Annotated in this window: 38 protein-coding genes, 1 other RNA gene and 2 pseudogenes (1 of these 41 running past the window's edge); 13 read left to right on the plus strand and 28 right to left on the minus strand. The window is 72.0% G+C overall.

The annotated features are described in order from the left end of the window. The 3 genes from eda to ACFYT4_RS01670 all read right to left on the minus strand — a co-directional run. On the minus strand, positions 1–299 hold the 5' portion of the coding sequence (eda, locus tag ACFYT4_RS01660) for a bifunctional 4-hydroxy-2-oxoglutarate aldolase/2-dehydro-3-deoxy-phosphogluconate aldolase (protein WP_389264167.1). The gene continues 319 nt to the left of window position 1, outside the view; 299 of the gene's 618 nt are visible here — the first part of the coding sequence; the start codon lies at positions 297–299; the stop codon falls past the left edge of the window. Positions 300–417: 118 nt separating this feature from the next. Next, the gene (gene yaaA, locus ACFYT4_RS01665; protein WP_389264169.1) at positions 418–1,218 is read right to left on the minus strand and encodes a peroxide stress protein YaaA; all 801 of its coding nucleotides are present in this window, start codon (positions 1,216–1,218) and stop codon (positions 418–420) included. A gap of 171 nt (positions 1,219–1,389) precedes the next feature. After that, a complete protein-coding gene (locus ACFYT4_RS01670; RefSeq protein WP_389264171.1) occupies positions 1,390–1,680 on the minus strand; it encodes a hypothetical protein in 291 nt (96 codons plus the stop codon). Positions 1,681–2,026: 346 nt separating this feature from the next. Here ACFYT4_RS01670 and ACFYT4_RS01675 point away from each other — a divergent pair, with 346 nt between their 5' ends. Beyond that, the gene (locus ACFYT4_RS01675) at positions 2,027–3,514 is read left to right on the plus strand and encodes an RNB domain-containing ribonuclease (RefSeq protein ID WP_389264173.1); all 1,488 of its coding nucleotides are present in this window, start codon (positions 2,027–2,029) and stop codon (positions 3,512–3,514) included. Between the two features lie 179 nt (positions 3,515–3,693). Here ACFYT4_RS01675 and ACFYT4_RS01680 read toward each other — a convergent pair whose 3' ends face one another. Together ACFYT4_RS01680 and ACFYT4_RS01685 are read right to left on the minus strand one after the other, a co-directional pair. Then, positions 3,694–4,383: a hypothetical protein gene (locus tag ACFYT4_RS01680; RefSeq protein WP_389264175.1), complete on the minus strand. Its 690-nt coding sequence runs from the start codon at positions 4,381–4,383 to the stop codon at positions 3,694–3,696. Next, a complete protein-coding gene (locus ACFYT4_RS01685; protein ID WP_389264176.1) occupies positions 4,380–5,147 on the minus strand; it encodes a MerR family transcriptional regulator in 768 nt (255 codons plus the stop codon). The genes ACFYT4_RS01680 and ACFYT4_RS01685 overlap by 4 nt, the downstream gene beginning before the upstream one ends. Positions 5,148–5,337: 190 nt before the next feature. Between ACFYT4_RS01685 and rnpB the strand changes: the two genes are divergently transcribed. Next, positions 5,338–5,751: RNase P RNA component class A (rnpB, locus tag ACFYT4_RS01690), an RNA gene on the plus strand. Positions 5,752–5,900: 149 nt separating this feature from the next. Here the strand turns inward: rnpB and tgmC are convergent. The 3 genes from tgmC to tgmA are packed head-to-tail and all read right to left on the minus strand — an operon-like array spanning position 5,901 to position 8,286. Next, positions 5,901–7,064 (minus strand): ATP-grasp peptide maturase system methyltransferase, encoded by a 1,164-nt coding sequence (gene tgmC, locus ACFYT4_RS01695; RefSeq protein ID WP_389264178.1) that lies wholly within the window; start codon positions 7,062–7,064, stop codon positions 5,901–5,903. Continuing rightward, the gene (tgmB, locus tag ACFYT4_RS01700) at positions 7,061–8,026 is read right to left on the minus strand and encodes an ATP-grasp ribosomal peptide maturase (RefSeq protein WP_389264180.1); all 966 of its coding nucleotides are present in this window, start codon (positions 8,024–8,026) and stop codon (positions 7,061–7,063) included. Before tgmB ends, tgmC begins: the two co-directional genes overlap by 4 nt. Further along, positions 8,026–8,286 (minus strand): putative ATP-grasp-modified RiPP, encoded by a 261-nt coding sequence (tgmA, locus tag ACFYT4_RS01705; RefSeq protein WP_389264182.1) that lies wholly within the window; start codon positions 8,284–8,286, stop codon positions 8,026–8,028. The genes tgmB and tgmA overlap by 1 nt, the downstream gene beginning before the upstream one ends. A gap of 225 nt (positions 8,287–8,511) precedes the next feature. Between tgmA and ACFYT4_RS01710 the strand changes: the two are divergent. The 3 genes and pseudogenes from ACFYT4_RS01710 to ACFYT4_RS01720 all read left to right on the plus strand — a co-directional run. Further along, a pseudogene (locus ACFYT4_RS01710) lies at positions 8,512–8,640 on the plus strand (helix-turn-helix domain-containing protein); the annotation flags it as partial. A gap of 141 nt (positions 8,641–8,781) precedes the next feature. Further along, positions 8,782–9,765 carry a transcriptional regulator gene (locus ACFYT4_RS01715; protein ID WP_389264261.1) on the plus strand — a complete coding sequence of 328 codons (984 nt, stop codon included), beginning with the start codon at positions 8,782–8,784 and terminating at the stop codon, positions 9,763–9,765. Between the two features lie 16 nt (positions 9,766–9,781). Then, positions 9,782–10,143: pseudogene (locus ACFYT4_RS01720) on the plus strand (hypothetical protein). A 232-nt stretch (positions 10,144–10,375) separates the two neighbouring features. On the opposite strand, the gene ACFYT4_RS01725 reads toward ACFYT4_RS01720, so the two are convergent. From ACFYT4_RS01725 to ACFYT4_RS01765, 9 genes are all read right to left on the minus strand, one after another. Beyond that, entirely contained in the window at positions 10,376–11,674 is a 1,299-nt protein-coding gene (locus tag ACFYT4_RS01725; RefSeq protein ID WP_389264184.1) for an ATP-binding protein, read from the minus strand. Positions 11,675–11,742: 68 nt separating this feature from the next. After that, positions 11,743–12,396, minus strand: coding sequence for a response regulator transcription factor (locus ACFYT4_RS01730; protein WP_389264186.1), 654 nt, complete (start codon positions 12,394–12,396; stop codon positions 11,743–11,745). A 264-nt stretch (positions 12,397–12,660) separates the two neighbouring features. Beyond that, positions 12,661–13,833, minus strand: coding sequence for an ABC transporter permease (locus ACFYT4_RS01735; protein ID WP_389264262.1), 1,173 nt, complete (start codon positions 13,831–13,833; stop codon positions 12,661–12,663). A gap of 65 nt (positions 13,834–13,898) precedes the next feature. After that, entirely contained in the window at positions 13,899–14,618 is a 720-nt protein-coding gene (locus tag ACFYT4_RS01740) for an ABC transporter ATP-binding protein (RefSeq protein WP_389264264.1), read from the minus strand. A 35-nt stretch (positions 14,619–14,653) separates the two neighbouring features. Continuing rightward, positions 14,654–15,994, minus strand: coding sequence for a peptidoglycan-binding protein (locus ACFYT4_RS01745; protein WP_389264188.1), 1,341 nt, complete (start codon positions 15,992–15,994; stop codon positions 14,654–14,656). Next, positions 15,991–16,566, minus strand: coding sequence for a hypothetical protein (locus ACFYT4_RS01750; RefSeq protein WP_389264190.1), 576 nt, complete (start codon positions 16,564–16,566; stop codon positions 15,991–15,993). The genes ACFYT4_RS01745 and ACFYT4_RS01750 overlap by 4 nt, the downstream gene beginning before the upstream one ends. A gap of 271 nt (positions 16,567–16,837) precedes the next feature. Further along, positions 16,838–17,641 carry an ABC transporter permease gene (locus ACFYT4_RS01755; protein ID WP_389264191.1) on the minus strand — a complete coding sequence of 268 codons (804 nt, stop codon included), beginning with the start codon at positions 17,639–17,641 and terminating at the stop codon, positions 16,838–16,840. Continuing rightward, positions 17,641–18,246, minus strand: a complete 606-nt coding sequence (locus tag ACFYT4_RS01760; protein ID WP_389264193.1) for an ABC transporter ATP-binding protein — start codon at positions 18,244–18,246, stop codon at positions 17,641–17,643. Before ACFYT4_RS01760 ends, ACFYT4_RS01755 begins: the two co-directional genes overlap by 1 nt. Before the next feature lie 359 nt (positions 18,247–18,605). Next, the gene (locus tag ACFYT4_RS01765) at positions 18,606–19,688 is read right to left on the minus strand and encodes a helix-turn-helix domain-containing protein (RefSeq protein ID WP_389264195.1); all 1,083 of its coding nucleotides are present in this window, start codon (positions 19,686–19,688) and stop codon (positions 18,606–18,608) included. Positions 19,689–20,481: 793 nt separating this feature from the next. Between ACFYT4_RS01765 and ACFYT4_RS01770 the strand changes: the two genes are divergently transcribed. After that, positions 20,482–24,282, plus strand: a complete 3,801-nt coding sequence (locus ACFYT4_RS01770; RefSeq protein WP_389264196.1) for a helix-turn-helix domain-containing protein — start codon at positions 20,482–20,484, stop codon at positions 24,280–24,282. 282 nt (positions 24,283–24,564) lie between these two features. Here ACFYT4_RS01770 and ACFYT4_RS01775 read toward each other — a convergent pair whose 3' ends face one another. Continuing rightward, positions 24,565–25,284, minus strand: a complete 720-nt coding sequence (locus ACFYT4_RS01775) for an SDR family NAD(P)-dependent oxidoreductase (RefSeq protein WP_389264198.1) — start codon at positions 25,282–25,284, stop codon at positions 24,565–24,567. Positions 25,285–25,371: 87 nt separating this feature from the next. Between ACFYT4_RS01775 and ACFYT4_RS01780 the strand changes: the two genes are divergently transcribed. After that, on the plus strand, positions 25,372–25,935 hold the full coding sequence (locus tag ACFYT4_RS01780; RefSeq protein ID WP_389264266.1) for a MarR family winged helix-turn-helix transcriptional regulator: 564 nt from the start codon (positions 25,372–25,374) through the stop codon (positions 25,933–25,935). Between the two features lie 455 nt (positions 25,936–26,390). Here the strand turns inward: ACFYT4_RS01780 and ACFYT4_RS01785 are convergent, their stop codons facing one another. After that, positions 26,391–26,768: a cupin domain-containing protein gene (locus ACFYT4_RS01785; RefSeq protein ID WP_389264199.1), complete on the minus strand. Its 378-nt coding sequence runs from the start codon at positions 26,766–26,768 to the stop codon at positions 26,391–26,393. Between the two features lie 59 nt (positions 26,769–26,827). Here ACFYT4_RS01785 and ACFYT4_RS01790 point away from each other — a divergent pair, with 59 nt between their 5' ends. Both ACFYT4_RS01790 and ACFYT4_RS01795 read left to right on the plus strand, forming a co-directional pair. Continuing rightward, positions 26,828–27,298, plus strand: coding sequence for a MarR family winged helix-turn-helix transcriptional regulator (locus ACFYT4_RS01790; RefSeq protein ID WP_389264201.1), 471 nt, complete (start codon positions 26,828–26,830; stop codon positions 27,296–27,298). Positions 27,299–27,606: 308 nt separating this feature from the next. Further along, positions 27,607–29,991, plus strand: a complete 2,385-nt coding sequence (locus ACFYT4_RS01795) for an aKG-HExxH-type peptide beta-hydroxylase (protein ID WP_389264203.1) — start codon at positions 27,607–27,609, stop codon at positions 29,989–29,991. Here the strand turns inward: ACFYT4_RS01795 and fxsT are convergent. From fxsT to ACFYT4_RS01840, 9 genes are all read right to left on the minus strand, one after another. Beyond that, positions 29,896–34,437: an FxSxx-COOH system tetratricopeptide repeat protein gene (gene fxsT, locus ACFYT4_RS01800; protein ID WP_389264205.1), complete on the minus strand. Its 4,542-nt coding sequence runs from the start codon at positions 34,435–34,437 to the stop codon at positions 29,896–29,898. The two genes, ACFYT4_RS01795 and fxsT, sit on opposite strands and share 96 nt — an antisense overlap. Continuing rightward, positions 34,392–35,462, minus strand: coding sequence for an AAA family ATPase (locus ACFYT4_RS01805; protein ID WP_389264268.1), 1,071 nt, complete (start codon positions 35,460–35,462; stop codon positions 34,392–34,394). The genes fxsT and ACFYT4_RS01805 overlap by 46 nt, the downstream gene beginning before the upstream one ends. A 23-nt stretch (positions 35,463–35,485) precedes the next feature. Next, positions 35,486–36,979, minus strand: coding sequence for a hypothetical protein (locus tag ACFYT4_RS01810; protein WP_389264207.1), 1,494 nt, complete (start codon positions 36,977–36,979; stop codon positions 35,486–35,488). After that, positions 36,976–37,770, minus strand: a complete 795-nt coding sequence (locus ACFYT4_RS01815; protein WP_389264209.1) for a trypsin-like peptidase domain-containing protein — start codon at positions 37,768–37,770, stop codon at positions 36,976–36,978. Before ACFYT4_RS01815 ends, ACFYT4_RS01810 begins: the two co-directional genes overlap by 4 nt. A gap of 436 nt (positions 37,771–38,206) precedes the next feature. Next, complete coding sequence (locus ACFYT4_RS01820) at positions 38,207–38,554, minus strand: CU044_2847 family protein (RefSeq protein ID WP_389264211.1); 348 nt, start codon at positions 38,552–38,554, stop codon at positions 38,207–38,209. 553 nt (positions 38,555–39,107) lie between these two features. Continuing rightward, positions 39,108–39,392 (minus strand): muconolactone Delta-isomerase, encoded by a 285-nt coding sequence (locus ACFYT4_RS01825; RefSeq protein WP_389264213.1) that lies wholly within the window; start codon positions 39,390–39,392, stop codon positions 39,108–39,110. Positions 39,393–39,440: 48 nt separating this feature from the next. Further along, positions 39,441–40,340 carry a catechol 1,2-dioxygenase gene (catA, locus tag ACFYT4_RS01830; protein ID WP_389264214.1) on the minus strand — a complete coding sequence of 300 codons (900 nt, stop codon included), beginning with the start codon at positions 40,338–40,340 and terminating at the stop codon, positions 39,441–39,443. Positions 40,341–40,570: 230 nt separating this feature from the next. Then, the gene (locus ACFYT4_RS01835; RefSeq protein ID WP_389264216.1) at positions 40,571–41,674 is read right to left on the minus strand and encodes a mandelate racemase/muconate lactonizing enzyme family protein; all 1,104 of its coding nucleotides are present in this window, start codon (positions 41,672–41,674) and stop codon (positions 40,571–40,573) included. Further along, a complete protein-coding gene (locus ACFYT4_RS01840) occupies positions 41,671–42,684 on the minus strand; it encodes a LysR substrate-binding domain-containing protein (protein WP_389264217.1) in 1,014 nt (337 codons plus the stop codon). Before ACFYT4_RS01840 ends, ACFYT4_RS01835 begins: the two co-directional genes overlap by 4 nt. A 257-nt stretch (positions 42,685–42,941) precedes the next feature. On the opposite strand from ACFYT4_RS01840, the gene benA reads away from it, so the two are divergent. From benA to ACFYT4_RS01860, 4 genes are all read left to right on the plus strand, one after another. Beyond that, positions 42,942–44,285 carry a benzoate 1,2-dioxygenase large subunit gene (gene benA / locus ACFYT4_RS01845; RefSeq protein WP_389264219.1) on the plus strand — a complete coding sequence of 448 codons (1,344 nt, stop codon included), beginning with the start codon at positions 42,942–42,944 and terminating at the stop codon, positions 44,283–44,285. A gap of 2 nt (positions 44,286–44,287) precedes the next feature. After that, complete coding sequence (gene benB / locus ACFYT4_RS01850) at positions 44,288–44,797, plus strand: benzoate 1,2-dioxygenase small subunit (RefSeq protein ID WP_389264221.1); 510 nt, start codon at positions 44,288–44,290, stop codon at positions 44,795–44,797. A gap of 14 nt (positions 44,798–44,811) precedes the next feature. Beyond that, on the plus strand, positions 44,812–45,861 hold the full coding sequence (gene benC, locus ACFYT4_RS01855) for a benzoate 1,2-dioxygenase electron transfer component BenC (RefSeq protein ID WP_389264223.1): 1,050 nt from the start codon (positions 44,812–44,814) through the stop codon (positions 45,859–45,861). Then, positions 45,858–46,519, plus strand: a 662-nt coding sequence (locus tag ACFYT4_RS01860) for an SDR family NAD(P)-dependent oxidoreductase (RefSeq protein ID WP_389264224.1), incomplete at its 3' end; no start/stop codon positions are given. The genes benC and ACFYT4_RS01860, both read left to right, overlap by 4 nt.

The following is a 46,519-nucleotide window of genomic DNA, read 5'->3' on the forward strand; positions in this document are numbered from 1 at the left end:
GAGCCGCGCATCGCGTCCAGCAGCAGATCCGTCCAGCCGGGGCTCACCAGGAAGCGCGCCCCCGCAGACACCGCAGCGTCCACATGGTCCGGTGCGATCACCGTGCCCGCGCCCACCACCGCCTCCGGTACCTCGGCGGCGATCGCGCGGATCGCGTCCAGCGCGGCCGGGGTGCGCAGGGTCACCTCGATCGCGGGCAGCCCGCCCGCCACGAGGGCCCGCGCGAGCGGCACGGCGTCGGCCGCGTCCTCGATGACGACAACGGGGACAACGGGCGCGAGATCCAGCACGGAGGTCATTCACACATCCTGCCCGTGGCCTCATGCGATACGCAACGCCCGTTGCACACTGCGCAACGCGAGTCTATCGAGGCCGGCAGACGGCGGCCCGTGAACACCGGCAGGCCGCCGTGGCCCGTCAGTGGATCCGGGTGACGATCACATCCAGCGCCCAGGGCCTTCCCGCCCGGGCCGGAGGCTCTGCCTCCACCACATGTCCGAGGTCCCGCAGCGCCTCCACCAGTTCCCCCGGCCCCTTCGGCTTCGCTCCCGACACCAGCAGGTCCCGGACGATCCGGCCCTTGGTCGCCTTGTTGAAGTGACTGACCACCGAACGCGTCTCGACACCGCCCACCAGCTGTGAGTGCAGCACCCGGACCGTCGCCGTACGCCCCGCGATCTCGCCCTTCGGCTTCCACGCCGCCGCATAGGCGGACGACCGCAGGTCCAGGACGAGCCCGCTGCCCGCCGCCTCCGGCAGCACCGACTCCATGGGCCCGCGCCAGTAGGTTCCGAGCGGGCCGAGACCCGGCAGCTTCACCCCCATCGAGCAGCGGTACGGCGGAATCCGGTCACCCGGCCGCACGGCCCCCCACAGCCCGGAGAACACCAGCAGCGACCGGCGTGCCCGACGCTTGGCGTCCGGCGGGAGGGTCGCCAGTCCGAGGGCGTCGTACAGCACACCCGTATAGATCTCCCCGGCCGTCCGGGTGCCAGCCGTGCGCAGCTCCACGTTCTTCGCGATTTCGCCGCGCAGGCCCTCGGTGAGCCCGAGGACGTCCTGCGCCTTCGTCTCGTCGGCGGCGCACAGCTCGACCAGCTCGTCCAGCACCGCGGCGCGGGACTCGGCCAGGCCGGGCAGCGACAGCGACTCGGGCTTCAGCGGTGCCCCGCGTCCGGAAGCGGCCTTACCCTCCGACGGTGGCAACAGCACGAGCACGGACGTTCTCCTCACGGCGTACGGGAATCGGGGTGCGGCCCCGCGCCAGCGTACGCCCCGCCGCGCGCCCGCCGGTGAGCACCGGGCCGCCCGCGGAGGAGTGCGGGCGGCCCGGCCCGACGGGGTCACTGCCGACCCGCCCGGCTGAAGCGGATCAGGGGTGCCCCGGGGTCAGCGGATGAGGACGCTGCCTCCGAACTCCGAGACCGTGGAGCCGCCCGGTGGCACGACGCCGACGATCCCTCCCGAGCAGTCGGGGCCGTCGAAGACGAGGGCGGGCTGATCGGTATGGTTCTCGACACTCAGCGGCCAGCGGTCGCTCGAATAACAGCCGCTGGGATCATGGTGCACCTTGCCATTGATGATCAGGTCCCCGTGGGCCGCGAGGGCGGACTGGGGGACGGCGACCGCGAGCATCGTGGCCGCCGCGAGGGTGCCGAGCAGGGTGGCGATCCGTCGCATGGTGATACCTCCGGTTGGCTCAGGGGGCCGCGCCGCGCGACCCCTCAGAACTCCACGTTAGGTAGCCATGGCCTTACTTTCAGTCACTCTCAGGAGTGAACGTGCCTGGTCGGCTCCTTGACCGCCCCGAAACCCCAGGCAGCGGCGCCGCCCCGCCCGTAAACCTCTCTGGCGTACCCTCGCCGCCCGTGTCCCGCCCCTCGCCCCCGTCACCGCCCGCAATCCCTGCGCACCCGCACCCGTGACCTCATCGCGGCACCCTCGCCGCAGTACCTGCACCCGCACTCGTGACTGCCCGCCGTCCGTCCGGCGCGCGCCCGCACGCGGCCCGAAATACGCTCGGTCCATGCCCCGCCGCCTGATGCACACGACCGGCGCAGCCGAGGCTCCGCTGCGCGCCGCCCTGCGCGAGCTGCGGACGAAGCTCGGCGTCCCGGACGCCTTCCCCGCCGCCGTGCTCGCGGAGGCGGAGCGCGCGGCCCGGGAACCCCGGCTGCCGGAGGCCGACGCCACCGACCTCCCCCTCTTCACCATCGACCCGCCCCTGTCCCCCGATCTCGACCAGGCCATGCACCTCGCCCGCCGCGGAACGGGTCGCGAAGGCGCGGGCGGCGGCGGAGCCGGACGGGGCAGCGGCCGCGGCGGCTACCGCGTGCACTACGCGATCGCCGATGTCGCCGCGTTCGTCACGCCCGGCGGCGCGCTCGACTCCGAGGCCCACCGCCGCGTCCAGACCCTCTACTTCCCCGACAGCCGGACGCCCCTGCATCCGCCCGTGCTCTCCGAGGCCGCCGCGAGCCTGCTGCCCGACCGGACCGTGCCCGCCCTCCTGTGGCGGATCGACCTCGACGCCGAGGGCCGTACGGTCGCCACCGACCTGCGCCGTGCTCTCGTCCGCAGCCGGGCGAGACTGGACTACGCCACCGCCCAGCGCCGCATCGACGCGGGCACGGCCGAGGAACCGCTCGCCCTCCTCAAGGAGATCGGGCTGCTGCGCGAGGCACGGGAGCGCGAACGCGGCGGGATCTCGCTCGACGTCCCCGAGCAGGAGATCACCCCCCGGGACGGCGGTTATGTCCTCGACTACCGCGCCCCCCTCCCCGCCGAGGGCTGGAACGCCCAGATATCCCTGCTCACCGGCATGGAGGCCGCCGATCTCATGACCGCCGCCGGGACCGGTGTCCTGCGTACTCTGCCCACCGCCCCGGACGGCGCGGTCGCACGGCTGCGGCGGTCCGCGACGGCACTGGGCATCGACTGGCCGCACCATGTCTCGTACGCCGATGTCATCCGCTCCCTCGACCCGCACGACAGCCGTCACGCGGCCTTCCTCCAGGAGTGCACGACCCTTCTGCGCGGCGCGGGCTACAGCGTCTTCACCGGCGGCGAACTCCCCGTACCCGCGATCCACGCGGCCGTCGCCCACGAGTACACCCACTGCACCGCGCCTCTGCGGCGGCTGGTGGACCGCTACACGGGCGAGCTGTGCGCCGCGATCTGCGCGGGCCAGGGGGTGCCGGAGTGGGTGCTCGCCGCGCTGGAGGACCTTCCCAGGGAGATGGCGGAGGGGGCCCGGCGTGCCCATACAGTCGAGCGGGAGTGCGTCGACATCGTGGAGGCGGCGCTGCTCGCGGGACGGATCGGTGAGGTCTTCGACGGGTTCGTGGTCGATGTGAAGGACGACGAACCCGCCGTCGGCACCGTCCAGTTGCGGGACCCGGCGGTGGTGGCGAAGCTCCGCGGGGACGAGGCGCTGCCGCTCGGGGAGCGGCTGCGGGTCCGGCTCACCCGGGCGGCACCGGGCGGGGAGAAGGTGCTGTTCACGCCCGCGTAGCCGGGAGCCCGTACCCTCCTGCCGAGGGTTCCCGGCCCTCGGCAACGGACCCTGTCCGTGGGACCTTTCGGCACCGCGCCCGCCCCGTCCGTCCGCCGAGGCCCTCCCGTCCCGCACCCGTCCCCCGTACCTTGCCCCGTCCCTTCGGCCTGTTCGTCCCCGGGCCGGGCAGGCCGGCCCTACGCCGGCTCCGGTTCCGCCTGCCCGGACTTCGCGAGGCCGGAACCCGCCGGGCCGGATCCGGCGGGCGTCCGCCGGGTGAGCGCCTCCATCAACGCCGCCGGATCGTCCGCGTGGAAGCGGATCGTGTGCGCGGTGCCGCGCCTCCCCAGCGGCCGTACGTAGGTGAGGGGCTCGGCCAGCTCCACGGCCAGCGTCGTCTGGCTGCCGACGATCAGCTCCAGCGACCCGTCGTCACGCGGCTGGACCATCCTCCCCTCGGGGAAGCGGCGGTCGATCCGTACCCGGGTGACGGCCCCCGCGGGTATCCGCAGATCGAACAGTGCGCCGAAGCGCAGCCGCAGTGAACCGTCCGCCCCCACCACATGGGGCCGGGTCACACAGGCCGCCTGGATGCCGACCATCAGGACGAGTCCGTACAGGCTCGTGTACAGCGTGATCGCGTGCACCAGCGGCCAGGGAATGATCACCGCGAGTGCCACGGTCTCGACCAGTGAGATGAAGACCCACGCCCACATCGTGGCCGTCTGCGGCGCGGTGTACCCCGCCGCGTGCTCGCCCGGCCCGATCCCGTGCCTGCGGCGGAGCAGCCACAGCCAGATGCTGTACAGCGCCCGGACCTCATGGACGACGAGCCGCCGCACGGACAGCGGGAGCAGCTCCCAGAGCCCTTTCACCAGGTGTTTCATCGTGGTCTCCCCTCGGTGAGTGCCATGACCATGCGGTGTACGACAGCGGCTTGGGCGGGAGCGAAGTCGGCGAGGAACGCCTCTCCGAAGCCGCTGTCCATCGGCATCGGCCGGCCGTCGATCAGCTCCCGCAGCTCGTCGGGCATACAAGCGGCGAATTCATCGGCGAGCGGGCCGACACGGGGATCGTCGGCATCCGCGTCGGCGAGTTCGTCCAGGCGCTCGTACAGTTCCTGCACCTTCGCCAGCTGCTCGCCGTCGCTGCTCATCGGGCGCAGCGCCGTGAAGAACCGTTCACGGTCCTCCGGCGCCAGCACCGTGTCCATCAGCGCCAGATGGCCGCGGTCCTTGGCCGCCATGGGGGAGCTGCTGGGCGCGAGCGCGCCGAGCAGCCCGGCCAGCTCGGGCGACACCGGCCCCTCGGCGGGGAGCGTGCCCTCGCGTGCCTGCCCGATCAGCTCGGCGAGCCGCGCGCGACGCTCGGCGATCGCGTTCTGCTGGCGGGCCAGATCCTCGTCCAGCTCCTCCAGCACCTCGACCAGCTCCCGCCCCGCGTCGTCCGCGAGCACCCCCCGCACCTCGGCGAGCGCGAGCCCCAGCTCGGTCAGCCGCCGGATGCGCGCGAGCACGACGGCGTGCTGCAGCCCGTAGTCCCGGTAGCCGTTGGCCAGCCGTTCCGGCTCCGGCAACAGCCCGAGATGGTGGTAGTGACGGACGGTGCGCGGGGTGACCCCGGCGAGTGCGGCGACCTCTCCGATCCTCATGACTCCAGTGGAAACCATGACGTCGCGACAGGGTCAAGAACGACGGGCGGGCCAGGGGTATCGGCCCGCGGCGGCCCCCGTCCGGCCGCCGGGGCCTGCGGCCGGCCCGGTCACGGCGGGTCCGCCCGGTCCGCGCCCTCCCGTGGACGGCGGGGGCGGCGACGGCGGGTAGCATGGTCATCACGGCAGACGAGCCGGGCGGACGGCCGCGTGAGGATCCCCGGATCCTCCCGAGGAACGTCCGGGCTCCACACGGCAGGGTGGTGGGTAACGCCCACCCGGGGTGACCCGCGGGACAGTGCCACAGAAAACAGACCGCCGGGGACCGTATCCGTACGGGCCTCGGTAAGGGTGAAACGGTGGTGTAAGAGACCACCAGTGCCCAGGGTGACCTGGGCAGCTAGGTAAACCCCACCCGGAGCAAGGTCAAGAGGGGCCTCAGACGACACCGAGGCCCTGCGCGGACGTTCGAGGGCTGCCCGCCCGAGTCCGCGGGTAGACCGCACGAGGCCGGTGGCAACACCGGCCCTAGATGGATGGCCGTCTCCCGGCCGACCGCGAGGTCGACCGGTGACAGAACCCGGCGTACAGCCCGACTCGTCTGCCGCCTCAGGTGTCCGACCAGAAAAGACACAGGTCAGATACCGTGCTTCGCGTATCGGCGAACCTCGATGGGTTGCCCACTGCGACAGCGGTTCGTCGTCCGTCGTGCTTCCTACGAGCTGGGCGGCGGCTTCCTCGGAGGATGACGGTTCAGGTGAGCCGATGCTCCCAGCGCAGTAACGGACTACGGTCGATCCAGTACAGGTGCGATCTGTCGGTGACGCGGAGCCGCACAGCCTCGATACCTGGACTGCCGTTGTCCTGCCAGGCGACGAGGGCGCGCTCGATGTCGTCCCAGAGGGCCACGGAGCCGCCCTGGCGGATGGTCCAGCTCTCGCCGTCGGCGATGAACTCGGCGAACGACTCCCGCTCAAGGTCGAACAGGTACCGCATCGGTGCGCCGTCGTTGCGGGTGGCGCGAACGAACTGCGCTCCCGGTGCGGCGAGCTGCGCGAGGAAGGCGGGCATCCACTTCTCCAGGACGAGTGGAGACACCAGCGCGGGCCGGTCACTGTCCGCGTAGGCGGTGCGGGCGGAGAGGTCGCCGGCCAAGGGCGTCACTGACTGGGCACGAGCGTGTATGAAGGAGGACCGTCCGATGATCGTGCCCTCAGCGGTACCGTCATCGCCGACGGTGACCTTCGCCAGACCGGTTCCCCAAGGCCAGGAGCCGATCGTGCTGAGGACGATGCCACCGGGCTTCGTTTGCCTGACCCACGTGTACGGGATGCGGCGGACCGCGCAGGTGGCGATGACCCTGTCGTACGGCGCCCGGTACGGATGGCCGAGGAGCCCGTCGCCCGTCACCGTCCACGTCGAGTAGCCGACGGTTTCCAGGGCGGCATCGGCGCGTGCCGCCACCTGCGGGTCGACCTCGATGGTGGTGACGCTGTCCTCGCCGAGGTAGTGGCACATCAGGGCCGTGGAGTAGCCGGTGCCCGTGCCGATGTCCAGGACACGGTGTTCCGCCGTGAGATCCAGGGCCTCGATCATGCCGACCACGGTGGCCGGGTCGGTCGAGGACGACGTGGGCATGCCCGCGACGGGTTCGCCGGTCTGGTCGGCGGTGAGGCGGCCGTCGAGCTGGGTGGTAAGAGTGTCGACGCTATAGGCGATCTTCAGCCACTCGTCCGGGTCGGTGCCGAGGACGGTGACAGGCCGCCAGGTCCGCCCCTCATCGAGGAAGACTCCGGGATGGAGGAACTGCTCGCGTGGCACGGTCTCAACGGCGCCGCGCAGCCACGGGGACTTCAGGACGCCCCTGCTCGTGAGCAGCGCGGCCATGCGTCGCCGCTCGGATGCCGAGTCGGTCACCGGCTGTCTCCTTGCATGAGTAGGTCGGCGAAGGCCTTGGACATCGGGAGGCCGGTCTCCGTCTCCAGCCACCCCCACTGCCCGTTGGGATTCAACTCCAGCCACCAGTAGTCCCCTGCCCGGTCCACCGCGAGGTCGAAGCTTCCTGATACCAGCTCCAGACGGTCCAGGCAGGAGTGCAGGGCTTTGTCCACCAGGTCGGGGAGGCGTTCGACGGTGTAGGTCAGGGCGCTGTAGTTCTTGCGCCAGTCCAGCAGCTCGGAGTCGATGCGCACGGCGAACGTGTGCCGCCCCACGACCAGGACGCGGAGGTCGGCGACCTTGTCCACGCGGGCCTGGAACAGATGGGGGGTCACGCGAACGCTGTCGTCGATCTCTTCGGCGGTGACGGGGTCGGCCCATCCGGTCATCGGCACGCCGTCACGTGTGTAGGGGGTCCACCGTAGCGTCTTGAAGATCGTGTCTCCCTGCACACGGATGAACTCACGTGCCTGGACCGGGTCGTTGGTGACAAGGGTGAGCGGGACGGTGAAGCCGAGCTGCTGGGCGAGAACGAGCTGAGCGGGCTTGTAGTCGGCTGCCGCCATGCGCAATGGGTGGTTGACCCAGAGCGGGCCGTCCAAGGCGTAGAGGGTACCTCCGAGTCCGTAACGGACCTGCGCAACCGCGAATCGGGAGTCGTCTGGAGACAGGTGGGGAAACGGCGGCCACTCCGGACGGCGCCAGTACACCGATCGGACGCGTGACAGGTCGGCGGTCTGCGACGGGGTGCGCGCCTGCCCGACCACAGGGGCCGCGCAGGCGCCGAACCTAGCCGAGACCGTGAGGTCCTCGCCGATGTCGGCGGGGTTGAACCGGACCACCGGCACTTCGCACCGGTTGAGCTCGGTGATCCCCATGTCGGCGGTGATGTCGTCCGCCTCGGTGACCACGAGAACCGGCCTCTTCTCGGTCGTGGTCATCAGTCCTGGTTGCTGTCCTGGTCGAGACCCTGGTCGTTCCGGGAGTCCGCGTTCGTCGTCGTGGAGGTCTCGGTGCCGGAACTGGTGCCGTGCTTGCCCATCTCGACCACCTGGCCGGCGCGGTCGCGGAACACCCCGAGCTGCGTCGTGGGGTCGACAGCGACCGTGGCGTGGGGCCGGCGGATGACGGTCGGGTAGGGCGCGAGTCGGCCCGCACCCCACGGCCGCGTGGGGGTGGGGAGTACGACGGAGGTGGTCATGAGACTCCTTTCGGACGGGGCAGCAGCGGGCCGCAGTTCGGACGTGACGCGGGGCTGATCGCTGCCTCGGGGAGCCGACCGGAGGGTCTTTCAACCCCCGAGTGGCGTGTGACCAGTGAACGACGATCCGTTACCTTCTCCCAGCGCGGACCCCGCGCATCGCCCAGGCGTTTTCCGCGCACCGGGTGTTGCGAGCCGGGATGGTCCTCTTCGTGAGGGAGACCAATGGCATTCAGGCGTAGGCGTTTTGCCGAGCGACGAGCGGCGCAGGGTTACTCTCAGGAGGAATTTGCCGAAGTGCTCACGGTGGCTGTGTCCACCGTGATCCGTTGGGAAGGCGGTCGTGCCACACCACAGCCGCACCAACGGCCCAAGATCGCCGGCCTGTTAGGAGTCACGCTCTCCGAGCTTGACGGGCTTCTCGTCGATGAACAGCAGGCCGAAACGGCCGTGCCCCCTGACACCCCACCCCTCCTCCACGGGGATGATGACGATATGAAGCGCCGCGATGTCCTGGGCCTGCTCGCCGTCACGGGCGCGCTGGCCACCCTGCCCGGTTCGGACGAGGCCCCCCGAGGACACACGGCGGCGGTGCTCCTGGAGACAGGGGAGGATCTGCACCGCAGCCTATGGCAGGTCTTCACCCTCTCGGACTCCAAGCAGACCGTCCTCCCGGCGGTCCGCAAGCAACTCGACGTCCTGACGAAGGGCTTGGCCGAGGTGCGCACCGAAGCGGACCGGGCCCGGCTGTGCACGATGACGGCCGACCTCTACCAGCTCGCCGGCGAACTCTGCTTCGACGCCAACCGATACACCGATGCCGCCCAGTGCTACACGCTGGCCGCCAACGCCGCCCATGCCGGTGGTGACGACGACCTCTGGGCCTGCGCCATGACCCGCCACGCCTACGTCGAGCTGTACGCCCGCCGCGCACGCGCTGCCCAGCCCCTGCTGGCCGTGGCCTCACGCATCGCCCGACGGGGCGACAGCGCACTGTCCACCCGCCACTGGGTCGCCGCCGTCCAGGCCGAGGCGTACGCGGCCATGGGCGACATCGACGCCTGCACCCGGGCGCTCGACGAAGCCGAGAAGGTGCACTCTCTCGACGGCCACTCCCACAACGGCGGCTGGATCCGCTTCGACGGCTCCCGCCTCCCCGAGGAACGAGGAGTCTGCTACCTCCAGCTCGGCCGCCCCGACCTCGCTGAAGACGCCCTCACCGCAGCCCTCGCCCAACCTCTGTCGCTGCGCCGCCGTGCGGCCGTACTGAGCGACCTCGCCGCGCTCGGGGTACACCGGCGCGACGTCGACCAGGTCGTGCACTACGCGGAGACCGCGATCAGTCTGGCCGGCCAGTCGAACTCGGGGTTCATCGGTAAGAAGCTGGATGGCCTTCGAGGGTGTCTTGCCCCGCTGATGACCGATGGCCGAGTCTCGGATCTGGATCACCGAATCGCGGCGCTTTCGCGTACCGCATGACGAGAGGGACACGTACATGAGTGACGGTCGGATTTTCCGCGAGGCGTGGATCGCCGGTGTGACCAGGCATTACCCCGGTGAGCCGAAGCCCAGCTACGTCACGCCATGGGACGAGACGCCCGAGTGGGAGCGCAAGGCTGCCGCCGCCGTGTACGGACAGGTGCGCGACTTCATCGAGATCAGCGAAGGGCACGCCACGCGGCTCACTCGCGAACAGAAGGGCCGCTTCGTCGCGATCTGCTGGACCGCCCAGATGTTCAAGCACTTCAAGGACCCGAAGCCCGGTTATGTCGCCGACTGGGCCGACCTGCCGACCTGCCGACCTGGCAGCAGGAGACGGACTCGGACATCTTCGAGCGCATCGAGCTGACCGACTGAACGAACAACCCTTCCGTCGCACGGAGATGCGACCGAGAGTCAGTAGTGGCTACCTGGTTCGAGCCCACGACCACCGGTTCGGCCGCCGCCTGCCCAGCCGGCTGATCGCGGCGCGCATGGCCCTCGGGAGGCGTGGTCCAGGCCCCGCTGCCCCGGCGGTCGGGTCCAGTAATCGACAGGTAGGACGGGACATCGAGCTGCTGACGGCCGAGCACGACACCCCGGAATCCCGTCATCGTGGTCCGGCCGTGCGAGGCCGGCGCCTTCGCCGGAGGCGGCCGAGGGGGGAGGTGTCGCGTGCCGCCGTCGCGGGGGCCGGGAGCCGGTGGTGCCGGCCGTGCTGCGTGGCGGACCGGTCCGCCGCCCGGAGCGGGAAGGCGACCTCCACGACAAAACCGCCCTCCGGCCGGGCGTACGCGCTCAGGGCCGCGTCATGGGCGGCGGCGATGGATCGCACGATCGACAGTCCCAGGCCATGGTGTCCGTCACCGGCGGTACGGCCGAGCCGCTGGAAGGGTTCCAGCAACCGGCTCACCCGCTCCGGCGGGATCCTGGGGCCGGTGTTGGCCACCCGGACGACGGCACGCCCTTCCGTGACACCGGTCGTGACCTCCACCCACCCCTCCGGCACGTTGTAACCCATGGCGTTGTCCAGCAGGTTGGCGAGCAGCCGCTCGACCAGCGCGCTGTCACCCCAGATGCCCGCCGGTTCGATCGCCGGCGTCAGCCGCAGCCCCCGTCGCTCCGCCTCCTGACGGCAGCCCGGCACCAGCTGACCGGCCAGCTCGTCCAGCTCCAGCGGCTCCCGGTGGTCGAGGCCGCGCTCGCTGCTGGACAGGGTCAGCAGCGACTCCAGGAGCCGCGCCTGCTGCTCGCTGAGCACCAGCAGCCGCTCGAAATTGGCGCGGAACGAGTCCACGGTGGCCTCGCGGTCGATGAGCGCCTCCTCCAGCAGCGCGTGTTCCACGGTCAGCGGCGTACGCAGCTCATGTGCGGCGTTGGCCACGAACCGCTTGTGGGAATCGAGCGACTCCTCCAGCCGGCCGAGCAGCCCGTCGACCGTGTCCGCCAGATCCATCAGCTCATCGCCCGGCCCCTTCATGGCCAGCCGCTCATGCACATTGTGCGCGGAGATCCGCTGAATGGCGGAGGTCATGGTGCGCAACGGCCGCAGGACCCGCCCCGCGACCAGCCACCCCAGCCCGATCGCCATCACCGACATGATCGCCAGCGCGATCCCTGAGTCCATCAGCAGATCCTGCACCTCGGCCGCGCGGGCGCTCATCTCCCGCCGATGCTGCTCCTGGGCGAAGCCGTCGAACGTGCCGCCCGGTTTCCCGGTGCCCGTGGACACGTGGACGCCGGTGTCCGGGGCCGTCCCGGCCTCGCGGTTTCTGACGATGACCCTGCCCTTACGGCTGCTCACCAGCAGATAGGTGATCGTCAGCAGGACGGCGCCGAACGCGACGAAGAGCGACCCGTACAGCAGGGTGAGCCGCATGCGTACCCGCCGGGGTACCAGACGGGACAAGCCCCGCAGACGGAACCGGGCCGCACGGGCCGGGCCGGGCAGACGTATCGGCATCTCGCCTCACACCATCAGATCCGGTACCCGCCACGGGGGACGGTCTCGATCACCGGCGGAGAACCCAGCTTCGACCGCAGACGGTTCATCGTCGCCTTGACCGTCGTGGTGAACGGGTCGGCCGCCTCGTCCCACACCCGCTCCAGCAGCTCCTCGGCGGACACCACCCGTCCCTGAGCCCCCATCAGGCATTCCAGCACCGCGAACTCCTTGGGGGTGAGAGGCAGCCGCTCCCCGGCCCGGGTGGCGATCCGCCGCGCCGGATCCACCCTCAGATCGAGGTGTTCGAGAACCGGTGGCACCGCCGGGCGGGAGCGGCGGGCGACCGCGCGGATACGCGCCACCAACTCGGCGTAAGCGAAGGGCTTCGGCAGATAGTCGTCGGCGCCGAAGCCGAGTCCCTCCACGCGGTCCGAGATCGTCGCCGACGCCGTCAGCATCAGCACCCGGGCATGGACCGGCTCGCCCACCAAGGCCCCGCAGACCTCATCTCCGTGCACTCCGGGAAGATCCCGGTCGAGCACGACGACGTCGTAGTCCACCACCGCGGCGCGCTCCAGCGCGCTCTCACCGTCGTAGACGACGTCGACCGCCATGCCTTCTCTGCGCAGCACCCTGACCACGGAATCCGCGAGCTCGGCATGGTCTTCGACCACCAGCACCCTCATGGCTCACCCCCAGCACGGCGTACCGCGGCCGGCATGAGCGGGCGGCGGAATCGGATCACACCGACCAGGATGCCGCAGCCGCGGTCACTCACGGGTCACAGACCACGACGGCCCTGTACGAGGGCGTACGGTCCCGGGTTACCGGCGCCGTCACCGGAGTCGGCGGCCGGTTCTCGCGTCCGCCGGGCCGGGGCGCGTATGGGAGGGGCGGGACGCGGTGCCCCCTGCGGCGCGGGGGACGGCGCCGACGGAGGCACCGCGGTCTCAGGTGGTGGCCAGCGCGGCCGTCGGGGGCAGCCGGGCGGCGCGTACGGCCGGGTAGAAGCCCGCCAGGCATCCGATGACCAGGGTGGCGCCGACGCCGCCGGCCATCGCCCAGGCGGGGACGACCGCCGGCCAGCCCTGATAGGCCGCGTACCCGGTGGTGACGCCGATGCCCAGCAGGACACCGCCGAGACCGCCGAGAGCGGACAGCAGCAGTGCCTCGGCGAGGAACTGGGTACGGATCTGTCCCCGGGTGGCTCCCAGGGAGCGGCGCAGCCCGATCTCGGAGCGGCGTTCCAGTACGGAGATGACCATGGTGTTGGCCACTCCCACACCGCCCACCAGCAGTGCCACACCGCCGAGTCCGAGCAGCAGCCCGCTGAGGGTGTCGTCGGTGGCCTGTTTGGCGGCCAGCGCGTCGGAGGGCCGGGAGACATTGGCCTCGCTGGGGCTCTCGGGGTTGGCGGTGGCACCGAGAACGGCCTGGACGTCTTCGACGGCCGATTCCCGGGCGCGGGTGTAGATGGTGGTCGGATAGCCGTCGAAGTCCAGTTCCCGCTCCGCGGCGGACCAGCCGACCAGCGCCGAGGAGTCCAGCGCGGGGACGAGTTCGTTCGGCGCGAGCAGGCCGACGACGGTGAACCAGCGGCCCCCGAGCCACACCCTCACCTCCGGTCCGGCCCGGTGCACACCGAGCTGTCCGGCGGCCTTGGGGCCGAGGACGACGGAGGGGTAGCGGCTGTTGGCGTTGTTGAGCCAGCGGCCGTCGACGACCTCGGCTCCCACGGACTCCGGCAGGTCGACGCGGGCCGCGGAAACGGTGAGACCACCGGTCTCCTGTTGGGGAATGTGGTCGTTGCGATAGACCTTTGCGTCCGTCTTGCCGATCGCGGAGACCGAGTCGACAGCCGGTATGGCGCCGATCATCCGGACCGCCTCGACCGGCAGATGGGCACCCCCGCCGCCGAAGTCCTGCCCGGGGGTGACCGTGAGCAGATTGGTGCCCAGGGCCGCGAGCCGGCGGTCGAGGTCCTCGGTGGAGGAGGTGGAGATACCGACCACACCGACCATGGCGGCGATGCCGATGGCGATGCCGAGCGCCGACAGGAACACCCGCATCGGGCGCGAGCGCAGTCCGGAGCCGCCGACCCGCATCACATCGGCGGGCTTCATCCGGGCGGGCCTGGGCCGCCGGGGAGGCGCGGAACCGCCCGGTGGTGCCGACTCCCTGGTCGCGATCACCGTACGGCCTCCTCGGGGACCTGGGACGTGGACGACGTGGACTGTGCGCCGGAGGCGCCGGCGGAGTCGTGCTCGATACGGCCGTCCCGAAGCCGCACCTCCCGGGGGAGGGAGGCGGCGATGTCCCGGTCGTGGGTGATGACCACCACCGTCGTTCCGGCCTCGTGCAGCTCGTACAGCAGCTCGATCACCACCGCGCCGGACCGCGAGTCCAGGGCGCCGGTCGGTTCGTCGGCCAGCAGCAGAGGGGGGTCGCCGAGCACCGCCCGGGCGATGGCCACCCGCTGCTTCTCACCGCCGGAGAGCTGGTGCGGCTCGTGGTGGAGCCGGTGGCCGAGGCCGACGCGGCGCAGCGCCCGCTCGGCCAGCCGCCGCCGCTCGCCGCGCGGTCTGCCGCTGTAGAGCAGCCCGTCCGCCACACTGTCCAGCGCCGGCACCCCTGAGGCCAGATGGAACTGCTGGAAGACGAAGCCGATGGTCCCGGCCCGCAGCGCGGACAGTTCACGGTCGCTCAGTCTCGCCACGTCGTGCCCGTCGATGTGCACCCGTCCGGCCGACGGACGGTCCAGGGTGCCCATGATGTTGAGCATCGTGGACTTGCCCGACCCCGAGGGGCCGACGACGGCCAGCAGCTCACCTCGCCGGATGAGCAGGTCCGCGTCGCGCAGGGCGGCCACGCCCCCGTAGGTCCTGGACACCCCGGTCAGCTCGACCACCGGCCGGGCCGCGGGGGTCGCGAGGGTGGGTGAGGTCACCGGGGAACCCCCACGACGGCGCCTTCCTCGATGCCGTTTCCGGACACCTCCACCATGCCGTCCGCGAACATGCCGAGCTCGACCGGCCGCTGTTCGGTGCCCTCCGCGGTGACGACCTCCACGGCGTAGCCGCCTCCGCTCTGCGCCACCAGGGCGTTGACCGGGACCGTGAGCACGTTCTCGCGGGTCTCCGCCCTCAGGGTGACCTCGACGGTGGCGGCCTGGTAGCGGCCGAGCCCCTTCTGGTTCTTCACCGTCAGCTCGACGGGCAGGGTGGCGTCCTCGCTGCCGCCGGATTCCCCGGAGCCGGAGCCGGAGTCGCCGGAGCCGCCGGGAGAGTCGCCGCCCGCGGAGGTGGAGGGTGTGCCGATGTCCGTCACCTCGGCGTCGACCGTGGTGTCGTCCGGCAGCCGGACCGTGGCCTTGGTGCCCTTCTTGACGAGATCCTCGTACTGCACATCCAGATCGACGACGATGATCCGCTCGGTTCCGGTCCAGGAGAACGGGCTTCCGCTCAGCACCGCGCCGGGAGCGGTCTTCACCTCCGCGACGCGGCGGGCACCGGAGGCCACGACGGCGTCCCCGGGCCGTACACTGCCGGTCTCCTCGCGGTTCATGTCGTCCTGCCACTCCTTCACGGCGTCGGCCGTGCCGGAGGTGTACTCGTCGTCGACGGTGAATCCGGTGTAGCCGAGGTCCTGGAGGTTCTTCTCCAGGATCCTCACGTCACCGCCTTCGCTGCCCTCCTTGAGCGTGCGGTAGAAGGGGAAGGACCCGTACAGCAGCGGGACCTTCTGCTGGTCGACGCTGTAGACGGTCTCACCCCGTTTGATGACCTTTCCCTCCTCGGGCAGCCAGGTGATGAGGTTGTTGCCCTCGCTCCCGCCGGAGCCACCGCTCCCTGCCGGCTGCCCGCTCTGCGCGGACGCGCCGGACGGCGCGGGCGGGGCCTGTACGGCGATCGCGTCGCCGTAGCCGAGACTGCCGTCCACGGTCTCGCTGTCGTTGAGCGTCGTCCGCTTCACGGTCGCCGTCGCCGGCGGCCCGGAGGGGGCGGTGTCCGCGGATTCGGTGCCGCTCCCGCCGAGGACCCCCGTGCCGGCGAGGCCGGCCGCCACGGCGACGGCGATCGCGGCGAGCACGATCAGCGAGGTGCGGAGCGGACGGCGCCTGCGCCTGCCGACCGGCGGTGTCCCGTCCGCGGGCGGCTTTTCGCCGCCGGCCGCGTCGTGCGGCCCGGCCGGCGTTTCCGGCGGTTCGCCGGAGGTGTGGGGTTCCCGGGCTTCGGAGGTCCCACCGCGCACGGCCGACGCTTCGGTCTCTTCCGGGGTGGTCACTGGCTTCCTCCGCCGCCCATCATCATGCCGCCGCCGGGGTACTTGCTCTGGCAGGCGCTCATGGCCTTGGTGAACTCCGGGCCGCCCGGGGTGATACCGGAGCCCTCGATGTCGATGTTCATGTTGCTGCCGTTGATCTCCGGGTCGGGGAACTTGGTGAGCCCGTTCTCCCGCAGGCACTTCGCCCAGGCCGAGACCTTGGCGGAGTCGAGAGGGGCGCCCCTGCCGCCGCCCTGGCCCTGCGGGGCCTTGTCCCGGCAGGACTCCTGCGCCGATTTGTACGCCGGGGAGTTCATGTCGACGCCCTGCCCCGGGGTCAGCCTGACGCCTCCGCCGTCCTGCTGCGGGTCGGGGAACTTGGGCACCCCGTTGTCGCGCATGCACTTCGAGTACGCCAGTCCCTGCTCGAAGGCACCGGTGGGGGACGCGGAATCGGAACCGGTGGCGCTGTCGCCGGGCGACGCGACGTCGGGGTCGTCGGAGCCGGAGCAGCCCGACAGGAGGGCACCTGCGAGGAGAACGGACGCTGCGAGAAGAGCCTGTGCGGTGGCTCGCTTCTGTATGCGGAACATGGCTCAAGTTCTACGGCGCGGGCGGTCACACGGCGGACACAGAAACGGGCGTCCCCACAGCGCCCGGACATCTCCCGTGTCCCCCCGGCCGGGCAGGCCGTATCGCGGTGCGCCGGGTACGGGCACCGGGCCGTACCGCGGTGTGCCGGGAACAGGGGTACTCCAGGCATCCGCGGGCGCCGGGGGCAGAGCGGCGGCCCTCGTTCCGGACCCCTCGTTCCGGACCGTGGAACGTCAGGCGCCGGTCAGGGACCGGCGCACTCCGGGCTCGTCACGGGCTCCTCTGCGGCGCCGCTTCGGGAGCCGTTCGGCCGGAGCGCGGGAGGGCGCTGCGGGTGCGGCGGTGGAAGGTCAGCAGGGCCAGGAGCGCGGCCCCGGTGAACCACAGCCACTGGATCGCCGGATACAGGGGGTCCCAGGACGTGGAGAACGCGGCCGCCCCGGCCGACTGGAGGGCGCCGAACGCCGGCATGAACCGCACGAGATCGCTCTGTGCCCCGGAGCTGTAGAGGGGATTCTGCAGACCGATGTCGATGCCGCTGATCATCGCGACGGCGACCATTCCCTCGACCTCCCGGCGCAGCACCGATCCGAAGGTGACGCCGAGAACGCCGTAGGTCATGGCGGCGCCGAAGAAGGCGAGCGCGAGGTGGACCGGCTGCCCGGGTGACCAGTAGAGGCTGACGATCAGCGTCGCGTACGCGGCCACGGCGGTGGAGATGAGGGTGAGTGCGGCCAGCTTCGCCACGGCCAGCTGCGTGCGGGGGTAGCCCGCCATGGCCAGCCGGCGGTCGAAGCGGCCGCTGCTGAAGGTGGCGGCGAACATCATGAACCCGGTGATCAGCGTGACGGCGTTGAGGGCGGCGATCATCTGGATGACCTCGTTGCCGTGGTCCGCCCTGACCTCGCCCACGGAACGGAGGCTGAAGTGTGCCGGGGTGCCGGGCACGGTCACATACGCCAGTGAGAGCCACAGGGGCACGAACACACCCGCCAATACCAGCGCGAACCGGTTCCGGGCGTGCTCCAGGAGGGCGAACCGCGCGGCGGTGGCGAACAGGACGAGGGTACGCATCAGTCGGTGGCCCTCGTGACCGGGTGGAGCACGCCGTCCGCCAGCCGCCACAAGCGGTCCAGGCGCCCGGTGTCGTAGGCCAGGTGGGAGACGATGAGCACCGATCGGCCCGCGTCGCGCAAGCGGGCGGCGAGGTCCCAGAACCGCAGATAGGTCTCCCAGTCGAAACCCTGGTACGGCTCGTCGAGCAGCAGCACCCGGGGATCGTGCATCAGGGCCAGGGTGAGGTTCAGCTTCTGCCGGGTGCCGCCGCTGAGGGTGCGGGGGCGTTCGTCCGCGAACTCGGTGAACCTCAGGATCTCCATGATCTCCTCCGCGCGGCTCGGATCCGCCAGGCCGTACGCCTCCTGGAAGAACCGGAAGTGCTGCCGGATCGTGAACGCGTCGTTGAGGACGGTGTCCTGCGGGCAGTACCCCAGCCGGCCTCGGTGGACGACGGTTCCGCTGCCGGGGCGCAGCTCGCCGCAGAGGATCCTCAGCAGCGTGGTCTTGCCCGAGCCGTTCTCGCCCACGATTCCGGCCAGGGTGCCCGGTTCGAGCGTCAGGTCGATGCCGCGCAGCACTGTGCGCCGTCCGTAGGAGTGGTGCAGGGACCGCACCTCCATCGCGCTCCTTCGTGTCGCTGTGCCCCTTCGAGCGGCACCGTGTCGCCCGTCGTGGCCAAGGGCCTCGTGGACAAGGGACCGGCGTCACCGCCGCGACGGGTCGCCGCGAAGGCGCCGGTCAGGCGCTGACGCTAGGTGCCGAGCGCCCGGTTCTGCGGGGACCGCGCCCTGCGCAGCAGGGTGAATCGCGCCTCCGCTACCCGGTCGGATGAGGGAAGGGGCCCGCGGCACCCGCCCGTACGGCCCCGGGGCGCCGGCGGGCGGAGCGCGCCGCCCGTGCGCGGCCCGCCTCCGTGTGCTCCGGTCCTCCGGTCACCCGGGTACGGGCCCCATTCCGGGCGTCCGGTGCCGACGGGCCCTCATGCGGCATCCGGGCCGCCCCGCCCGCGTACTCCCGGGTCCGCGGGCAGGCCGAAGCCGGTCCACTCGGCGGCCCGTCCCGCGGCACCCCAGCGCACCCCGACGGACTGTTCCCGTACGCGGTTCAGGGCGCGGTAGCGGTAGTCGCGGGGCGTGAGGTCGTACGCGGCGCGGAACACCCGGCTGAAGTGCCCGGGGTCGGTGAAGCCCCAGCGGGCGGCGATGGAGTGGATCGGGCGCGAGACCAGGTGGGGGTTGGCGAGATCGCGCCGGCAGCGGTCCAGCCGCTGGCGGCGGATCCAGGCGGCCGGGGTGATGTCGTCGGCCGCGAACAGCTGGTGCAGATGGCGCAGGGAGACTTCGTGCGCCGCGGCGACGGCGGTCGGGGTCAGCGAGGGGTCCCCGAGGTTCCGGCGGATGAAGTCGCGGATCCTCCTCCGCAGGGCGCGTCGCCGGGCCTCCGCGGGCACGGTGTCCTCGGCGTCCAGGAACCGGCCGAGCACCGAGCCCAGCAGACTGGAGGTGATGTCGGCCAGCGTGGGGACGTCGGCGGGGGTGAACTCGTGGGCGTGGCCGATGAGATCCGTCAGCCACCGGGAGAGGACACCTCCCATACCCCCGTCCAGGGGAACGGCGACGCCGAGGGCGCGCCGGACCGCCCGGGGCGACAGCGGAAGCATGGACCGGGGTATCTGCGCGACGATCGACGTGAGGCTTCCGGCGCTGTCGGCGCAGTGCACCTGGTACGGGCTGGAGCTGTCCAGTATCACCAGAGCGCCGGTCTCCACGCGGTTGTCGGACGTCGCGGCAAAGATGTCCGCGTGGCCCTTCACCATGTACACGAGGTGGAACACCTCCGGATCGCACTGGCGGATCAGCCGGGGGGTCCGTGCGACGTCCAGGCGGGGATAGGTCAGGGTGGAGACCTGGAGGTCACCCAGGCTCAGGACCCGCATCCCGGCTGCGAAGTCGTCCTCCCCGCTGCGGAATCGATGGGGCACATGCCACTGGCCGACGGCCTTCTCGAACTGGTCGACGCGCCGTTCCGGTGCGTCCAGTGCATCAGTACGGAACTCGGTCACGAGCAAGAGCTGACACCCCTATGCGGCATCGGTCGACGGAACAAGGGAACAGGCGCTCTCTCCCGGCCGCCGGTCCGGCACGCTCCCGGGCGGGTGCCCGGGGGGAAGGCGTACCGCCGGGCCCGGTACCGGCCCCCGCGTCCGAGGTCCCGGGGCCCGGCACCGGACTCCCGGCGCCCGCGCCCTGTCTTCCGGGACGGCGGGCCGGGTCCCCGGTCCGGGTCCCTGACTGCGGCTCCGGTTTCCGGGGCCCGCACCGGTTCCGGCCCGGTTCCGGCTTCGGCTTCCGCTCCGGCGCCGCTTACGGCACCGGCCCCGGCTCCCGGTGGGGCGCCCGGGCATCCCGCCGGGCGCGGTCGCCCCGGACGGCTCGCGGAAGCGGCTGCCCGGACCCCCGTCACTTCGTCGTGACACCCGCCACCGCCGTACCGCGCTCACCTCCTCCTGGCGCGGGTTCCTCATGGCGCCGATCCGGTCGAATCGCGGGCAGGCGGACGGCGGCGGGGCCGGCGGGCGGGGGCGGTGTGTGCACCCGTACGGCATGGCCGTGGCCGTACGGGCGAGGAGGGAGGCACTCCTGGGGGCCGGGTCCGCCCCCGGGCCACCGCGACCGGCGCTGTGGCCGCCGCCCGGTGCCCACCACCGATTCCAGCCCCCGCCGCATTGTTCGGGAACCCGCGTCCGAGCTGTCCGAACAATGTCTGGCGCGGCCCGGCGAACACGTGTCGAATGATCGACCAGTTGATCGTTTCAGGGCTCGCGCAGGTCGCGGGCCCTCCAGGGGGGTGGGACAGTGGCAGGTCGTCCTGAGACGCCGGTCGACCCGGAAGCGGGACCCGTACAGCGGTTCGCGCACGGACTGCGGGAGCTGCGCGCGGCCGCGGGAGGGATCACCTACCGGGAGATGGCCCGGCGCGCGCACTACTCCGTCAGCACCCTGTCCCAGGCCGCGGCCGGCGAGCAGCTGCCCTCGATGCCGGCCGCCCTGGCGTATGTGACCGCGTGCGGGGGTGATCCGGAGATATGGGAGAAGCGGTGGCACGAGGCGGCCCGCGCGGTGGAGGAGGAGGCCGTCCGGGTCGTCCCCGACGAGGAAGGGGCGGACGCCCCCTACCGGGGGCTGGCCCGGTTCGAGCCCGGGGACCGGGAGCTGTTCTTCGGGCGGGACCACCTCGTCGACGATCTGGTCCGGCTGCTGTCGGCCCGGCGGTTCGTGATGCTCACCGGCGCCTCCGGCAGCGGCAAGTCGTCCCTGCTGCGCGCCGGACTCATCCCGCGCCTGCGTCAACCCGACTCCGGGGAAGTGGAGTTGACCTGTGCGGCGGTCAGGGTGCTCACTCCCGGGCCCCGGCCCGCCACCACCCACGCCCAGGCCCTCACCCCGCACCCCGACAGCGCGGAGGCCCCGGGAGCGGGGGAGGCGGCGCAGCCCGGCGGGAGCGGGGCGGGGGACACCGTGGTCATCGTCGACCAGTTCGAGGAGATCTTCACCCTGTGCCAGGACCCGGCCGAACGCGCCCGGTTCATCGAACTGCTCCTGACCGCGTGCGAGCCCGGCAGCTCCCTGCGGATCGTCGCCGCCGTACGGGCCGACTTCTACGGCCACTGCACCGGCTATCCGGCCCTCGTCGAAACCCTCCGCGAGGCGCATCTGCTGATCGGTCCGATGACCCCCGCCGAACTCCGCCAGGCCATCACCGGACCCGTACGGGCCAGGCGGCTCATCGTGGAACGGGAGCTGACCGCCCGTATCGTCGAGGAGGCCGACGGCCAGCCGGGCGCGCTGCCGCTGATGTCCCACGCCCTGCTGGAGACCTGGCGCCGCCGCCGGGGCCGTACCCTCACACTGAGCGCCTACGAGGCCATCGGCGGACTGCACGGCGCCATCGCCGACACGGCCGAGCACGCCTACAAGCGGCTCACCCCCGCCCAGGCCCGCCACGCCCGCCGTATCCTGCTCCGCCTGATCAGCCCCGGCCAGGGCACCCCCGACACCCGGCGCTCGGCGGCCCGCGCGGAGCTGGAGGCCACGGACCCCCGGGACATCGCGATCGTGCTGGAGCACCTCGCCCGGGCCCGGCTGATCACCCTGGACGGCGACATCGTCGATGTCGCCCACGAAGCCCTGATCTCCGCCTGGCCCCGGTTACGCGGCTGGATCGGCGAGGACCGGGAGGGGCTGGGCATCCACCGCCGGCTGACCGAGGCGGCCGACGCCTGGGCGGAGCTGGGCCGGGACGCCGGAGTGCTCTACCGGGGGACCCGGCTCGCGGTGGCGCGCGAGTGGGCGGGCCGAGGCGGCCGACTCGGTGAACTCAACGCCGTCGAACGGGACTTCCTGGAGGCCAGTACGGCGCTGGAGGACGCCGAGCGGGCCGCGGCGGCCCGCCGGAACCGCCAGCTGCGCTGGCTGTCGGCGGGGCTGGCCATGCTGCTGCTCCTGGTCACCGGGGTGAGCGTGGTCGCGCTCCAGCAGCGGCAGCGGGCCCTGCGGGCCCAGCAGACCGCCCTGTCACGCCAGTTGGCCTCGCAGTCCCTCGGGCTGGCCGACGCCCGGCCCGGTACGGCGATGCTGCTGAGCCTGGAGGCGTACCGGGCCGCCCGGACTCCCGAGGCGCGTGGCGCGCTGCTGAGCATGTCCGCGCGCAGGGCGTACCGTACCGAGCTGCCGGGGCACCGGGACGCGGTGTCGGAGGTGGCGTTCGGACCGGGCGGGGTGCTCGCGAGCGTCAGCCGGGACCAGGCGCTGATGCTGTGGGACGCCGGCGGACGTGCCCCGCTGGCCCGGTTGACCGGGCACTCCACCTGGCTGCGCGCGGTGGCTGTCAGCCCGGACGGACGGACCCTCGCCTCGGGCGGCGACGACGGCGCGCTGGTGCTGTGGAATGCCGCCACCCGTACCAGGGCCGCGACGCTCAAGGGGCATGAGGGGCAGATCAGAACGCTCGGCTTCAGCCCGGACGGCGGGCTGGTGGCGTCTGCGGGCAACGACCGGAAGGTGCGGCTCTGGGATATCGGGGCCGGCGCGGGGTCCCCGTCCCCGGCGGCGCCGCGGCTCGTCCTGACCGGGCACACCGGCATGGTGTGGTCGCTGGGCTTCAGCCCGGACGGGAAGCTGCTGGCCACGTCCGGGGTGGACCGTACCGTACGGCTGTGGAGCACCGCGACGGGACGTCAGCTCGCCGTGTTCACCGGGCACTCCGACTCCGTCGACGCGGTCGCGTTCAGCCCGGACGGGCGTACGCTCGCCAGCGGCAGCGAGGACAGTACCGTACGCCTGTGGGATGTGCGGCGCCGTACGGGGACCGCCACCCTCGCCGGACACAGCGACGAGGTACGGACGGTGGCCTTCAGCCCGGACGGACGCACCCTCGCCTCCAGCGGCCACGACCAGACGGTGGTGCTTTGGGACCCGGTGAACCGCACCCGCCGGGCCGTCCTCACCGGGCACGACACCGCTGTGTACACCATCGCCTTCCACCGGAGCACCCCTCTGCTCGCCGTCGCCGGGGAGAGCGGGCGGATCACCCTGTGGGACACCGCGCAGGTGCCGCTGACCGCTCATACGGGCCGGGTGAACGAGGTCGCCTTCAGCCCGGACGGACGCACCCTCGCCAGCGCCGGCCGCGACAAGGCGGGCGGACTGTGGGACGTCTCCCGGCGCCATCTGCGGACGATGCTGACGGGCAGCACGGGGGCGGTGCGCGCGGTGGCGTTCAGCCCGGACGGACGGACCCTGGCCGCGGCCACCGGGGTGGCGCAGGAGACTCCGGTCAAGGGCGGGCGGCTGCCCCGGCCCGTCGACCACCCGCTGCTGCTGTGGCCCGCCCACCGTCCCGGCCGGCCGGTGAAGCTCGTCGGTCACGCCCGGCATCTCACCGATGTCGCCTTCAGCCCCGACGGGCGCACCCTGGCGACCAGCAGCGTCGACAAGCGGGTCGTCCTGTGGGACCCGGTGCGCCATGTCCGCAAGGGCGAGTTCACCACCGGCTCCAGCCAGTTGGGAACCGGGGTGTACGCGATCGCCTTCAGCCCCGACAGCCGGCTGATCGCCGCCGCCAACCACGACGGAACCGCGACCGTGTGGGACGTCCGCCGGCGGGTGCTGCTCGCCACGCTGACCGGTCACACCGCGGAGGTGATGTCCGTGGCCTTCTCGCCCGACGGCCGCACCCTGACCACCGCCGGGCTGGACCAGACGGTACGGCTGTGGGACGTGGACAGTTGGGGTCAACAGGCCGCGCTCCGCACCGGACCGGCCTACGCGGTGGCGTTCAGCCCGGACGGCCGCACCCTGGCCGCCGCCACCGCGGACTCCGCGGTGACGCTGTGGGATCTCGCCCGGCGTACGCCCCTGGCCACCCTCACCGGGCACGTGGGCGGGGTGCGCTCGGTGGCGTTCAGCCCCGACGGCAGGACGCTCGCGTCCGCGGGGGACGACCAGACGGTACGGCTGTGGAACACCGATCCGGTCGTGACGAAGCGGCAGTTGTGCGGGGCGCTGGCGCGTGATCTGACCGGGGACGAATGGCGCCAGTTCCTGCCGGACGTCTCCTACCACCGCACCTGCACCGGTCGCTCTTCGGCTTTTTGAGCGCTCGGTTCTCCTCCGAGGCGCTCAAGCGTCCACCGACGGTCGATCGTGCTCGACCACTCGTTCCTCGCGGCCTCCGCGCGTTCTCCCTTTCGGTGCCCGCGCGCCTCTTCGGTTCACTCGCGGAAGGCTCGGTGGCCGCGCTTGTGGATGTGGCGCGGGCCTGTGCGCGTTCTCCCTTTCGGTGCCCGCGCGCCTCTTCGGTTCACTCGCCTTGGCGCGCGCGGGCCTTCCGGGGCTTCCGCAGGGGTGGGGCAGGTGGACGGGCCGGGTGGCCTGGTGTCAGCGGGTGGTGTGCGCACCGCCGTTGACGTGGAGCACCTGCCCGGTGATGTGACGGGCCGCGGGGGACGCGAGGAAGGCGACCGCGCCCGCGATGTCCGGGGGTGAGCCCGCGCGGCCCGTCGCGGTGGCGGCCACGAGCTGCTCGCGGCGCTCGCCCGGGAGACGGTCCCGGAAGAACTCGGTGTCGGCGACGTACCCGGGCGCCACGACGTTGGCGGTGATGTCTCGGGGTCCCAGCAGGCGGGCCAGATCGAGGTTCCAGGCGGCGAGCCCCGCCTTGGAGGCGCCGTAGGAACCGGCTCCCTGGTCGGCGGCGATCGATCCGATGTGCACGACGGCGCCTCCGGCCGCGAGCCGGCCGTCCAGCGCCCTGGTGGTCAGCGCGGCGCTCACCAGGTTCGCGTCCAGGTTGGCGCGGAAGTCCCGGGCGTAGGAGGCCAGGTCCGTCCCGCCGCCGGCGTCGAAGTCGGTGTTTCCGCCCGCGTTGTTCACGAGTACGTCGATCCGCTGCGGCAGCGCGGACAGCAGCCCGGTGAGCGCCGAGGGGTCGGTGTGGTCGCAGACGAGGGTGCGGGCCCCGGTCTCCGCCGCCACGTCGTCGAGCGGGCCGGCGCGGCGGCCGGTGACGATCACGGTCTCGCCCTGCCCGGCGAAGTGCCGGGCGGTGGCGCGGCCGATGCCCGTACCGCCACCGGTGATCAGGATGGTGCGTGTCATATGCTGAGCCCCCAGACTCTCGTTAAGGTCTAAATTTAGAGCTAAACGTAGCACGAGGGAGGAGTCGCAGTGACAGGAGATCCTCTGATGGCGCCCGATGGCGGGGCCCCGGGCGGCCCGGCGGCCGGATCCCCCGCCCAGGACATCGCCGCCGCGTGGGGGCGCGAGCGCCCCGGCACCCCGGTCGGCTCGATCGGGATCGTCACCCCGCTCTGGCAGCTGGCCAAGCTCTTCGGGGACGACCGGCGCAGGGTCCTGGCGCGCGCCGGGGTGGACTCCGCCACCCTCGATCTCCTCAGCGTCCTGCGCCGCAGCGGCGAGCCGTACACCCTGAGCACCCGTGAGCTGGGCCGCCGTTCCCTGGTGACGGCGGGCGCCGTCTCCCAGCGCGTCGCCCGCGCCGAACGCGAGGGCCTGGTGACCCGCAGGCCCGGCGAGGGCCGCCCCCGGACGGTTCAGGTCACGCTGACGAAGGCGGGGCACGACCTCGTCGAGGCGACGGTGGACCAGGTGCTCCACCGGGAAGCGGACCTGGTCGGCGGGCTCACGCCCGAGCAGCAGGCCGCTCTCACGGAACTGCTCCGCGTCCTGCTGGAGGACGTCCAGCGGCGTCTCGGGGACGACGGCGTCACCCACGTCGGCCACGAGTGACGTGCGGGCGTGGTGTGGCGTGCGGGTGCGGTGTGGCGTCCGGGTGAGGTACGGGGCGGGCGGGACGCGGGCCGCTGGGCGGCGTACGGCAAGGCGGAGGCGTACGGCGGCGGCGCGTGGCGCGGGATGCCCGGCGCCCGATGGCCGATGCCCCTCATGTCCGGTGTCGGGCGTCCGGCTGCCGGAGGCCGTGTCACCGGCAGGGGGTGGACCTGTGCCTCGGGGCCGGTGCGGTCGCCCGGTGGCGGAGGCCCCGTTGCGCGGTGCTCCCTGCGTATCGCTCGGCTGCGTCCGGGGCCGGCGCCCGGATCCGTACCGACGGGCCGATAACCCGGCCCGGCGCGTCCGGCGGTGTCTGCACCCGCGCCCGGCAGGCCGGTGCTCCCGGCCCGTGTCGGCGGGCCGCCCCTCCGAGCCGTGCCGGCGCCCGGGATCCGGGGCCGGCGGTGTGGCGGTCATACGGTCCAGGGCGGCACCGTCCTGCCCGTGCCGTCGGGCGCGGCGGCGTACGCGCCCGGCGGTGCGGCGACGATCGCGGCAAAACCCGCGTCCGGGTCGGCGTGCACTCGGCGTGGCGCCGTGGCGGGCATGACGATCGTGTCGCCCGGCCGCACGGTGAGCCGCTCGCCGTCGAGTTCGACGGTCGCCCCGCCGTCCAGGACCGTCCACACCTGCTCGGCGTCGAACGTGTGGAGCGGGCCCGCGGCACCCGGGCGCATGTCGACGCGCCACAGCGCCTGTCCGGCGCCACCCAGGGTCGGCGAGGCGAGCGTCGTCATGACGGCATTGGGGGTCTCGGTACGGCGGCTCTGGGCATGGCGGATGACAGACATCGCGGGATCCCTTAAACTCGACAATATGGTTGTCGAAATGGTGAACGTGGTTGTCGATCGTGTCAAGTGAATCCCGCGGTTTCGAACTGCCGCTTCGGCTGCTCCTCGCCTTTCGCGTTCTCGTCGACGAGCTCCATGGGGAACTCGCCCGCCAGGGACACCCCGACGTCCGGCCGATGCACGGTTACGTCTTCCAGGCGATCGGCCCGGACGGCACCACCGCGGCGGATCTCGGCCGCAGGCTCGGGGTCTCCAAGCAGGCTGCGGGCAAGACGATCGACACCCTGGAACGCCTCGGGTACGTGGAACGCGCCACCGATCCACACGACGCCAGGCGCAAGATCGTACGTCTCACCGGCCGCGGTGTGGAGTGCCTGGCGCTGTCGGCGCGCATCTTCGAACGCCTCCGGGCCGACTGGGCCCGGACCCTCGGCGAGGACCGCCTCCGTGAGATCGAGGACGACCTGCGCCGGGTGACTCCAGGGGAACCGTTCCTGCTGGACACGCCGGGCTGGTTCGGCACGTCCTAGCCGGTGATCACCGCGCCGCCCCCGGGGGCCGAAACCGGTCGGCGAGAGTGGGTCTTCCGCGAGAGGAAAGCTTCAGTCACCATGGAGACATGGTGTACACGGCGGGAACCACCGGGAGCCTGCGGTCGGACCTCATCGATCTGTCAGGCGTGTCCCTGAACCAACTCGGAGAGGTGAGTGGGCTTTCGGACGCACTCGCCGCACTTCAGGGCCAACTGGCCCACGCTTCGGCCCCCTTGTGCGAGAGCGGCCTCACCCCGACGTGCGACGCCGCCCCGTGGGGCGCGCCCCAGGCCCGTCCGTGACAGTTGATCGACGCTGAGCCCTATCGGGTCCCGCTCCGTACGCTGACGCGCGTCGCGGCGGGTGAGGCGGACGAAGCGGACATGGCGCTGCTGGAGTCGGCACAGCGCAGCCGGCTGCTGCTGGCGCTCACGGCTGTCCTCGAACTGTCCGGCCAGTCCGACCCTTCCGGTCACACCACCCCGTCCGGCCACTCGGGGCACGTGAGCCACCCGGGCCATGCCGCGTATCCCCGTCACTCCGGTCACCCGGCTCATGCCGGCCCTTCGGCCCACTCAAGCCCCCCGGGCCACCCGGGCGGCCACGCGATCGGCCACCCGGGCCCTGCGGACGACGGCTCCTGGCACCACGGAGCACCCCCTACCCGCCCGGCCGTGGCCTGGGCACTGCTCGCCTCCGTACAGCGTGACGACCCCGCGGCCGTGGAGGCGGTACTGCGTGATCCCGCCGTCGGGGCGTGGGCCTTCCAGCAGGTGCGGCAGCTCGCCCGGATGGCGGCGACGGCCCCGTCGGACCCGCCGCCGTGGGCGGCGGCGACCCTCATGGGCTCCCTGGCGGCCGCCGCGGCCATCCGGGCGGGTGTGCGCTGCTCCTTACGGGTCCCGGCGCGCGGCGGCCGGCTCTGGTTACCCAGCCTCGGTCTGACGGGCACCGTGGGCCGGGGCGAGTGGGCGGTGGTGGGGGTCGAGTGCGGGCAGGGCGGGACCGTGGTCTTCGGGGACGGCGGCTCCGTGCGGATGCCCGAGGACCTGTCGTCACCCGCCGAGGGCTGGTCGCCGCTGCCCGTGGTCGGGCCCGCGGGCTCCGGGGCCGTACTCGACCATCTGTCCCCGTACCGCGACTTCCGCTCCCTGCGCGACCCCGAGGAACTCCCGGGCGGGGAAGCGGCCCGCTGGGGGGCACTCCTGACCGAGGCCGGCGCACTGCTGCGCCGCTGGGACCCCCTGGCGCACCGGACGGTGGCCGGGACGGTCCGCGCCCTGGTCCCGGTCGAGGGAACCGGCGGGCCGCGCGTCATCAGCGCGTCCGTCCCGGACGCCTACGGCTCGATCACCCTGTCCCTGCCTCCCGACGCCCCCGCCCTGGCGGCCACCCTCATCCATGAGGCATACCACCAGCTGCTGACGGCCGTCGGCGATCTGACCCCGCTGTTCGTGTCCCCGCGCAACGGCCCCGAGCCCACCTACTTCGCCCCCTGGCGCGACGACCCGCGCCCGGTGCGCGGTCTGCTCTTCGGGGCGCACGCCTTCGCCGGGGTCGCCGCCTTCTGGCACCGGCGCCGGGCCGTCGACGGGGAGCGGGCGGACTTCGAGTTCGCGCTGCTGCGGTGGCAGTTGCGGACCGCCCTGGCCGCCCTGCGCGCGGCGACGGGTCTGACCGCGGCCGGGGGGCATGTCGTCGAGACCCTGACCCGGTCCGTACGGCAGTGGTGGGCCGAACCCGTCCACGGGCCCCCGGGGGAACTGGCCGCGCTCTGCTCCCGGGACGTACGCGCCACTTGGCGGGCCGCGCATCTGGTGGTGGACGAGCACGGCGCGGACACCCTCGCGCAGCGCCTGCTGAGCGGGCTCCCTCCGCCCCCGCTGCTGCCGCCGGTCCGCGTGGCCGCACCCCGGCCGACACCCCGGGGCGGTGCCCGGACCTGGCTCGCCCGGCTGTGGTTCAGCGACCGGGAGGCGTTCGACCGGGTGAGGGCGGAGCTGGACTCCGGGGCCGTCAGCCCCCGCGGGATAGCGGGTGCCACCGTCGCCGACGCCGCACTGATCGCCGGGGACACCAAGGAGGCCCTGCACCGCTACCGTGCGGCCGCCCGGGAGGAGCCCCTGCCGGCCGCCTGGATAGGTGTCGGCCTGGCGGGTGAACCCCGGGGCGGCGTACTGCTGGAGCGCCCGGAACTGGTCCTGGCGCTCCACCGGGCGCTGTCCCGGCTCGGATCCGAGCCGCCCGGCCCGCAGGAGCTGGCCGACTGGCTCGGATCCGGAACGACACCCCACCGGACACCCGGGGGCGACGGGGGCCGGACCCCGGACACGGGAGGGGTCCGGGGTCCGGGAACGGTTCCGGAGACGGGAACGGCTGCGGACATCACAGGGACGCGGGACGGTCCGGGGACGCCCGCCACGGACCGGAGGCCGGACGGCGCCCGGACTCCGGACACCGGCCCGCCACCCGACCCGGACCCGGCCTCCGGCGCGGACCGGTCGGACGGCGGGAGCCGTGCGGCGGACCGGGCCCGGCCACCGGGCGCGGGCCCCGCGCCGGATGCCCGGCCGGGGCCGGATGCCCGGGGGATCTCAGATGCTCAGCAGGTCGATGTCGCAGTTGGCCCGCTTGAAGTTCTCCGCGTCCAGGGTGGCCTGGTGCTCGGGCCCGTGGACCCTGCGGAGTGAGGCCAGCGCCTCGGCGTGCATCTCCTGAGCCCTCGCCGTCTCGCCCAGACTCTTCAGGTCGTACGAGAGATTGAGCTTGATGGCCAGGGTCGCGGGATGCGCCTCGCCGCGTTCGGCCGTGCTGATCTCCAGCAGCCGGGTGTCCATGTCGAAGGCTTCCTGGAACTGGCCGACCGCGTAGTAGTCACTGGCCAGATTGGTCCGGGCCAGCAGCGTACGGGGATGGTTGGAGCTCAGGACGCCGCTCAGGCCGTCCACCGCGGCGTGGTCCAGATCGTGGGCCTCGCTGATGCTGCCGAGCAGCCGGAGGGTCACCGCCAGATTGGTGGCGGTGGCATGGACGTGCGGATGGTCCGGGCCCAGCAGCTCACGGCACTGTTCCATGGTCCGGCGGCCCAGTTGGGCCGCCGCCGTGAGATCGCCGGTCTGGCGGAGATCCGTGGCGTGGTTGAGCGCGGCTCGCGCCGTCTCCAGCGAGTCCTCGCCCGAGGTACCGCGGAGCAGCTCCAGCGCTTTCGACGAGAGCTTCAGGGCGCCGTGGTGATCTCCCAGCTTGCGCCGGGTCACCGACAGCTCGCGGGTGATGCGGACGGACATGTCGTGCTCTTCGCCGAGCCTTTCCAGGCTCAGCCCCCTGAGCATCGTCAGATGGTCCGCGGCGGCGTGGTAACGCCCCAGCTCCTGAAGGTCGATGGCGACCTGGTAGAGGCTGCTGAGGGTCTGGAGGTGGTCCTCGCCCAGCACCTCGACCCGGCGTTCGTACGTCTCCTCGTCGAGCCGCAGCGCCTTTTCGAAGTCGGCCGCCAGCCGCAGGCTGACCGCGTAGTTGTGCGCCGCCTGGAGGGTGCCCGGGTCGTCGGGGCCGAATGCCTGGAGGGTCGTCTCGTACGCGCGCTGGTCCAGCTCGCGGGCCCGGTAGAAGTCGCCCCGCAGCCGCAGCAGGATCGCCATCACGCTCAGGGCGCGCTGGGTGACCTCGTTGCGTTCACCGAGGACCCGGCGGCACCGCTCCACCAGCTCCGACTGGAGCTCGTACGCCTCGTCGTAGCGGTTCTGCCAGCGCAGCGCGAGGGCGCGGACCTGGTCCATCGCGATGACCTGCTCGTGGTCGTCGCCGAGCGTCCGCCGCCACAGCCCGACCGCTTCCTCCGCGACGTTCAGCGCCTCCGCGAAATCGCTGCGGGCGTGCAGGAAGTGGGCCTCGTTCAGAATGAGCTGACGGGCCCACGGGTCCTCGCACTCCACCATGCGGGTGGCCCGCACATGCGGGAGCAGGGCCGAGTAGCGGGGCCAGTCCTCCAGGCGCTGCGGGTTCCTCGGGTCGGCGTTGGCGAGGATCTCGTGCGCGTAGTGCCGCATGGCGGCACGCTCCTGAGTGTTCATCTGTTCGATGAGCACCCGCTGCACCAGCCTGTGGACCTGAATGGTGGAATTCCGGTGGTCGATCCGGGCGAGCGCATAGCGGCCGATCTCCCGAACGGCCTGCGAAAGCTTGATGGGATCGTCCAGAGCGGCCCGCAATTCCGCGGGCGCGCCGACTCCCCGTACCGCCTCGAAGAAATTACGCGAGATCGGCTCGGGCGCAAAGAACGCACAGATCTGGAGCAATTGGAGGGCCGCCGGATGGTCGTCACGCAGCCGGTCGAGCGACACATTCCAGGCCGCGGCGACCGGGAGGTCGTAGTCCGCGGGGGGAGCGACCTCCAGCAATTCCGAGCACTTGGTCTCGAAAAGATCCAGATACTGATGAGCGGGCATCCCCGTTTCCGCCAGCCAAACCGCGGCCTGCTCCACCGCGAGTGGCAGATCGCCGAGTGCGTCGGCCAGCCGATTGGCGGCCTCATCGGGAATCTGCGGACTGCGTCGCTTGATCAGAGCGACACTCTCCGTACGTGTGAACACATCGACCTCTAGTGAACTGGCCAGCGTGGACCATTGTGAGTTGCGGGAAGTGACCATCACGCGTCCTGGACCGTCGTGCGGGAAGAACTGCCGGACCTCGTGCGGGTTCTCCGCATTGTCGAAGACCAAGAGCCAGTTCGAGTAGGGATTGCCCACGCGAAGCGCTTCCAGGACGGCGGGCACGGCGCTTCGGTCGGCGCCTGCCCGCAATCCCATCTGTTCCCCGAGTTCGATGAGGGATTGCACGATCAGATTGGTCTGTTCGGACGGAATCCACCAGATCAGCTCGTAATCCTTGCCGTGCCGGTACACGTATTCGATTGCGATCTGGGATTTTCCGACACCGCCCATGCCGTGCAGAGCCTCGGGCAGGACGGCAGTGGTTATACCGGTGGCCAGGCGCTGACGCAACTTCGTCAAAAGCTCTTCACGGCCGGTGAAGTTCCTGTTCCGCAAGGGGAGATTCGCACCGATCCGCCGCGGGGTGGATGACGACCCCCTCTGCTGGGTCACGGAAACGGACTGCGACGCGGTGGACACGGAACCTCCTGGGGGAGACACGGGATCGAAGCGCAGGTGTGTCACCTCGGCATCAACCGTAGTTGATCGGTGACCCTGTGTCATACGTCCTGGTGGGTCGGGTGGGAGTGGCGTACTGCGCTCGGGGTGGAGGAGTTGCTGCAAACGGTTCGCGCGCGCCTGGTACGGCCCCGAGAGCGCGCCCAGTGCCGTCCGCAGCGGCCGGAGGAAGGGGCGGGTGCGGTCGTCGAGCGGCGGGTCGGCCGCGTCGGCCTGCCAGGCAACCAAAGCATCGCCGCCCGCCACCGACGACGCCAGCCGGGGGCCCAGATGCGCGGCCACCTGGCGCAGCACACCCATCGTCTCGGCGCGCGTGCCCAGTCCGAGCAACTCCTCCCGGATGCCCTCGGCGAAGTCGAACGACACCCGCTGGGCGTCCTCCACGTCATCGCCGGGGTGGGTGCGCCGCAGCAGACCGAACAGCATGATCTCGGCGAGATTCCAGGACTCCGCGCCGGGCAGTGTGCGCTGGACCAGACGCATGACGGGCAGATTCAGCGGAGCCGCCGCCAGTCTGCGGGCCAGCGCGAACGCCATGGGGGACGCCTCGGCCATGAAACGGCGTACCGTCTCCCGGGCGCGTCCCGGCAGGGGCCCCGGGAGTGCCTCCGGCGCCGGGGAGCGGGCCCCGAGATCGCCGCCCGCGCCGGTGAGCAGCGCCGCCACCCGGTGCCGTCCCCCGGGGGAGGCCACCAGACGGGCCCAGCGGTCGAGCGAACCCGGACTCAGCTCCACGACCGGGACCGCCACCGCGCCCTTCGGGGCGGCCGGGGGCGCTTCCCCGAATCCCGCCGAGGAGAAGGAGACGTGCTCGATCCCGATCAGCCGGTTGGGCGCGGCGGTCCGGGGGACGACGAGCCCGGCCCGTACGGCCGTGGGGAGGGTGAACTCCCACAGTTCCTGCGGCAGCACGCTCAGCACGGCCACCGGCGACGACCGGGCCAGGGCGTGCAGCCGGGAGGCCGCGGTGCCGTCGCGCCAGGCCGGCGCGACCCCGTCGGTGACCACCAGCACCAGGGTGTCGGGGCCTCCGCCGGAGTCCGCCGGACGCCGGGAGCCGTGCCGCCCCGCTCCCCGGGCCGAGAGGTCCAGCGGGGCCGACCGCAGGGCGCGGAACGCCGCCGTCTGCTCCAGCAGCTCCCGCAGCTGACGGACCGTGTCCTGCCAGATCGACAGGGACGGATGGGTGTCCACCAGCAGGGTCAGGTCCAGCCGCCGGTCCTCGGCGGTACGGCAGACCGGCAGCCACAGCCCGTCGGCGGCGGCGCGCTCCGCGGTGCCGTCCTCGTCGAGTTCGAGCAGATCGGGCCGGGGGCGGTACAGCCGCAGCGGGCGCAGCGACCGGGCCAGCGCCAGCCGGTGGGGCAGGGCCGGGGCGGCGGGCCAGACACCGGTCCCCTCGCCCTTCTGCCGCGGGAACACCGGCCAGGCCCCGCCCGCCGGCGCGGCGAAGGGCTCGGCGCCCGGGTCGAACGGTGACGCGGCCCGGGCGGGCCCGGGCAGGTCCGCCGGTGCGCCGCCCGGGTCAGGGCCGCGGTCGTCGTCGTGTTCCGGCGAGCGGTCCGGCGGGACGTGCCCGTTGGGGGAGGCGTCCCGGCCTCCGGCGCTCCCGGTGGCCCGGGTCGTGCCGTCACCGCCGAGGTCGCGGTCACCGCCGTTGCTGCCGTCGCCGTCGGGAGCGGAGCCGTCGGGGGCCCCGGGGGTGTCCGGGTCGCCGGGGTGGTCGGGGCCGTCGTCGCGGGGAGCCCGGTCGGCCGTGTTCCGTGCGGGCCGGGAGCCGGGGGAGCCCGTGCCGGACCGCCCCGGCAGCCAGTCGCGGTACGGGAAGGGCGCCGCCGCGTCCTGGCAGGCCGCCAGATACAGCGCGTCCAGCAGTTCCCACTGGGACACCTGCGGCGACGGGCCTTGTGCCCGCCCGGTCATCCTGTCCTCGTTCCGGGCCCGCTCCCGTTCAGGTGGTGCCACAACTTCTCGGCCAGTTCGGCCAGTGCGGGGCCTCGCTGCCCGGTCGTCAGATAGAGGGCGTTCAGCAGCTGGTCGACGGAGAGCCCGCCGCGCTCGCGGCTGCGTTCCAGGAAGCGTGAGATGAGTTCGTCACGCCACTGGTCGGAGGTGTCGTGCCCGAGGTGCGCCGCCACGACCGCGGCGAGTTCGTCGGCGCCGGGCTCCGGTATCTCCAGCAGCAGACAGCGGCGCAGAAACGCCGGCGGAAACTCGCGCTCGCTGTTGGACGTCATCACGATGAGCGGGAAGGCGTGGCAGGTGACCGATCCCCCCGTGATCTCCGCCTCGCCGCCGGGGTCGTCGGTCAGCACCGTCGCGGTGGGGTGCCTGCGCCGGGCGCGCCGCAGCTCCGGTATCTGGAAGGAACCCTCTTCGAACACGCCGAGGAGATCGTTCGCCAGATCGAGGTCGCTCTTGTCGAGCTCGTCGATCAGGAGCACCCGCGGCTCCCCGTACGGCAGCAGCGCCGTACCGAGCGGCCCGAGCTGGATGTACGCGCCGATGTCGGGCTCGGCCTGCTCCCCGGCGGCGTCGCCCGCCGCCGCCCGGGTGGCCGCCGCGTCCTGGACCCGGCCGATCGCGTCGTACTCGTACAGTCCGCGCTGGAGCGTCGACCGGCTCGTGATGTGCCAGCGCAGCACCCGGCCGAGACGTAACTCCCGGGCGACGCGGTGCGCCAGGGAGGACTTGCCGGTGCCCGGACGGCCGCTGACCAGGAGCGGACGGCGCAGCAGCAGTGCCGCGTTGACCATGTCCGCCTCGGTCTGGGCGACACCGGTGAGCCCGGGGGCCGGGGGAGCGGCGCCGAGACGGCGCTCGATCTCCGCGTCGTCACCCGGCGGGGCCTGGAGCAGCGGTCCGCCGTCGAACCGGCGCCAGGGCGGAGGCTCCGGAAGCAGCTCGCCCAGCGTGGTGTCGCGCAGCGGCTCGCCCGTACCCCGGTAGATCCACCAGCGGTTGGCGGCGGAGCCCGGTCCGCCGTCCATGACGGGGATGTCGTCGGGAAGCGTCAAGGGCCCTCCTCCCCATCAGTGGGCAGAGCCGACGGGGTGCCCGCAAGCGCTGCCGGCATCCGGTTCGGGTCGTCCCACAGCAGAGCGACATAACGGCCGATCATCACGTCGCCTTCAGGATCGCGTCCGTTGCACGCAATGCGCAACGCCTTGACGACGGCCGGTAATTCCCGTGGATCGTGACGGTCCAGCAGGGAGCGCAGCGCGTCCCGGAACAACGGGTCGCTTCCCTCCCTGCGGTCCCACAGGGCCACCGGAACACCGTCGCGCAGTGCCTCGCTCAGCTCGTCCGGATCGGCCTTTGCCGCCCGCCCCTCACGCGGGCCGCCGGGCGGTCCGCTCAGCACCACGACCGCGGGCTGCGGACCCGGGTGCACCCGGGTCCTGCCGTCCTCGGGAAACCAGTGGACCCGACCGGCGCGGCCGTCGGCGAACGAGTCCCAACGTTCTCCCCAACGTCCGTGCATGTCACGGCGGTTGAGTCGGTCGAGACTGCGTACGACGACCTGATGGTCCTCCCCGAGCACGGCGCCCACCCCTTGGAACGAAGCTTTGCGCCATCGTTCCACACCGAGGTTGAGGAGATCTTGAGGAAGGAAAAACTCCAACGCAAGATCCGATTTGAGGAAGTACGCCCACTCGCTCTCCGCCTGCCGCACCAGGGCCCGCACCTCCCTCTCGGCGTCGCTCAGACCGATCCGGCGGTCCTCGCCCCGGAGCTGCTCCCCCGGGTGGACCCGCCACCAGTGGGAGAGGAGCATATCCCTGCCCCCCGAGGCGTCGAGCAGTCGATGGAGCCGGATGATGAGGTAGTCCGCAGGGCTCCAGACATCGGTCCGTTCCCGGGCCGGGGACTTCTCCGCGGGCGGCTCGGACGGCTCGGGCGGCTCGGACGGTCCTTGGTCGGCGCGGTACGGCTCATGGTCCCGCGCCCACTCGATGATCCGGATCTGCTGCTCGCCTTCGGCTCCCAGGGCCAGCAGCCGCTGCAGCACCTGGAAGCAGGGCAGCGGTTCGCCGGGCCGGGCGTTCAGGGTCGCCGCATGCAGGAACACCGCCCAGGGCTCCACGCAGGGGAACGGCGCGGCGAGCAGACCCAGCCCGTGCAGAAAGAGGGAGTAGCGCCGCTGGAGGTCGGGGATCCGCACCCCGTCCAGGAGCCCGAAGACCTCGTCCCACTCCTCGTCGTCGAAGAGATCGACCTCCCAGGCGGCGGTGGCCGCCTTCAGCCTGCGGATCGCGGACGAGTTGCCCTCCCGCATCTCCAGTGCCTCGACCAGCTGCGCCAGCCCGGCGGGCCGTACGCACAGCTCCTCCATCAGCTCCACGATCACCCCGCGCCGTGACCCGCCCCCCGTGTCCAGCGCCCCGCGCGCCTGGTCGCCCAGCCGTTCCACCACCTGTCGCAGCGTCCTCGTGTCCTGGAGGCAGTCGACGTCCGCCACGGCGTCGATCAGGAACCTCGGCAGTACGCGGTGGGCGATCGTCATGCACCGTCCTCCGATCCGGGGCCGCCGGCGCAGCAGATGCCGTCGAGGAGGGCCACCGCCCGGAGCGCGGAGGACGAGCCGCCGCCCAGGGTGAGCACGGCCGACCGCAGTGCCGGGCAGCCGTCCGGCTGGTCCGTGCAGCCCTCGACGACGGCCTGGAGCTGCTGGCGCGGCCAGGCGTGGTCACGGATGTTGCGGCGGACGGCGGGCGGGAGCGCGTCGCGCAGGGTGCGCCCGGAGTCGTACCCGATCTGCGGGATGTCCAGCAGCGCGTCGGCGAGTTCGTACTGCCGCTCCAGCGGCGGGGGAGTGCAGGGGCGCCGGGCGGGCGCCCGGACGGCTCCCGCGAGCGGCTGCCACAGTCGTACGGCCGCCTCGACCGGGAGCATCCAGGCGACCTTGGCCGTCCGGTCGGTGTACGCGCTGGTCACCAGCCCGATGACCCGCCGACGGGCCGGGTCCCACACGGCCGCGCCGCTGAAGCCGCGCTCCACGGCGGCGCCGGTGGTCTGCAGACCGTCGAGCTGCACCCAGTCGGGGCAGGGGCCGCCGCCCCCGGTGAGCCGCGCGGTGGCGATCAGTCCGGCGGGGGCGCCGCGCGGATATCCGATGACCGCGACCGGCTGTCCCTCCGGAGTGCCGCAGCGGGCGAGCGGCAACGGGCCGCAGCCGCGCGGGAATCCGGGGTGCCCGGCGTCGAGCGCCAGGACGGCGAAGTCGGCGCTGCCGTCCAGCGCCGCACCGGGATCGGTGCCGTTCAGCGGCGGCGCGGGGGACCAGGCACCGGGCACCGGGCGGGCGGGCGCCGACCAGCTGCGGCCGGGAAGGTCGACCAGGAGGGTGGGGGTGTGAGGGGTGTGAGGGGGGTGAGGGGTTTCCGGGGGGTGCGGTGCGTGTGAGGCGTACGAGGCGGGTGTCGGTCCCGACGGCCCCGGCGGCCCTGACGGTCCCGGTTGGTCCGGAGGGGATGCTTCCGCTGGCGGACCGTCAGGAGCAGTCGCCAGCCAGTGAATTGCGGCCCCCGGGTGGGCCGCGGTCACCACATGCGCGCATGTGAGGACGCAGGCCGTCCTTCCCCCGGCGGCCACCAGGACGCCGGCTCCCCATAATGTGCCGTCCGGGGACAGCACCCGCACCTGGCCTCGTTCCGGCCCCACGAAGATCGTCTCCCCCGAGAGTCACCGTGCCCACACTCGCTGTGTCCAGTGTACGAGCGGAAACGGGATTTCACGGGGCCGTCTGCTCCGGCGCACCCCCCGAGTGGCGCCGCCAGACCATGGAAACCTTGAGATGACCCTCCGCTTCGGTGTGGGCGATCACCGCGCCCGCCTTCGCGTTGAAGCGGACGCCGAACTCCACGGTGACCTCCTCCGGCGGCTCGGGCATCGCCACGAGCCGGTCGAGAGTGGTCCGGGCGACGGCGCGGACGCGATCGAGCCCGGCTTCCAGCGAGCCGGTGGCCTCGGCGATCGCGTCGCCGACCCGGGAGACGGAGACCACCCCGGGTTCGTCGTCGGCGATCTCGACCACGGCCTCGCCGCCGTCCTCGGTACGAAAGCGGATCAGCTCAACCATCGGGCTCCCCCTGGGCCTTGGGCGTCATTGCGTACGCAAGCCCCCGACGGTACTGGGCCCCGGGCAGAGAAGCCATCAGCTCCGAAACGAGAGCGGTGCTCTCGCCTCGGGGTGGGGGGCGCTCTTGAACGTGAGCACTGCTCGCTGAGGAGGAGGGGGACGGTGCTCGGGAAGGAGAGCGGCGCTCCTGCTGCGGCCCCTTGAACGGTGCTCTGATGCGAGAGCGGTGCTCAGGTGCGGGGTCGGCGCGGTGCTCTGGGCTGTGAGCGGTGCTCACGCTATCCCTGCTCTGAAGCGAGAGCGGCGCTCGCTTGTTGAGGCGCTGCTCCGGTTCGGGAGCGGTGCTCGGGTGGTCGGGGCGGGGGGCGCGGTGCTCTGGACCGGGAGCGGTGCTCACGCTACCTCTGCTCGGGAGCGAGAGCGCTGCTCCCGCCCGCTACCTCTGCTCCGGTCCAAGAGCAGTGCTCCCGCCCGCTACCCCCGCTCCAATCCGAGAGCAGTGCTCCCGCCCCCCGCACGCATCCCGCCGCCCCGCTCTCGCCCCGGCCTTCCCTCAGTCCTGGCCCAGCGACGACGGGTGTGTCGCGAGTGGGGTGATCGAGAAGGTCAGATAGGGGAACAGGGGCAGATTCCAGAGCACTCGGTGGAGTTCCTCGTTGTCCGGCACGTCGATGACGCTGAGGTTGGCGTACTGGCCGGCGCAGCGCCAGATGTGGACCCAGACTCCTTTCCGCTGGAGTTCCCGGCAGTACTCCTTCTCGCGGGCGATCAGGTCCGCGCGTACCCCGGGGTCGAGGTCGTGCGGGATCGCCACGTCCATGGTCACTGCGAACAGCATCGTCGTACCTCCACGTTGTGCCTGCGGTCGTGCTCGGGCCGGGCGTGCTCAGGCCCGGTCGAGGACGAAGTCGTACGTGACCTCGTTGCCGTTGCCGTCGCCGGACGACGCCGGGGACGGGGCGAGGATCAGCTCGGGCTTGACCGCCGAGGCGATGTCGTCCTGGACATGGCTGCCGCCGCGGAAGTACAGCTGGGTGGTGATCAGTTGGTGGCCGGGGGCCGAGACCTTCAGATGGAGGTGGGCCGGGCGCCAGGCGTGCCAGCCCGCGGCGGAGATCAGCCGGCCGCAGGAGCCGTCGGTGGGGATCTGGTAGGGCGCGGGCTCGACCGTGTGGATACGGAAGCCGCCCTGCTCGTCGGCGACGACGGTGCCGCGCAGATTCCACTCGGGCAGGCCGGGGGCGTACTGGGAGTAGAAGCCGTCGGCGTCGGCGTGCCACATCTCGATCTTGGCCCCGGCGAGCGGGGTGCCGTCCACCGAGGTGACCCGGCCCTGGAAGAGCAGCGGGGTGCCGCCCTCGTCCTCGCGCATCGGGAGCGTGGCCTCGGCGGGGAAGGAAGGCGCGTCCGGGACGTAGTACGGGCCCTCGATGGTGCCCTTGCTGCCCTGGCGGTCCTCGCTGTTGACCTCCTCGACGACGTTCTCGATCCACACGTCGAGGAAGAGCGGCCACTCGCCGTCCAGCCCGACCTGGATCATCCACGCCTTGAGGGCGTCGTACTCGGCGTAGGTGACCTTGTGCCTGCGGATGACCTCGTGCACGGCGGAGATGACCTCGGTGGCCAGGGTGTCGACGCGCCGGGTGTCCGCCGCGGTGCCGGCGGGCCGCTTCGTACGGAAGCGGTCGGTGGCGGCGGCTCCGGAGGCGGCGGCGGTCGCCTGCACGGCGGGATCGGTGTGCTCGGGGTGACCGGTGTGCTCGGGGTGGACGGTGGTGTCGGTCATGTCGCGTTCCGTTCTGTGCTGTTCGGGTGGTCGGTCCGGTGATCGGGTTCCCTGCACGGGCGGTGGGCGGTTCCCGAGCCCGGTCCCGTCACCGGTTGCGGCGGCGGATTCCTGTCCCGGGTCCCGGGTCCCGGGTCCCGGGTGCCGGGTGCCGGGTGCCGGGCGTCCGGCGGTGGAGGCGGTGTCCGGCTGTGGACGGCCGTGAGGGGGCGGGAGGCGGGGGCGGTCCCTCACCCGTCCTGCCGGTAGCGCGCCAGCTTCTCGGGGTCGATCTCGACGCCGAGCCCCGCGTCCTCCCGGATGCGCAGGGCGCCGTCCTCGATGGCGAGCGGCTCCGTGAGCAGGTCGTCGCTCATGTCGAGGAAGTTGGACAGCTCACCGGCCCGGCGCGCGGTGGAGCGGTGGGCCGCGCCGAAGGCGACCGAGCACAGGCTGCCGATCTGGCCATCGATCTGATTGCCCATCACCACCTCGACGCCCAGCCCCTCGCACTGGTGCAGCACCCGCTGCGAGGCGGTGAACCCGGTACGGGCCGTCTTGACGCTGATGGCGGTGGCGGAACCGCCGAGCAGTTCGCGGGTGACCTCGGCCGGCCGGGTGGCGCTCTCGTCCGCGATGAACGGGACCGGGCTCCGGCTCACCAGCCAGCGCCGCCCGAGGACGTCGTCGGCGGGGCAGAGCTCCTCGGCGAACGTCAGCCCCAGATCGGCCATCTCCCCGAGGGCGCGGGCCGCCTCGGACGCCGTCCAGCCCCGGTTGCCGTCGATGTACAGCTCGATCCCCGGGCCGAGGGCCTCACGCAGCGCGCGGCACGCCTCGACATCCTCGGTGTAGGGCTGTCGGCCGACCTTCACCTTGAAGGTGGTGATGCCGTACGTGTCCCGGATCCGCTCGGCCTCGGCGACCATCCGGTCCGCGGGCGCGAAGCCCACCATATGGCTCACCCGCATCCGGTCGCCGTATCCGCCGAGCAGGCCGGAGACGGGCATTCCGGCTGCCTGGCCGACGATGTCCCACAGGGCCATGTCGACGGCGGCCTTGGCGGCCGGATTGCCGACGGTCCGGTCGAGCCGTTCATGGGCGGCCTCCCGCTCCAGCGGGGACAGACCGGTGAGCTGCGGTGTGAAGAGCCGGTCGATCGCGGCGACGATCGACTCCTGCGTCTCGCCGTAGGTGAAGGGCCGGGCCGGGGCCTCCGCCGTGCCGGTCAGCCCGTCGTCCGTGTGCACGCGCACCAGGACGTGTTCGGCGGTGTGCACCTCGCCGCTGGCGAATCTGAGCGGCTTTCTGTAGGGAATGGAGAAAGGGATCGCTTCGATCCGGGCGATCTTCATGCCGCTCCTTCGCGTCTGTCGGGACCTTCGGGTCTGCCTGGTCTGCCGGGTCTGTCGGGTTCACGTCCCGCGGTTTCGTCGAGCCCATCCGGCCCATCCGGCCCATCCGGCCCGTCGGTCCCGTCGAGGAAAATGTCGTGCTTTTCGAGAATTCCCAGCAGATTCCTCAGAAGCGGCGAGGTGTCGTCCGCCCGCCAGGCCAGGCCGAGCCGGACCGGCAGCGCGTCCTCGACCGTTTTGCACAGGACGCCCTCGCGGGGCGCCGAGCGGATCGAGTCCGGCAGTACGGCGACCCCGAGCCCGGCGGCGACCAGGGCCAGCGCGGCGGAGGTCTCGGTGACCTCGTAGGCGCCGTGCGGATAGAACCCGGCGGCCAGGCAGCTCCGTACGACCGTGTCGTTGACCACGGAGCTGAGGGCCGCGCCGTACATGATGAAGTCCTCGTGCCGCAGCCGCTCGACGCGGACGGTGTCCGCGTCGGCGAGCGGGTGCGCCGCGGGCACGGCGACGACCAGCGGCTCGTCGGCCAGCGCCCGGTGGGCGATGCCCTCCTGCCGCACCGGCGGGCGCAGCACTCCGACGTCCAGGCTGCGTTCGGCCAGTCCCCGTTCCTGGGCGGGGGTGAGCATCTCGGTGTGCACCTCCAGCATCACTCCCGGCATCTCCTCCTTCACCAGCCGGGCCAGGACGGGCAGTTGCCGGTACGAGGCGGACCCCGTCAGCCCGATCCGCAGCACCCCCTCCACCCCCGACGCGAACCGCGACACCCGGGCCACCGCTTCCTCGACGGACGTGAGGATGCGCAGCACATCGGTGTGGAACACCTCTCCGGCACCCGTCAGGGCGACTTGCCGGGTGGTGCGGCTGAACAGCTCCACACCGAGTTCCGCCTCCAGCCGGCGGATCGCCTGGGAGAGCGGTGGCTGGGCCATGTGAAGCCGTTCCGCGGCTCTGCCGAAATGACGTGTTTCGGCGACGGCGGCGAAATACCGGAGGGTTCTGAGTTCCATCGGAAAACTCCTCGGGGGCCTTTCGGGAAAACTCCCTCGAATGAGCCTCTGCTGCGCCTCATCGTAGGAAGGGAATCCCATACCCGACAAATACGTGATGGCAGCGTATTAAGACGCGGGAGATATCAATACCCCCCTGGGTCAACCCTGGGGAAACACCTGGGGCCCGATCCCCACCCCGGTGTCATGGTGCTGAAACGTCAGTGTCATGAACGGCCGCCGATCCGGTGGCCGCTGCTACCCGGAGGGACGGGACCATGGCCGAAGCCCACAGCCGTGCGCGGACCATCGTCGAGGACGCCCTGGTGGAGGATCCCGAGAACGGCGTGTACCGCGTACGCCGGAACGTCTTCACCGACGAGGAGCTCTTCGAGCTGGAGATGCGGCACATCTTCGAGGGGAACTGGGTCTATCTGGCGCACGACAGCCAGATTCCCGAAGTGGGGGACTACTTCACCACGTACATCGGGCGGCAGCCCGTGGTCATCTCCCGTGACAAACAGGGGGAGTTGCACGCCCTGATCAACGCGTGCAGCCACCGGGGCGCGATGCTGTGCCGGCGCAAGACCGACAACCGGACGACGTTCACCTGTCCGTTCCACGGCTGGACGTTCAACAACACCGGCAAGCTGCTGAAGGTCAAGGACCCGCGGGGCGCCGGATATCCGGAGCAGTTCAACAAGGACGGCTCGCACGATCTGACCCGCGTCGCCCGGTTCGAGAGCTACCGGGGCTTCCTCTTCGGCAGTCTGAACGCGGACGTCAAGCCGCTGGACGAGCACCTCGGCGAGGCGGCGAAGATCATCGACATGATCGTGGACCAGTCCCCGGACGGGCTGGAGGTGCTGCGCGGCTCGTCCACGTACACCTACGACGGCAACTGGAAACTCCAGACCGAGAACGGCGCCGACGGCTACCACGTCTCGGCGACCCACTGGAACTACGCGGCCACCACCGCCCGCCGCACGTCGGGCGAGTCCGCCAACGACACCAGGAGCATGGACGCCGGCGGCTGGTCCAAGCAGAAGGGCGGCTTCTACTCCTTCGACCACGGCCATCTGCTGCTGTGGACGAAGTGGCTCGATCCCGCCAACCGGCCGCTGAACGAGAAGAGGGACGAACTGGTCGCGTCCTTCGGCGAGGACCGGGCCGACTGGATGATCGGTGTCTCCCGCAATCTCTGCCTCTATCCGAACGTCTATCTGATGGACCAGTTCAGCTCCCAGATCCGGCACTTCAGGCCCCTCTCCGTGGACAGGACGGAGGTCACGATCTACTGCATCGCCCCCAAGGGCGAGTCGCCCGAGGCCCGCACCACCCGGATCAGGCAGTACGAGGACTTCTTCAACGCCAGCGGGATGGCCACCCCGGACGATCTGGAGGAGTTCCGCTCCTGCCAGAAGACGTATCTCGCCGGGGCCGCCCCCTGGAACGACCTCAGCCGGGGCGCCACCCACCAGATCGACGGCCCCGACGAGGACGCCGAGCGCATCGGTCTCAAGCCGCTCGCGAGCGGGGTGCGCACCGAGGACGAGGGGCTGTACCCCATCCAGCACGGCTACTGGCTGCGGACCATGCGCGACGCCCTGAAGGGAGCCTGACCATGACGGCGACGGCCGAGGCGATCACCCTCGAAGAGGTCCGCCGGTTCCTCTACCGCGAGGCCCGGTATCTGGACGACCGCGAGTTCGAGAAGTGGATCGACTGCTACCGCCCCGACGCCGAGTTCTGGATGCCCGCCTGGGCGGACGACGACGAACTCACCCGCGACCCGGGGAGCGAGATCTCCCTGATCTACTACGGCAGCCGGGCGGGCCTGGAGGACCGGGTCTTCCGTATCCGCACCGACCGCTCCAGCGCCACGAGCCTTCCCGAGCCGCGCACCGGCCACAACATCACCCATGTGGAGATCACCGGCCGGCAGGAGGGCGGACTGGTCGACGTGCGCTTCAACTGGTTCACGCTCTACTACCGCTACCAGAGTGTCGACACCTACTTCGGCACCTCCTTCTACCGCATCGACTTCTCGGGTCCCGAGCCGCTGATCGCGCGCAAGAAGGTCGTCCTGAAGAACGACTACGTGCACCACGTGGTCGACGTCTACCACGTCTGATCCGAACATGTGAGATGAGCGATTCCATGTCATTCCAGGTCGCCCTGAGCTTCGAGGACGGCATCACCCGGTTCATCGAGTGCGGTCCGGACGAGACCGTCGCCGACGCCTCCTACAAGGCCCGTATCAACATTCCGCTGGACTGCCGCGACGGCGCCTGCGGCACCTGCAAGTCGCTGTGTGAGTCGGGGAGTTACGACGGCGGCGACTACATCGAGGACGCGCTCACCGACGACGAGGCGGCCCTCGGCCACTGCCTGCCCTGCCAGATGACCCCGCGCAGCGATCTGGTCCTGCGCATCCCCTCCACCTCGGCCGCCGCCAAGACGGCCGCGGCCGTCTTCACCGCCACCGTCGCCGACATCGAACGCCACTCCGACACCACGGTGGGCCTCACCCTCGACGTCCACGACCGGGACACCCTGGACTTCCTGCCGGGTCAGTACGTCAACATCACGGTTCCCGGTACGGAGCTGACCCGGTCGTACTCCTTCAGCTCGGGCCCAGGACGGCACCTCGCCTCCTTCCTCGTCCGGCTCACCGACGGCGGCGCGATGTCCGGGTATCTGCGCGACGAGGCGAAACCGGGTGACCCGCTGCGCTTCACCGGGCCGATGGGCAGCTTCTATCTGCGGGAATCCGGCCGCCCCGCCCTGTTCCTCGCGGGCGGCACCGGACTCGCGCCCCTGCTGTCGATGCTGGAGCGCCTCGCACAGGCCGATGCCCCGGCCGCGCGTCCGGTCCATCTGATCTACGGCGTCAGCCGCGACCGCGACCTCGTCCATCTGGACACGCTGGCCGCGTACACGAAGGCCGTCCCCGGGTTCACGTTCGACCACTGCGTCGCCGACGAGAACTCCACCGCCCCCAACAAGGGCTTCGTCACCACCCTCATCGACGCCGGGACGCTCCACCACGGGGACGCCGACGTATACCTGTGCGGGCCGCCGCCGATGGTCGAGGCGGTACGGGCGCACATCGCCGCCCTCGGGGTCACCCCGGCGGGCTTCCACTACGAGAAGTTCGCGGTGACCGCGGGCGCGGGAGCGGGTGCCGGATCGTGAGCGCGCACCCGGGCCGGTTCGCCGGCAAGCGGGCCGTCGTCACCGGCGCCGCCCAGGGCATCGGCCTCCAGGTCGCCCGCCGGCTCGCCGCCGAGTCCGCCGAACTCGTCCTCGTCGACCGCTCCGATCTGGTCCACGAGGCCGCCCGCGAACTGGCGGCCCACGCCGTCGTCGCCGATCTGGAGCGGTACGAGGGCGCCGCCGCCGCGATCGGCGAGGCGCACGGCCACCTCGGGCGGATCGACTGCCTCGTCAACAACGTGGGCGGCACGATCTGGGCGAAGCCGTACGAGCACTACACACCCGAGCAGATCGAGGCGGAGGTCCGGCGCTCGCTGTTCCCGACCCTGTGGACCTGCCGGGCCGTGCTGCCGCGTCTGATCGCCCAGCGCTCCGGCACCATCGTGAACGTCTCGTCGGTCGCCACCCGAGGCGTCAACCGCGTGCCGTACGCGGCGGCCAAGGGCGGGGTCAACGCGATCACCGCGTCCCTCGCCCTGGAGGCGGCCCCGTACGGCATCCGGGTCGTCGCCACCGCGCCCGGCGGCACCGAGGCACCGGCCCGCCGGGGGGGGGGGGGGGGGGGGGGGGGGGGCGCGCGGGCGGCCGCCGGGGGGGGGGGGGGGGGGGGCCCGGGAGGGCGCAGGCTGGACCAGAC

The organism is Streptomyces sp. NPDC004609 (genome assembly GCF_042873655.1).
In the GTDB taxonomy this organism is placed as follows: domain Bacteria; phylum Actinomycetota; class Actinomycetes; order Streptomycetales; family Streptomycetaceae; genus Streptomyces.

Coding starts and splice junctions, on each gene's coding strand:
- ACFYT4_RS01670 (WP_389264171.1), bottom strand. CDS start 1,680: ATGCGACGGATCGCCACCCTGCTCGGCACCCTCGCGGCGGCCACGATG.
- ACFYT4_RS01675 (WP_389264173.1), top strand. CDS start 2,027: ATGCCCCGCCGCCTGATGCACACGACCGGCGCAGCCGAGGCTCCGCTG.
- ACFYT4_RS01680 (WP_389264175.1), bottom strand. CDS start 4,383: ATGAAACACCTGGTGAAAGGGCTCTGGGAGCTGCTCCCGCTGTCCGTG.
- ACFYT4_RS01685 (WP_389264176.1), bottom strand. CDS start 5,147: ATGAGGATCGGAGAGGTCGCCGCACTCGCCGGGGTCACCCCGCGCACC.
- tgmB (WP_389264180.1), bottom strand. CDS start 8,026: ATGACCACGACCGAGAAGAGGCCGGTTCTCGTGGTCACCGAGGCGGAC.
- tgmA (WP_389264182.1), bottom strand. CDS start 8,286: ATGACCACCTCCGTCGTACTCCCCACCCCCACGCGGCCGTGGGGTGCG.
- ACFYT4_RS01715 (WP_389264261.1), top strand. CDS start 8,782: ATGAAGCGCCGCGATGTCCTGGGCCTGCTCGCCGTCACGGGCGCGCTG.
- ACFYT4_RS01730 (WP_389264186.1), bottom strand. CDS start 12,396: ATGAGGGTGCTGGTGGTCGAAGACCATGCCGAGCTCGCGGATTCCGTG.
- ACFYT4_RS01735 (WP_389264262.1), bottom strand. CDS start 13,833: ATGAAGCCCGCCGATGTGATGCGGGTCGGCGGCTCCGGACTGCGCTCG.
- ACFYT4_RS01750 (WP_389264190.1), bottom strand. CDS start 16,566: ATGTTCCGCATACAGAAGCGAGCCACCGCACAGGCTCTTCTCGCAGCG.
- ACFYT4_RS01755 (WP_389264191.1), bottom strand. CDS start 17,641: ATGCGTACCCTCGTCCTGTTCGCCACCGCCGCGCGGTTCGCCCTCCTG.
- ACFYT4_RS01760 (WP_389264193.1), bottom strand. CDS start 18,246: ATGGAGGTGCGGTCCCTGCACCACTCCTACGGACGGCGCACAGTGCTG.
- ACFYT4_RS01775 (WP_389264198.1), bottom strand. CDS start 25,284: ATGACACGCACCATCCTGATCACCGGTGGCGGTACGGGCATCGGCCGC.
- ACFYT4_RS01780 (WP_389264266.1), top strand. CDS start 25,372: ATGGCGCCCGATGGCGGGGCCCCGGGCGGCCCGGCGGCCGGATCCCCC.
- ACFYT4_RS01785 (WP_389264199.1), bottom strand. CDS start 26,768: ATGTCTGTCATCCGCCATGCCCAGAGCCGCCGTACCGAGACCCCCAAT.
- ACFYT4_RS01805 (WP_389264268.1), bottom strand. CDS start 35,462: ATGGACGGCGGACCGGGCTCCGCCGCCAACCGCTGGTGGATCTACCGG.
- ACFYT4_RS01810 (WP_389264207.1), bottom strand. CDS start 36,979: ATGACGATCGCCCACCGCGTACTGCCGAGGTTCCTGATCGACGCCGTG.
- ACFYT4_RS01820 (WP_389264211.1), bottom strand. CDS start 38,554: ATGGTTGAGCTGATCCGCTTTCGTACCGAGGACGGCGGCGAGGCCGTG.
- ACFYT4_RS01825 (WP_389264213.1), bottom strand. CDS start 39,392: ATGCTGTTCGCAGTGACCATGGACGTGGCGATCCCGCACGACCTCGAC.
- catA (WP_389264214.1), bottom strand. CDS start 40,340: ATGACCGACACCACCGTCCACCCCGAGCACACCGGTCACCCCGAGCAC.
- ACFYT4_RS01835 (WP_389264216.1), bottom strand. CDS start 41,674: ATGAAGATCGCCCGGATCGAAGCGATCCCTTTCTCCATTCCCTACAGA.
- ACFYT4_RS01840 (WP_389264217.1), bottom strand. CDS start 42,684: ATGGAACTCAGAACCCTCCGGTATTTCGCCGCCGTCGCCGAAACACGT.
- benA (WP_389264219.1), top strand. CDS start 42,942: ATGGCCGAAGCCCACAGCCGTGCGCGGACCATCGTCGAGGACGCCCTG.
- benB (WP_389264221.1), top strand. CDS start 44,288: ATGACGGCGACGGCCGAGGCGATCACCCTCGAAGAGGTCCGCCGGTTC.
- benC (WP_389264223.1), top strand. CDS start 44,812: ATGAGCGATTCCATGTCATTCCAGGTCGCCCTGAGCTTCGAGGACGGC.